41 protein-coding genes are annotated in these 41,370 nt (G+C 69.4%); 19 read left to right on the top strand and 22 right to left on the bottom strand.

Annotated features, from left to right (window positions below; genetic code table 11):
* The first annotated feature begins 124 nt into the window (after nt 1–124).
* On the top strand, nt 125–967 hold the full coding sequence (locus RUH65_RS05380; protein ID WP_313816227.1) for a metal-dependent hydrolase: 843 nt from the start codon (nt 125–127) through the stop codon (nt 965–967).
* Here RUH65_RS05380 and RUH65_RS05385 read toward each other — a convergent pair.
* From RUH65_RS05385 to RUH65_RS05400, 4 genes are all read right to left on the bottom strand, one after another.
* Complete coding sequence (locus tag RUH65_RS05385; protein WP_396179653.1) at nt 964–1,593, bottom strand: HNH endonuclease family protein; 630 nt, start codon at nt 1,591–1,593, stop codon at nt 964–966. The genes RUH65_RS05380 and RUH65_RS05385 overlap by 4 nt on opposite strands.
* Before the next feature lie 215 nt (nt 1,594–1,808).
* Nucleotides 1,809–2,729 (bottom strand): excalibur calcium-binding domain-containing protein, encoded by a 921-nt coding sequence (locus RUH65_RS05390; RefSeq protein WP_313816229.1) that lies wholly within the window; start codon nt 2,727–2,729, stop codon nt 1,809–1,811.
* Between the two features lie 281 nt (nt 2,730–3,010).
* A complete protein-coding gene (locus RUH65_RS05395; RefSeq protein ID WP_313816230.1) occupies nt 3,011–4,186 on the bottom strand; it encodes an FAD-dependent monooxygenase in 1,176 nt (391 codons plus the stop codon).
* Nucleotides 4,187–4,231: 45 nt separating this feature from the next.
* Entirely contained in the window at nt 4,232–5,266 is a 1,035-nt protein-coding gene (locus RUH65_RS05400; protein ID WP_313816232.1) for an ABC transporter substrate-binding protein, read from the bottom strand.
* A 197-nt stretch (nt 5,267–5,463) separates the two neighbouring features.
* Here RUH65_RS05400 and RUH65_RS05405 point away from each other — a divergent pair, with 197 nt between their 5' ends.
* A complete protein-coding gene (locus RUH65_RS05405) occupies nt 5,464–6,222 on the top strand; it encodes an IclR family transcriptional regulator (RefSeq protein WP_313816233.1) in 759 nt (252 codons plus the stop codon).
* A 9-nt stretch (nt 6,223–6,231) separates the two neighbouring features.
* Here the strand turns inward: RUH65_RS05405 and RUH65_RS05410 are convergent, their stop codons facing one another.
* Entirely contained in the window at nt 6,232–6,993 is a 762-nt protein-coding gene (locus RUH65_RS05410; protein ID WP_313816234.1) for an IclR family transcriptional regulator, read from the bottom strand.
* Between the two features lie 163 nt (nt 6,994–7,156).
* Here RUH65_RS05410 and RUH65_RS05415 point away from each other — a divergent pair, with 163 nt between their 5' ends.
* From RUH65_RS05415 to RUH65_RS05440, 6 genes are all read left to right on the top strand, one after another.
* On the top strand, nt 7,157–8,230 hold the full coding sequence (locus tag RUH65_RS05415; RefSeq protein ID WP_313816235.1) for a mandelate racemase/muconate lactonizing enzyme family protein: 1,074 nt from the start codon (nt 7,157–7,159) through the stop codon (nt 8,228–8,230).
* On the top strand, nt 8,227–9,156 hold the full coding sequence (locus RUH65_RS05420; protein ID WP_313816236.1) for a lactate/malate family dehydrogenase: 930 nt from the start codon (nt 8,227–8,229) through the stop codon (nt 9,154–9,156). The genes RUH65_RS05415 and RUH65_RS05420 overlap by 4 nt, the downstream gene beginning before the upstream one ends.
* Before the next feature lie 64 nt (nt 9,157–9,220).
* Nucleotides 9,221–10,180: a tripartite tricarboxylate transporter substrate-binding protein gene (locus RUH65_RS05425; RefSeq protein ID WP_313816237.1), complete on the top strand. Its 960-nt coding sequence runs from the start codon at nt 9,221–9,223 to the stop codon at nt 10,178–10,180.
* 56 nt (nt 10,181–10,236) lie between these two features.
* On the top strand, nt 10,237–10,755 hold the full coding sequence (locus RUH65_RS05430) for a tripartite tricarboxylate transporter TctB family protein (RefSeq protein WP_313816240.1): 519 nt from the start codon (nt 10,237–10,239) through the stop codon (nt 10,753–10,755).
* 1 nt (nt 10,756) lies between these two features.
* Complete coding sequence (locus RUH65_RS05435) at nt 10,757–12,289, top strand: tripartite tricarboxylate transporter permease (protein WP_313816241.1); 1,533 nt, start codon at nt 10,757–10,759, stop codon at nt 12,287–12,289.
* Between the two features lie 12 nt (nt 12,290–12,301).
* Nucleotides 12,302–13,327: an MBL fold metallo-hydrolase gene (locus RUH65_RS05440; protein ID WP_313816242.1), complete on the top strand. Its 1,026-nt coding sequence runs from the start codon at nt 12,302–12,304 to the stop codon at nt 13,325–13,327.
* 76 nt (nt 13,328–13,403) lie between these two features.
* On the opposite strand, the gene RUH65_RS05445 is transcribed toward RUH65_RS05440, so the two are convergent.
* The gene (locus tag RUH65_RS05445) at nt 13,404–16,187 is read right to left on the bottom strand and encodes a hypothetical protein (protein WP_313816243.1); all 2,784 of its coding nucleotides are present in this window, start codon (nt 16,185–16,187) and stop codon (nt 13,404–13,406) included.
* Nucleotides 16,188–16,633: 446 nt separating this feature from the next.
* On the opposite strand from RUH65_RS05445, the gene RUH65_RS05450 reads away from it, so the two are divergent.
* Genes RUH65_RS05450 through RUH65_RS05475 form a run of 6 tightly spaced genes read left to right on the top strand, consistent with a single transcriptional unit; the run spans nt 16,634 to nt 23,784 of the window.
* Entirely contained in the window at nt 16,634–17,626 is a 993-nt protein-coding gene (locus RUH65_RS05450) for a phosphate/phosphite/phosphonate ABC transporter substrate-binding protein (protein WP_313816244.1), read from the top strand.
* Nucleotides 17,616–18,404: a phosphonate ABC transporter ATP-binding protein gene (gene phnC, locus RUH65_RS05455; protein ID WP_313816245.1), complete on the top strand. Its 789-nt coding sequence runs from the start codon at nt 17,616–17,618 to the stop codon at nt 18,402–18,404. The genes RUH65_RS05450 and phnC overlap by 11 nt, the downstream gene beginning before the upstream one ends.
* Before the next feature lies 1 nt (nt 18,405).
* A complete protein-coding gene (gene phnE / locus RUH65_RS05460; protein WP_313816246.1) occupies nt 18,406–20,049 on the top strand; it encodes a phosphonate ABC transporter, permease protein PhnE in 1,644 nt (547 codons plus the stop codon).
* A 1-nt stretch (nt 20,050) separates the two neighbouring features.
* Nucleotides 20,051–21,307, top strand: coding sequence for a cytochrome P450 (locus RUH65_RS05465; RefSeq protein ID WP_313816247.1), 1,257 nt, complete (start codon nt 20,051–20,053; stop codon nt 21,305–21,307).
* Between the two features lie 47 nt (nt 21,308–21,354).
* Nucleotides 21,355–22,260, top strand: coding sequence for a PaaX family transcriptional regulator C-terminal domain-containing protein (locus tag RUH65_RS05470; protein ID WP_313816249.1), 906 nt, complete (start codon nt 21,355–21,357; stop codon nt 22,258–22,260).
* Between the two features lie 60 nt (nt 22,261–22,320).
* A complete protein-coding gene (locus RUH65_RS05475) occupies nt 22,321–23,784 on the top strand; it encodes an alanine/glycine:cation symporter family protein (protein WP_313816250.1) in 1,464 nt (487 codons plus the stop codon).
* A gap of 58 nt (nt 23,785–23,842) precedes the next feature.
* On the opposite strand, the gene RUH65_RS05480 is transcribed toward RUH65_RS05475, so the two are convergent.
* The 5 genes from RUH65_RS05480 to RUH65_RS05500 all read right to left on the bottom strand — a co-directional run bounded on the left by RUH65_RS05480 (nt 23,843) and on the right by RUH65_RS05500 (nt 28,742).
* Nucleotides 23,843–25,039 carry a glutamate--cysteine ligase gene (locus RUH65_RS05480; protein WP_313816251.1) on the bottom strand — a complete coding sequence of 399 codons (1,197 nt, stop codon included), beginning with the start codon at nt 25,037–25,039 and terminating at the stop codon, nt 23,843–23,845.
* Nucleotides 25,040–25,085: 46 nt separating this feature from the next.
* On the bottom strand, nt 25,086–25,817 hold the full coding sequence (locus tag RUH65_RS05485; RefSeq protein WP_313816252.1) for a hypothetical protein: 732 nt from the start codon (nt 25,815–25,817) through the stop codon (nt 25,086–25,088).
* A gap of 286 nt (nt 25,818–26,103) precedes the next feature.
* Nucleotides 26,104–26,478 (bottom strand): hypothetical protein, encoded by a 375-nt coding sequence (locus RUH65_RS05490; RefSeq protein WP_313816253.1) that lies wholly within the window; start codon nt 26,476–26,478, stop codon nt 26,104–26,106.
* A 5-nt stretch (nt 26,479–26,483) separates the two neighbouring features.
* Nucleotides 26,484–27,215, bottom strand: coding sequence for a GAF and ANTAR domain-containing protein (locus RUH65_RS05495; RefSeq protein WP_313816254.1), 732 nt, complete (start codon nt 27,213–27,215; stop codon nt 26,484–26,486).
* Nucleotides 27,216–27,350: 135 nt separating this feature from the next.
* Nucleotides 27,351–28,742, bottom strand: a complete 1,392-nt coding sequence (locus RUH65_RS05500; protein ID WP_313816256.1) for an MFS transporter — start codon at nt 28,740–28,742, stop codon at nt 27,351–27,353.
* 185 nt (nt 28,743–28,927) lie between these two features.
* Between RUH65_RS05500 and RUH65_RS05505 the strand changes: the two genes are divergently transcribed.
* Entirely contained in the window at nt 28,928–29,230 is a 303-nt protein-coding gene (locus tag RUH65_RS05505; RefSeq protein ID WP_313816257.1) for a biopolymer transporter Tol, read from the top strand.
* Between the two features lie 7 nt (nt 29,231–29,237).
* Here the strand turns inward: RUH65_RS05505 and RUH65_RS05510 are convergent, their stop codons facing one another.
* Nucleotides 29,238–30,050, bottom strand: a complete 813-nt coding sequence (locus RUH65_RS05510; RefSeq protein ID WP_313816258.1) for a tryptophan-rich sensory protein — start codon at nt 30,048–30,050, stop codon at nt 29,238–29,240.
* Nucleotides 30,051–30,231: 181 nt separating this feature from the next.
* Between RUH65_RS05510 and RUH65_RS05515 the strand changes: the two genes are divergently transcribed.
* A complete protein-coding gene (locus tag RUH65_RS05515; protein ID WP_313816259.1) occupies nt 30,232–30,735 on the top strand; it encodes a pyrimidine dimer DNA glycosylase/endonuclease V in 504 nt (167 codons plus the stop codon).
* On the opposite strand, the gene RUH65_RS05520 is transcribed toward RUH65_RS05515, so the two are convergent.
* The 9 genes from RUH65_RS05520 to idi are packed head-to-tail and all read right to left on the bottom strand — an operon-like array spanning nt 30,732 to nt 38,111.
* Nucleotides 30,732–31,469, bottom strand: coding sequence for a glycosyltransferase family 2 protein (locus tag RUH65_RS05520; RefSeq protein WP_313816260.1), 738 nt, complete (start codon nt 31,467–31,469; stop codon nt 30,732–30,734). The two genes, RUH65_RS05515 and RUH65_RS05520, sit on opposite strands and share 4 nt — an antisense overlap.
* A 56-nt stretch (nt 31,470–31,525) precedes the next feature.
* Nucleotides 31,526–32,143: a hypothetical protein gene (locus RUH65_RS05525; RefSeq protein WP_313816261.1), complete on the bottom strand. Its 618-nt coding sequence runs from the start codon at nt 32,141–32,143 to the stop codon at nt 31,526–31,528.
* Nucleotides 32,133–33,017 carry a prenyltransferase gene (locus tag RUH65_RS05530; RefSeq protein WP_313816262.1) on the bottom strand — a complete coding sequence of 295 codons (885 nt, stop codon included), beginning with the start codon at nt 33,015–33,017 and terminating at the stop codon, nt 32,133–32,135. Before RUH65_RS05530 ends, RUH65_RS05525 begins: the two co-directional genes overlap by 11 nt.
* The gene (locus RUH65_RS05535) at nt 33,014–33,331 is read right to left on the bottom strand and encodes a lycopene cyclase domain-containing protein (protein WP_313816263.1); all 318 of its coding nucleotides are present in this window, start codon (nt 33,329–33,331) and stop codon (nt 33,014–33,016) included. The genes RUH65_RS05530 and RUH65_RS05535 overlap by 4 nt, the downstream gene beginning before the upstream one ends.
* A complete protein-coding gene (locus RUH65_RS05540) occupies nt 33,328–33,738 on the bottom strand; it encodes a lycopene cyclase domain-containing protein (RefSeq protein WP_313816265.1) in 411 nt (136 codons plus the stop codon). The genes RUH65_RS05535 and RUH65_RS05540 overlap by 4 nt, the downstream gene beginning before the upstream one ends.
* Nucleotides 33,735–35,537, bottom strand: a complete 1,803-nt coding sequence (gene crtI, locus RUH65_RS05545) for a phytoene desaturase family protein (RefSeq protein WP_313816266.1) — start codon at nt 35,535–35,537, stop codon at nt 33,735–33,737. The genes RUH65_RS05540 and crtI overlap by 4 nt, the downstream gene beginning before the upstream one ends.
* Nucleotides 35,534–36,388, bottom strand: coding sequence for a squalene/phytoene synthase family protein (locus RUH65_RS05550; protein ID WP_313816267.1), 855 nt, complete (start codon nt 36,386–36,388; stop codon nt 35,534–35,536). Before RUH65_RS05550 ends, crtI begins: the two co-directional genes overlap by 4 nt.
* Nucleotides 36,385–37,536: a polyprenyl synthetase family protein gene (locus RUH65_RS05555; protein ID WP_313816268.1), complete on the bottom strand. Its 1,152-nt coding sequence runs from the start codon at nt 37,534–37,536 to the stop codon at nt 36,385–36,387. Before RUH65_RS05555 ends, RUH65_RS05550 begins: the two co-directional genes overlap by 4 nt.
* Nucleotides 37,533–38,111, bottom strand: coding sequence for an isopentenyl-diphosphate Delta-isomerase (idi, locus tag RUH65_RS05560; RefSeq protein ID WP_396179663.1), 579 nt, complete (start codon nt 38,109–38,111; stop codon nt 37,533–37,535). Before idi ends, RUH65_RS05555 begins: the two co-directional genes overlap by 4 nt.
* A 68-nt stretch (nt 38,112–38,179) precedes the next feature.
* Between idi and RUH65_RS05565 the strand changes: the two genes are divergently transcribed.
* Nucleotides 38,180–38,695 carry a MarR family winged helix-turn-helix transcriptional regulator gene (locus tag RUH65_RS05565; RefSeq protein WP_313816271.1) on the top strand — a complete coding sequence of 172 codons (516 nt, stop codon included), beginning with the start codon at nt 38,180–38,182 and terminating at the stop codon, nt 38,693–38,695.
* Between the two features lie 205 nt (nt 38,696–38,900).
* A complete protein-coding gene (locus RUH65_RS05570; RefSeq protein WP_188804313.1) occupies nt 38,901–39,134 on the top strand; it encodes a hypothetical protein in 234 nt (77 codons plus the stop codon).
* A gap of 4 nt (nt 39,135–39,138) precedes the next feature.
* Here the strand turns inward: RUH65_RS05570 and RUH65_RS05575 are convergent, their stop codons facing one another.
* Nucleotides 39,139–40,683 carry an SDR family oxidoreductase gene (locus tag RUH65_RS05575; RefSeq protein ID WP_313816275.1) on the bottom strand — a complete coding sequence of 515 codons (1,545 nt, stop codon included), beginning with the start codon at nt 40,681–40,683 and terminating at the stop codon, nt 39,139–39,141.
* Between the two features lie 176 nt (nt 40,684–40,859).
* Here RUH65_RS05575 and RUH65_RS05580 point away from each other — a divergent pair, with 176 nt between their 5' ends.
* Nucleotides 40,860–41,342, top strand: coding sequence for a pyridoxamine 5'-phosphate oxidase family protein (locus RUH65_RS05580; protein WP_313816276.1), 483 nt, complete (start codon nt 40,860–40,862; stop codon nt 41,340–41,342).
* The last annotated feature ends 28 nt before the right edge of the window (nt 41,343–41,370 follow it).

The raw sequence follows: 41,370 nt of genomic DNA on the forward strand, positions 1-41,370 counted from the left end.
GGGCACGTCGCCGGTCGCCGGCCGGGCAACCCGGCCGTGGCGTGGTTAACTAGATCGCTGGCGAATCGACAGCTGGCCCTCCCTCGCCCCCTTCTCGGAGGCCTGCCGGGAAGGAACACCGCCCATGATGGGACCGCACCATGCCGCCTGTGGAGCCGCAACCTGGGTGCTGATCGCCGCGGACTCTGCGGTGCCGCTGGGCCCGCTCGCCAGCGTCGGGCTCTTCGGACCGGAATCCGCGCTGGTGCTGCCCGAGACGATCCCGCTGGGCTTCGGGCTGCTCCCGGGGATCACGGACCTCGGCATCCTGACCGGAGCGATTGTGGCCGCCGGGGCCGCGCTCCTGCCGGACGCCGACCACCGCAGTGCGTCGATCGCCCATTCGCTGCCACCGGTGTCCGAGTGGATCTGTGCGGCCGTCGGCAGGATCGCCGGCGGGCACCGCAACGGCACCCATTCGCTGCTCGGTCTGGCCGTCTTCACTCTGCTGGCCTGGCTTCTCTCCACGGTGGCCCTGCCCACCGCCCTCGGCTTGCTGCCGGTGGGGGCGGGGCTGGGGACGGTGCTGCTGGCCTCGTTCGCCATCAAGGCGCTGACGTTCATGCCGGACCGGGCCCGGAAGATTCCCTGGTTGGTGGCCATCCCCCTGGGTGCCCTGGTGACGGTGGGGCTGGGGAACCAGGGTCAGCTCTTCGTGGTGGCCGTGGCCACCGGCGTGATCGTCCATATCGCCGGTGACATGCTCACGGACGGCGGGTGTAACCTGCTCTGGCCGGCCGCGCTGAAACCGCCGCGTACTGTGACGCGGACGCCTGGCCTGAAGGAGTTGTGGAGCAGCGGCGGGCGGATGAAGTTACCCCTCCTCGGGCCCACCGGATCCCGGCGCGAGTGGGCCCTGGCGGTGCCGATCTCGCTAGTCGCGATGGTTGGAATCTTCGCCGCGCTGGTCGGCGTGGTGACAGGCTAGGCAAGACACTGCGTCGTGATGATCCGGCGGATCGCGTCCCGCTCCGCGGCGGTCACCCACAACTCGTACTTCGCCTTGACCGCCGTCTGGCGGGTGACATAGTCGCACCGGAACCCTTGGTTCGGAGGCAGCCACGTGGCGGCGTCGCCGTCACCCTTGGCCGAGTTGGTCGGCCCGTCCACGGCGAGGAGGTTGAGGGGATCGTTGGCGAACTCGACCCTCTCATCCGCGTCCAAGAGCTGGGCGCCCTTCTGCCAGGCGTCGGACAGCGCGACGACGTGGTCGATCTGCACGTCGGTGCTGGTGTCCTGCCCGCGGACGAACTCGATGGTATCTCCCGTGAAAGGGTCCTGGAGGACGCCCGAGAGGATCACGCAGCCCTGAGTCCCCGGCTTGGCCACAGCATCGACGAGGTCTCTGCGCAAGACATCATTGCGGGTATCGCACCCGTTCCGGTCGGCGTCATTCCATCCCCGACCGAAGAGGTCCCGGTCGTATCCCGTCCGGGGCGCCCGACCCTTTACGGCCAGGGCATCCAACTGCGCGAGCACCGTTACTTGCCGGGCTTCCGGGCGCCATTCAGATTCAGGTCCTTGGCCGCTGGGTTCAATCTCCGGTGTCGCCATAGGTGATGTCGGCGTTGAACCGGCCGGGGGCTCGTCCTCTATCAAGGACCACACAGCTTCCGACCCGATGGTGATCGGTTCCGGCGTCGGAGCCTCGGAACCGATCACCAGGGGCTCAGCGGGTGCTGACGTCGCGGAGCCCTGGACGCCGCAACCTGCGACGGCCACTGCCAGGAGCAGGCCGAGGCCTGCGGACCATTGAGTGGTGCGAGGGTTCACTCGCAACCGATGCCGTCGCCATCGCGGTCCAGCTTCCGGCTGTAGCCGGGCTGGCCGGCGCGGATGGGGGCTGCACCTGCCGCTCGAACGGCATCACAGTTCTTGTAGAACGCGGACGTCGGAGCAGTATTCTGCGAGGGCGACTGGACTTGCCGGGGAGCCTGCTGTTCCGCCTCACGGGCAGCCTCTGCTTCAGCGGCCGCAGCGCGCTCGGCAGCAGCCTCTTCCGCCGCTTCCTGTTCCGCTGCCTCAGCTGCAGCCTTCCGCTCGGCCTCCTGGGCGGCCTCCTGCGCGGCCTTCTTCTCGGCTGCTTCCTTCTCCGCGGCCTCCTGCTCCGCCGCTTCCTTCGCAGCGGCTTCCTCTGCGGCCTTCTTGGCGGCGGCTTCCTCTTCAGCGGCGAGCTTCGCGGCCTTCTCCACGGCCACGTCATGGTCGGCGGCGGTAAACCAGACGAGACCGCCGTCTCCGTCGTCATCACAGTGCAAGTTGTCCTCGCCCTGGCTCATCACGAGATGATCGGCATCGCAGGCCTCCCCCACGAAGTCGGTAAGCGTGGGCTCTTCACTGACGGTGATGGACGGTGCAGCGGTGGGAGTCTCAGCCGATGCCACCTGTCCCGTGGTCGCCGCCGGCAGGGTGCTGCTGAATACCACGGCTGAGACGATGAACAGGACGAAGGTACCGCCGAGGAGTCCACCGGCGACGCGTCGGTTCCGGATCCGTGCCCAGCGCAGTCCACCGACGATCAGGGCGATGAGAGCGATGATGAATGCCGGGATAGACAGGACCACGATGAGGGCCGGCGCGAAGATGAGCAGCAGGATCAGGACGACAAGAGCGGCCACCCCCGTGATCAGCCAGCGCTTGCGATTGACGGAAGTCGGGAGGGCAGAGTCCACCCCAGGAAAGTTGTTCATTTATGAGTCCCCATGAGAAAAGACGAGTGATAGCGTAATCATACTGACAGTTGGCTCATAAAGTAGTCGGGAAAGTCACATTCAGTGTCATGCTCGTCACTCGACTCGGGCTCATCTCCCCCAGCGGCAATGTCCCTGACGGCACTGAGGATTGTCAGCGGATTCCTGAACCTGACGGTCCGCTGGCTCCACGAGATCAGCGAGAACACGGACTTGCGCTGCCGCTCCCTCCGCGCCATCACTCGCCGTCCGGTCCGCACCTACTGGCGGAGCCCCCTACCTCAGCGCGAGGGCGCCAGCGGCGGCGCCACGAGTGAATCGGCATCATGGTTGCTCAGCCACCCATAGAACGGCGCCATCTTCCGGATCCTCTCGTCCCGCGCGTCGTAGTCTTCCTCGACCACCGAATCGTAGAGGTGCCCTGCCTCCAGGGACGCCAACTGCACGGCATTCGCCCGCTCCAGGCGCAACGACTGGTACTGCGCCAGGGCCGCGGGGGCGTCCGCCACGGTGGAGCCTTCGAGTGCGGCGGCCAGTGCAAAGGCGTCCTCGATGGTCTGGCTGCCGCCTTGACCGAGGTGGGGCAGCATGGCGTGGGCGGCGTCGCCGAGCAGGGCGAGCCGTCCGCTGGTCCAGCTGGTCAAGGGGGGCCTGTCGAACAGTCCCCACTGGAACGTGTCCGTCACCCGTTCGATCAGGCCGGTGACCACGGGATCCCAGCCGGTGAACTCCGCCGCGAGTTGTGCCGGATCGCCGGGCGCCGTCCAGGAGTCCCGCTCACCCCCGTGGGCCGGGACCACCGCGACGATGTTGATCAGCCGGTCCGCCCGGATCGGGTACACCAGGAAGTGCTTCCCCGGACCGATCCACATCTTCGAGGTCCCCCACTCCCAGTCCTCCGCCCCCGTGACGGGCACCAGGGCCCGGTAGGCCGCGGTCCCGGAGGATCGCGGAGCGGCGACCTCCCCGATGACGTTGCGGCGCACGATGGAGTGGATGCCGTCCGCGCCGATCACGACGTCGGCGCGGACGCTCTCACCGTTCTCAAAACGCAGGCGCACCCCCGAGTCATCCTGCTCAAGATCGATCAGCCGGTGACCGGTATGGATCGCGGAGTCCGGCAGCGCGGAGGCGAGCACCTCGATCAGGTCGGCGCGGTGCACCCCGAAGACCCGGCGGTCCCATGCGGCACCGGGCTCCCGGAGCGTGGAGATGAACGAGCCGTCCGCCCGCAGCTGGAAATACCCCTGGTCCAGGTGCGAGCCGACCCGCTCGATCTGCGCCAGCAGACCGAGGCGCTCGAGCAGCCGCCAGCCGTTGGACGCGAGCGAGATGCCCGCTCCGATCTCCCCGAGTGCCCGGGCCTGTTCGAAGACCTCGGCGTCGATGCCGCGCCGCCGCAAGGCGGCCACCGCGGCCAATCCCCCGATGCCTGCTCCGATGACAGCAACTTTCATTCCTACTCCTCCAAGGTGAAGACGGCGGTCCGGACGGCCAGAGCCTTAAGGCTGGACATAGAGGGATTCGACATCCAGCGGGTTCTCGGCCATGCCGTACTTGAGCATCAAGTCGTAGATGGTCTGCATCTTCTCCATCGGCAGGTCCGTGTGCGCCGGCTCCAGACGGATCGACTGGGCGGTCTCCTCGTCCATCTTCAGGAACTCCGGCAGCATGGCCCGGACGCCCTCCTCGTCCTGGGCGGCACGCTCGGCCGATTCCGTCAGCGCCTCCCGGAAGGCGGTCACGAGTTCCGGGCTCTCCTCGGCGATCGATGCGCTGGTGAAGGGGATGGTCAAGGGCATACCGTCCATGACCTCCTGGTTCGGATACCCGACGACCACGTTCTCGGGATCGGCCATGGCCCGGCTCATGAAGGGCTCGGGCAGCCACACGGCGTCCACATTCCCCTGTTCGAGCTGGGCCAGCATGTCCGGGAACGGCATCTCGTTGAAGTTGATCTTCTCCGGATCAGCGCCGGCCATCTCCGCGGCCTCCATGATGGAAAGGTCGCCCAAGGTGTGGACGGCGTTGACGGACACGGTCTGATTCTCCAAGTCATCGAAACCGGTGATGCCGGAGTCCTTGCGGGCGATCACGGCATTGATGTCATCACCCTCGGCGGAGGACCAGGAGTACCCGGAGACCACCTTCATGGGCAGGCCCTGATCCGCCGCGGTCAGCACGGACATGGGATTGCCCACCGCGAACTGCATGGACCCGTTCTGGACCGCCGGCAACAGTGCCGCGCCGCCCTGGCCCTCGACGAGTTCGACGTCCAGTCCGTGGTCCTCGAAGATCCCTTCGGCCACGCCGTAACGGAGCTCCGTGGAGGAGGCGATGGCGATGGTGCCCACCGAGATGCTCGTCAGCTCGCCGGAACTCGCTGACGCGGGGCTCGAACCGCCCTCGGAGGCGGACTCCTCGGCGCCCGTCGGTGACCCGGAACCGCAGCCGGCCAGCACCAGGGTGCCGGCGGCAAGGGCGGCGACCAGGCCCCGGCGGAGCGTGGGGGTGATGGATGCAGCGTGGGAGGTCATGGTGCTTCCTTTGTCAGGGACGGGAGCGGGTGATTCCTGAAGTAAAGACCGGAACCGGGGAATCGACAATGGAATCCGAAGCCCTTTCCCTCTTGCGGAAAGAGTCAGAATCGCGGCCCTTGAACGGATCCGCATCACCCCTTGTATCGCGGCGCAGGCGCCTGGCACTCTTTCCCCTATGTGGAAAGGTGGCGAGGATGCTCCAGACCGTTGACCGCGCCCTCCGGCTCGTCCGGCTCGTGGCCTCCCGGGGTGAGATGACCCTCACCGAGGTGGCCGGCGCCCTCCAGATCAGCGCGTCCATGGCGCACCGGCTCTTGCGTACGTGCGCCGAGGCCGGTTACCTCGATCAAGAACTGCGCCACGGCCCGTACACGCTCGGCCCCGTCCTCCGGCAGATCACCGCCGATGTGGCCCGTGGTTCGACGTTGCCCGATCTGCTCGGAGGCGTGTTGCGGCAGGTCGCCGAGGGAATGCTCGAGACGACCAGCCTCGCCGTCCTGGAGGGCCGGAACATCCGGTTCATCCTGACGGAGGAGGGCACCCATCTGGTGCGGATTGCCCGTCCGGTGCGGACGGTGACCCCGGCTCACGCCACGGCGGCCGGGCGGGCGATGCTGGCGGGCCTGACCGACGACGACCTGGCGGCGCGGTATGAGGGCGCCGCCCTGGAGACGGTCCAGCCCGGAACCATCCAGGACTGGACCCAACTCAAGGCCGAGATCAAGAAGGTCCGTAACCGGGGATGGGCCATCCAGGTCGGCGAGGCACAACCGGGGGTGGCCGCACTGGCCATGCCACTGCGGGACGGCTTCGGCCAGACGGTGGCCGCGGTGACGGTCATGGTTCCGTACCTCCGGCTCAGCCGGTCGGACGACGCCCGCTCCCTGGCTCGCCGCCTGAGGCCGTACGCCGATCAGATGGAACGGCGGTTGGCTTCCGGTTCAGCCCGGTGACGTGCTCCGTCAGGTCATCGGACGGAGGCCGGCCGCAGCCAGGATTCGGTCCCGCGCCTCCTCCACCAGCTCGCCATAGTGGACCACGTTGTCCTCCTCGAAGCGGTGGCTGGGAACGGCGATGGCCAATCCGTACTCGGCCGGGTTCCCCGGTCCGGCCAGCGGCAGGGCGATGCCCACCCCTGAGATCTCCGAACGCCAGCTGCCACGGTTGACCGAGAAGCCTCGGGCCCGGATCTCGTCCACCTCGGCCAGAAGTTGCTCCGGCTCCGGACGTCGCTCGGAAGGCAGCGCCGCCACCTGACGGTCGATGTACGCCTGCAGATCAGATCGGTCCCAACTCGCCAGGAGGGCCCGGCCTGATCCGGAGAGGTGCATCGGCACGGTGGTCCCGATGGGATCGAACACGCGGATCGACTTCGTCGACTCCACCCTGTCGATGACCACGATGCTGTCCCCCTCCTGGTGGGTCACGTGGATGCTCTCATCGGTCTTCTCGTTCAGCCAATGCTGGACCTCCCACGTCAACTCCCGGATCTCAAGCCCCGGGCCGGCATGGGCCAGCGTCCAGATGCGCGGGGTCTGAATCCATTGCCGTGGATTGGTGCGGTCCCGTTTTAGCCAACCGTTGCGCTGGAGGACCTCGAGAGATCTCTGCACCGATGACTTCGGCAGATCCAACTGCCGAGCGATCTCCGAGACGCCCACGGGCTGCTGGGTGATGACACATTCGACCACGCGAAGCGCATTGGTGACGACCTGCATGGGCATCCCTCCTGGGGTGAGAGCACGGTCGCCCACCGGACGCTTCTCCGGAATTCAGCCGCACCTGTTGACAGTTAGTGTGACGTGCGACACGATCATCTGTGCCACCTGGAAACACATTGTTCCATCCCACGGCACAAATGACCAGCATCTTGACGAAACGAGCGGCATGAAGATTGAGAACATCGACACCTGGATCCTGCGGGTGCCCTTCCTCCGGGAGACGGCCGACTTCGACGATGCCCACCACGAGCTGATCGGCGTGACCGTCCATTCCGAGGGCCTCACCGGGATGGGGTACAGCTTCATCACCGACCATGCCGGCGGCACCTCCGTCAAGGCCCTGCTCGACGACCTGCTCGTCCCCAGCGTCCTGGGCCGAGACGCCTCACAGCCCGAGCGGATCTGGAATGCGATGGAGGAGCTCACTCACCGGATGGGCACCGGCATCAACCGGTTCGCGATGGCCAGTATCGACATCGCCTTGTGGGACCTCAAAGCCAAGTCGAACGGCCACTCGCTGGCCGCCGAGATCGGCCAGATCACCGACGATGTCCCCGTGTATGGATCCGGGAAGGCCGGCGGCCGCCTCTCCGTGGATGAACTGGTCCGGCTCTCCCAGGAGTATGTGGACTCCGGCTTCGACGCCGTCAAGATCCGCGTGGGCCGGGACCTCGGCGAGGACCCCGCCCGCATCGCCGCCGTGCGCTCGGCCCTGGGCGAGCACGTGAAGATCATGATCGATGCCAACGAACGGCTCAGCTACTCCAGCGCACTGTCGCTGGGGCGCCAGCTGGCCGAGCACGACATCTTCTGGTTCGAGGAGCCCGTCGTGTACACGGACCGTCGCTCCCACCTGGAACTGGCGCGTCACCTGCCGATGCCCATCGTCGGGGGCGAGCACCACTGCAGCTCCGCCGAGTTCCTGGACTACGTCACCGAACGGGCCTTCGCCATGGTCCAGCCCAATGTCTGCATGGTCGGCGGCGTCACCGAGATGGTGCGGATCATGCACCTGGCCGATGCCCAGGGTGTGGGGTTCGCCCCCCACCTGATGACCGACCTCAACATCCATCTGGCCGCCGCCACGAACAGCACCGTCTACGTCGAGTACTTCCCCTTCCTCGAGCCGTACACCACCAACCGGCTGGAGATCGCCGACGGGCGGGCGACGGTCCCGACCGCGGCCGGCCACGGGATCGAGTTCACCGACGAGACCTTCACGAAGTACCGGATCGCATGAGCGCCCGCACGCCCTCCTGGCCCCAGCGGATCTCCATCATCGGCGCCGCCGGCCTGGTCGGCTCCTCAGCCGCCGCCTCGCTGGCCACCCAGGGGATCGGCCAGGAGTTGTATCTCCAGGACCGCCGGGACAACCTCGTCGAGGCGCACCGGATCGATCTCTCCGATGCTCAGGCGGTGCTGGGCGTCGACCGCCCCCGCATCCTGGCCGGCTCCCCGGACCAACCCGTCGACTTCGTGGTCGTCGCCGCCTCCCTGCCGGAGACCCCGGACGGTGACCGTCGCGACTTCCTGGCGGCGAACGCCCAGCTGCTCGCCTCGTTGGCGGAGCAGATCCGCCGCGAAGCCGGCGACGAGGGCCTGGTCCTGCTGCTGACCAATCCCGTGGACATCCTGGCCGACTGGTTGCAGCGCCATCACGGCTTCGCCGCAGAACGGTTGATCGGCTACGCCTTGAACGACTCAGCTCGGTTCCGCAGCGCCATCGCCCGGGAGCTCGGCACGGAGGTCACCTCGGTGACGGCCAGCGTCCTCGGAGAGCACGGCAAGGGCCAGGTCCCGGCCTTCTCCTCAGTGCGCGTCGATGGCCAGCCCGTCGCCTGGCCGGACGGTGCCGTCGATCGGGTCCGGGCCGACGTCGACGGCTGGTTCGAGCGGTGGTCCCGGCTCAAACCGGGGCGTAGCTCCGGTTGGGCCAGTGGCGCCGGCGTCATGCACCTCATCCGCTCCCTGGCAGCCGGTGGACAGGTCATCACCACGGCCTCCACCTCCGGCATCGACGGCCTTCCCGAGACCTTCATGGCCCTGCCCACCCACTTGGTGGAAGGCCGACCCCGCGCCGTTCTCCCCGAGTTGTCGCAGCAAGAATTCTCCGCGCTCCAGGAGGCAGGCGAATCCATCCGTCACACCGCCCTCACCCTGAACTGAACCTCGATCCCCCACCACTGCACCACCTCACCACCGCACCACCGCACCACCGAAAGGACATCTCATGCATCGGAAAATCGTCGCCACCACGTCCGCACTCTCCCTCCTCCTCCTCACCGGTTGCGGCCAAGGCTCCAGCGGTGAGACCAACGACGACGGCACCTGGAGTCCCTCGGGCACCGTCGAGATCGCGGTCGGAGCCCAGCCCGGCGGAGGCAGCGACATCCTGGGCCGCGCCTTCGCCTCCGGGCTCGAGGAGCACACGGGCGACTCGGCCGTCGTCGAGAACTACGACACGGTCGAAGGCGTCCTGATCGTCAAGAACGAGCCCGGCAAGGCCGACATCGTGGGCGTCGGGAACTACTCGAACATGGTGGTGCGTCCTCACGAACAGGACGTGGGCTACACCTGGAAGGACTACACCCAGTTGGCCCTGGTCGCGGAGGATGTCTCCTACGTGGTCGCCCAGTCCGGTGCCTTCAGCTCCGCCGAGGAGATGATCGAGCGGGCCTCCGGCGAAGGCCTGACCATCGCCCAGGTCGGCTCCGGCGCCGCGGACAGCCTGCTGACCGGGCAACTGGGGGATGCCTTCGATATGAACCTCAAGCCGGTGGTCTACGAGGGTGGCGGCGACTCGATCCGCGGCGTGCTGTCCGGTGACGTGGACCTCGCGGTCCTGGAAGCCGCCGAGTTCCTGCCTCAGGTGGAGGCCGGCGAACTGGACGTCGTCCTCAGCACCGGGACCGAACCGGCGGAGCACCCAGAGCTGTCCGAGGTGCCGCTGGCCAGTGACCTCGGCACGGATCAACGTTTCTCCACGCAATGGCGTGTCATCTTCGGGGCCCCGGACCTCGACGAGGCGCAGCAGGAGTACTGGATGGACGCCATCGAGGCCTGGACCGAGAGCGATGCCTACGACGAGTACATCGAGAGCAACGCCCTGTCCCCCGCGCTCATCACCGGGGAAGAGCTGACCTCGTACATCGAGGACAGTGAGCAGGACCTGCTTGAGAACACGGAGTGATCCCGATGATGACCGATGCGGAACGGCAGCATGAGGCGTCGCCTCCAGACTCCCCCGTGCGGGAACACTCTACGGACCCCGTCCGGCCGAACTACGTGGGCATGGCCTTCCTGGTCTTCCTGGCGGTGCTGGGCATCGTCTACGTGGGCATGTCCCTGTCCTACGGGTGGTCCGCCGAGACGAATCCCCTGGGGCCAGGAGCCGCACCGGCTGCCCTGGGCATCCTGCTCATCGCGGGCTGCCTGGTCCTGTTGATGCAGGAGGTCAGAAGCCACCGCAGAGCAGTTGCCGCGGCGGCCCAGGGTATCCCGCCCGCTGAGGCCGCCGCTCCCGGCGTCCGGGACCTGGTCAAGCCCGTACTCATCCTGCTCATTGTCATCGCAGGACTCATACTGACCACCGTCATCGGCATGATGATCGCGATGCCGCTGGTGGTGTTGGCCATCGCCCTGTTCGTGGAGAAGCTGAAACCGGTGCCGGCCCTCATCATGGCCGCCGTGACCGCCCTCATGCTCTGGCTGGTCTTCCAGCAGCTCCTCTCCATCCGGTTCCCCACCAACCTGATCGGACTCTGACATGGACCTGATGCAGAACATGCTCAACGGCTTCAGCGTCGCACTCGAACCGGAGAACCTCCTGTTCTGCCTCGTCGGCGTCCTGCTGGGCACCGTCATCGGGATGCTGCCCGGCATGGGCTCCGCCTCTGGCGTGGCCGTCCTGCTGCCCCTGACCCTGACCCTGGACCCGGTCACCGCGCTGATCATGCTGGCCGGTCTGTACTACGGCACGGAGTACGGCTCCACCATCAGCGCCGTCCTCATCAGCACGCCCGGTGACGGCGCGGCCCTGGTGACCGTGATCGACGGCCACCAGATGGCACTCAAGGGCAGGGCAGGCCAGGCCTTGGCCATCGCGGCCATCGCCTCGTTCGTCGCGGGCACCATCTCCGTGGTGTTCCTCAGCGTGCTGGCCCCCTTCTTCGCGGCCATGTCTCTGAACTTCGGCCCTCCGGAGATGTTCGCCCTCATGCTGCTCGGGCTGCTGACGGTGGGCGGGATCATCGGCCGGAATCCGCTCAAGGGCATTCTCATGGCCGTGGTGGGCGCCATGATCGCGATGGTCGGCATCGACTCGCAGACCTCGACCCTGCGGTTCGCCTTCGACCGAGCGGAACTGTACTCGGGGGTCAGCCTCGTCGCCGTCGTGGTCGGCATCGTGGCCCTGGCCGAGCTGGCGACCCAGGGGGCCTCGGGCCACGTGAAGCCGATCCGCACCCGATTCCGGGACATGATCCTGTCCCGCAAAGATCTGCGCAAGGCCAGTGGCGCCATCGGCCGCGGAGGGCTGCTGGGGTTCATCATCGGCGTCCTCCCGGGCGCGGGACCCACCCTGGCCACGTTCTTCACCTACGGCGTGGAACAACGCATCGCGAAGGACAAGTCCCAGTTCGGCCATGGGGACATCCGCGGCGTGGCGGCACCCGAGGCGTCCAACAACGCCGCGGTCAACGGGGCGTTCATCCCCACCCTGACCCTCGGCATCCCGGGCTCGGCCACCACGGCCATCCTGCTCGGTGCCTTCATCCTGTTCGACATCCAGCCCGGTCCGCAGCTCTTCGAGCAGCAGGGCGACCTGGTCTGGGGCCTCATCGCCTCGTTCTACATCGGCAATATCCTGCTGCTGGCGCTCAATCTGCCGTTGGCGCCGGTGTTCGCCTCCGTGCTCCGCATCAAGTACACCTACCTGTATCCCGTCGTGTTGATCGTGGCCGTCGTGGCCGCCTATGCGGTGTCCTCCCGGCTGTTCGATGCGTTCCTGGCGGCGGGGCTGGCCGTGTTCGGCGTCCTCATGAAGCAGCACGGCTACCCCGTGGCCCCGCTGGTCCTCGGCCTCGTGCTGGGTGGCATGGTCGAGGCCGAGCTGCGGCGTTCGCTGGCCATCGGCGACGGGACGCTGGGCATATTCCTGGACCGTCCGATCGCGCTGCTGATCCTGGGGCTCGCTGTCCTGCTCATCGCCGTCCCACAGGTCGTTCGCGTGCTCCGCCGGCGCTCCTCCCACGGCCTGTCGGAACAGCCGGAGGCCACCAGGACCGGGGCGGACGCCTGAATGCCGGATTCCATGGAGGTACCACGCACACGGGTGATCACCCTGGGCACAGCCGGAGGGCCGAGGTTCTGGCGCAACACGGACCGTTCGGGCATCGCCACGGCCATCGTCGTCCCGGATGGTTTCTATCTGGTGGACTGCGGCCAGGGCGTCGGCCGTCAGCTGGTGCGGGCTGGATTGGATCCGGCCCGGCTGAAGGGCATCTTCCTGACCCACCTCCATTCGGACCACACGGTGGACCTCAACGGCGTGGCCCTCTTCTCCCTCACCGCGTTGCAGCACCGCCGTGGCAGTCCGGTACCGATCCTCGGGCCGGGCGACCGTGGTGTCCTGCCGCCGCCGTCCCCGCGGGCCAAGAAGGCCCCGGCGCCCTTCAATCCGGCTCATCCGACGCCAGGAACAGAGGTCATGTTCCGCAAGCTGATGGAGGCCCACGCCACGGACATCAACGACCGCGTCCTCGACTCACTGCGCCCGAGTCCCACGGAGATCTTTGGTGCGCAGGACATCGAGATACCGGAAGGCTCGGGATACCACCCCAATGAGAATCCGACGCCGGACATGGAGCCCTGGGTGGTCTTCCGCGACGAGGAGGTGGTCGTCAGCGCCACGCTGGTGCGTCACCCGCCGATCGCGCCCGCCTTCGCCTTCCGGTTCGATACGCGGGACGGCGCGGTCGTCATCTCCGGCGACACGGCTTTCACGGACAATCTCGTCCGACTGTCCACGGGTGCGGGACTCCTGCTGCACGAGGCCCTGGACTTCGAGTTCATGGAACGGCAGTACCAGGACCGACCCGACCCGACCTCGGTGGCCTCGCTGGAGCACCACCACAAGTCCCACAGCTCCATTGCGGATGCCATCCGCGTCGCCGAGCAGGCCCGCGTCCCGCGACTGGCCCTGCACCATCTGGTCCCCGGCACCGTGGCCCGCGAGCGCTGGCTGAATGCCGGCGCGGGCTTCTCCGGCGAGTTCATGGTGCCGGAGGATCTCGACGAGCTGGACTGCCGCACGGACCTCGGGGGGCGGGCCGGTTAGACACGGCCCGCTCCGCGGCGCTTCACCCCCCCCCCGGAACGCAGACCCCGGGTCGGCACACCTGGGCGAGACGCCCTCAGCCGCGGTAGTCACCCCAGTTCCGCACGTCCCACATCCGTGCCGGCTGGCCCGGTGCCTCGCCCGAGGTGAACCGCGCGGCACCCAACTCCAGGTCTGAACCGGCGTCCACGCGGGCGGCGAGGCGGTCGAGCTGCCGCGGTGCGGTGGACTGCCACCGGCCGGTCTCGATCCGGTCGAACAGGGCGGTCAGGGCCGCGGCCTCCTCCGCCGGGGTGAAGGTGCAGTGCCCCTCGGAGGCCACGAAGGTCTGGCGCAGCTGGCGCGCGGACCCGGCGGCGTTCACAGTGGACCGGTAGGCGGCGTCATCGGCGGTGGTCCCGGCCCCGTCCCCGGTGGTGTGGAGGGACAGTACCGGGGCCCCCAGTTCTCCGGTGAAGGTGGCGGTCTGCTCCACCAGCCGTACCGTCTCCGGATCGGCGGAGAGCCGTTCAGCACGGTCCAGGGTGCGCAGATCCTCGGTCAGGGACAGCCCGGCCTCCCGGTAGGCCTGCTGGACCTCGGCCCAGCGGCCGGAGCGCTGAAGCTCGCGCCGGTAGTCCACGCCCGTGTTCCAGGAGAAGGTGCCACCCACGGTCTGTTCATACCCGGCCCGCACGTGGCTGCCCATCGCGAACGGCAGGTGCTCGATGTACCGGTCGATCCGCGCCTCCAGTTGGCCGCGGCCGATCTCCTGGCCGGTCTCCGGGTCCACGGCGGGGATCTTGCTCAGCGCGGCGGCGAGGACGGCCCGGGCCCGGCCCTCGTCCGTGGAGTCGGCCCGTGCCACCAGCTCGTTCATGGCCTCCAGCTCGGCCGCACGGTCCTCGATGCCCTGGATCTGCATGGCCGAGTCTGGATCGACCAGCTCGCGCAGGGCGAAGGCGGTGTCCAGCTTGTAGTTCCAGGTGCTGACGGCCCCCGCGCCGCCGCCGCACATCGGCAGGGAGCCGGCCAGCCACTCCGGCGCGGCATCGGCGACGATCCTGGTCGCCAGCCCGCCCTGGGACCGCCCGGCCACCACCACGTCATCGGCGTCACCGGCCAGCCGCTCGAAGGTCTCCACGGCGGCGCCGGCGTTGGACTCGTCCAGTACGAGGTCCCAGCCGTCGCTCAGCTCGTACCCGATGGTCCCGTACCCCTGTTCGGCCAGCCACTGAGCGGTCACCCCGGTAAGATCGTCCCGCCCCGGCATCACCACGAGGTCACCGTTCCAGCCGGCGGGCTGGTGCAGTGTGTACGCCCGATCCCCGTCCAGCATCCCCTGACGGGACACCGCCTCGGGTGCCGGCCCCCGCTCCGGCCGGTTCATCGGATCGGGGCGGACGGAGGCGAACGAGCCGCCCCGGTCCAGTCCGTCCCGTCGGGCGATGCGGTCGGCGGCCCGGTTCAGGTGTGACGGCTTCGTGGTGGCACCCCAGCGCCCGGTGTCCAGCCGTTGCTGCAGCGCTTCCACGAGGGCGGCCATCTCCGCATCGGCATAGTCGCAGTGGCCGGGACGGTCCACGAACGCCTGCCGCAGTAGGGGTTCGTCCCCGTTCTCCCGCACGCGGTCCGCATAGGTGCGGGCCTGGGTGACGGTGGGCGCGGTGTCCCCGGTCTCATGCAGGGTCAGAACCGGGCCGCCGATCTCGCCGGCCGGCGTCGCGTTCCGCTGCATGTAGGCGACCGCCTCCGGGTCCGCCGAGATCCGTTCGGCGCCCGCCAGGGTCTCCAGGTCCTGGTCCAGGGAGAGCCCCGCCTGGCGGTACAGGTTCCGCACCAACTGTTGCTGGTCCGAGCCCTGCAGGGCTTTCGTGTAGTCGACTCCGGTGTTCCAGGAGAAGTTGCCGCCGGCGCGGTCCTCGAGGGGCTGCCGCGGCGAGACCACGCCGAACATGAACGCCTGGTAGAGCTGGTCCTGCTGGGCGGCCCAGTCCCGCGCTGACGGCTTCTCGTCCCCCGCCTGCGTCCACGGCGGGATCTGCGCCAGGCTCGCGGCGAGCGCGATGCGGGCACGCCCCTCCGGCGTCTCCTGCGCCGCATCGAGCACCTCACGGAAGGCGGCCTGGCGCTCGGCCTCGTCACTGACGTTGACCAGGTGGAGTCGCTCATCCCCGGGCGCCAGCAGGGTCCGCAGGGCGAAGGTGCCGTCCAGGCTGCCGTTGAGCATGGGGACGGCTCCGGCCACGGACCCGCACAGGGGCAGCGCGGCATCGATGACGTCGGCATGCTGCTCCAGGGCTGCCACCGAGGTCAGTCCGCCCATGGACGAACCCCAGGCGATGACGTCCTCCGGCTCCCCCAATTGTTCCCGGACGGCGGACATCACCAGCGGCTGGTTCTCCAGCAGCCCCTCCACCGCCCATCCGCCATCGGCCGAGGAGGTCCCCGCCAGGGCATACCCGCGTTCCACGAGCCAGTCGACGATCCCTTCGCTGGGTCCGGCCGAGGGGTCCGAGCCGCCGCCTCCGTAGCCGGGGTTCCAGATCAGCACCGTGCCGTTCCACCGCTCCGGGGTCACCAGCACGTAGTGTCCGCCGTTCGGCAGCTCTCCGCGGACGGTCCCGGAACCGCCCGTCGTCCCGCCCGTGGCCGACGTCGGCGCGGCACCGACCGCGCCCACCGGTCCGGCCAGCGCGGGCACGGGAGCCAACAGGGCGGAGGCGAGGGCGGCGGCCAGGGTGGCGCCGGCCAGGACGCGTCCGCGCCGTTTTCCGGGCGCCTGAGCCGAACGAGTCGGCAGGGAGGTGCGGGCGTGGGACCGGCGTCGGCTGTGGTCGTGATTCCAGTCGGCGGAGTTCACAGGAGGGATAGTGGACATGTTTCGGACTCGCCTTCGGTGCAGGAGATACAAGGGATGAAGACCACGAGACGCGCACGAGATGCGGGGGGCGCAGGGGTATGCCGGCCAGGGGGCACACCGCTGCCGCAATGTCAGCCCCCGGATCGACGGGAGGTACACAGGCTGCATATTTTGTGCCGCTTCAATGACTAACTGCGGCTGATCACCGCCGTCGTCTCCGAGGAACTGCGTGGGATGGCTCATACCGTGGCATGCCCCAGCACTCTTGTCAACGCTGGCCTCTCTACGATTTCCATTGACATCCACAACGGATTCTGTTGTGATATGAGACACGTTGAGGTTGCACCTCACGCCATGCACTTCAATTGGCGACACTTATCTCATCGGTCAGACACCCACCTGCCCTCTATTGATCCCCCCTGACCCCCCTCTGACCCCCATCTGGACTTTCCCGAGGAGAGACCATGCGCACCCATCTCAAGACCCTGGGCCTCCTGGCCGCAGCCGCGATCGCCCTGACGGCCTGCGGCGAGAGCCCCAACGCCCGGCCGGCGGACACCACCAGTGACGCCCCCGCCGAACTCGTCTTCGCCGTGGTCCCCACGGACAACAGCGAGGAACTGCTGGCCTCCTTCGAACCGGTGGTCGCGGCCATCGAGGAGGAGACCGGCCTGCCGGTGGAGATCCAGGCCGTCAGCAACAATGCCGGGGTGATCGAGGCCCAGGTCTCCGAGCGCGTGGACATCGCGGTCTACGGGGCGTTCTCCTACTACCTGGCCTCAGACGTGGCAGAGGTGGAGCCCGTGGCGAAGGACCAGCTCACGCCCGAGCCCGGTTCCGGCTCGGTCAGCTCGCTCGGCGTCACCGCGCCGGGCAGCGGCATCAGCTCGCTGGAGGACCTGGAGGGCAAGGACGTCTGCTTCACGGACCCGGCCTCCACCACGGGGTACCTGGCCGCGGCCGCCGCCCTGATGGAGGCGGGCCTCGACCCGGAGGAGGACCTGAACCCCGTCTTCGCCGGCTCCCATGACGTGGCGGTCACCCAGATGATCGCCGGTGACTGTGATGCCGCGTTCGTGGCCGAGACCTTCGTGACGGAGCTGCTGCCGGCCCGCGGCATCATCGAGGACGGGGACACGGAGACTTTCTTCACCTCCGACCCCATCCCGGGCACGCCCATGGTGGTGGGCTCCTGGCTCTCCCAGGACATCAAGGACGGCGTGGTCCGCGCCATGGAGAAGTACGACGCCGTCTCCGCCGTGGAGGCCGGCTTCTGCGAGGAGGACGCCCAGCGTGAGGCCCCGGCCCCCTGGGGCGAGGACGTGGCCGGCGGCCCCGCCTGCGAGTGGGGCGGCACGGGCGCCTTCGCCTTCGAGCCGGCCACGGACGCCGACTACGATCCGATCCGCGAGATCTGCGAGACCACCCAGGCGGAGGTCTGCCGTGATGACGCTTGAGAAGCCCGCGGCCGAGACCGCGCAGCACTCCCCCAGCATCACCCTCGATGGGGTCGTCAAGCGGTTCGGGGACAACACGGTGCTGCACGGGGTGGACCTGCAGATCCACCCCGGAGAGTTCATCGCCCTGGTGGGCCCCTCCGGCGCCGGCAAGTCGACCCTGCTGCGCCTGCTGAACGGCAGCCATTCCCCGACCGAGGGCCACGTGCAGGTCCTCGGCCGGGAGCCGGCCCGCTGCAGCCGGCGCGAGCTGCGGCGCCTGCGCACCGAGATCGGCTTCGTGTTCCAGCAGTTCGGTCTGGTCGGCCGGCTCACCGCCCTGGAGAACGTGCTGATGGGCGCCCTGGGCTCCCTGACCATGCCCCGCTACGGGATCATGACCTACCCGAAGCAGCTGCGCGAACGCGCCGTGGAGAACCTGGAGCGGGTCGGCCTGGTGGACCAGCGCTTCCAGCGGTGTGACACGCTCTCCGGCGGCCAGCAGCAGCGCGTGGCCATCGCCCGCATGCTGATGCAGGACGCCCGCCTGGTCCTGGCGGATGAGCCCGTGGCCTCCCTGGACCCGGCGGCCAGCATCTCCGTGCTGGAGACCCTGAAGAAGCTCAGTGCCGAGGACGGCTTCACCGTGGTGTGCTCCCTGCACCAGGTGGACCTCGCCCTGGAGGTCTCGGACCGGATCGTGGCCGTGCGGGACGGGCAGTTCATCCTGGACAAGCCCACGCACACCACGAACGAGCCGGAGATCCGCGCCATCTACCAAGCCCACCGGGGTGCCTGACATGCCCACCACGCTCACCCCGCCGGACACACGGGGCCGGACACCGGATCCCGCGCCGGCCCGGCCGCCCCGGGCCCTTGCGGCCACCTGGGTGATCCCACTGATCCTGGGGGCCATCACGGTCTTCGGCCTGTGGTGGATCGATGTCCGCCCCGCGGCCATCGCCGCCGGCTTCGAGGACATCACCCGCCTGCTGGGCCGGATGTTCCCCGCCACCAGCGGCCCCGTGCCGGAACTGGCGGCGCTCGTCCTCGAGACCCTGCAGATCGCGATCGCGGGCACCGGCATCGCCGCCCTGGTCTCCATCCCGCTGGCGGCCGGCGCGGCCAACACCTTCACCGGGCCGCGCTGGGTCCAGTGGCTCTGCCGCACGCTGATCGTGGTCAGCCGCGCCGTGCCCTCCCTCGTCTTCGCCATCATCTTCGTGCGCATCTTCGGGCTCGGCCCGGCGGCCGGCGCGCTGGCCATCGCGTTCCACTCCGTGGGCATGATCGGCAAGATGATGACGGATGTCTTCGAGGAGATCTCCGCCGCACCCCGCGAGGCCGTGAACGCCACCGGTGCGAACCGCTTCCAGGTCTTCGTCGCCACCACCTTCACCCAGGCCCTGCCGCAGATGACCTCGTTCGTCCTCTACCGCCTGGACATCAACATCCGCGCGTCCTCCGTGCTCGGCCTCGTGGGCGCCGGCGGCATCGGCGTGGCCCTGCAGCGCTCCATCGGCAGCCTGGACTACCCCCGCGCCGCCGGGATCATCGCCGTCATCATCGTGCTGCTGCTCGTCCTCGAGCTCATCTCGAACCTGGTGCAGCGCGCCGTGTCCGAGCACGCCGGGGAGACCGAGCACTCCATGGCCTTCCCCCCGGGGAAGGACCTCGCCACCCCCGGCTGGAACGCACCCCGGGTGGGCCGCGCCGCGGGGCTGCTGGCCGGCGTCGTGCTCTTCCTCCTGTCCCTGTCCGCGCTGAGCATCTCCCCGGACCGGCTGGCCCGGGGCTGGGACAACGCGGTGGCCATGCTCACCGGGTTCGTGCCGCCCGTGTTCACCGCGGAGATCGCCCTGCGCCTGTTCGAGAGCCTCGTGATGGCCTTCACCGCCACCACCTTCGGCGTGCTGATCGGCCTGGTCATCGCGGTGTTCTCCACGGACCACCTCGTCCGGGTGCCGGTGCTCGGCTGGGCACTGCGCGGTGTCATCGTGGTGGTCCGCGGCGTGCCGGACATCGTCTACGCCATCGTGTTCGTGGCCGCCCTGGGGCTGGGTCCGTTCGCCGGGTTCCTGGCGCTGGCCATCTCCTGCACGGCGCTGGCGTCCAAGTTCTTCACGGATGCGCTGCAGAACATCGATCCGAGCCCCATCCGTGCCCTCGAGGCCGTGGGCGCCGGCCGGCTCCAGGCCTTCGTGGGCGGCGCCTGGCCCCAGTTCGTCCCCTCCTTCATCGGCAACAGCCTGTTCACGGCGGACCTGGCGCTGCGCGAATCGGCGGTCCTCGGGATCGTCGGCGCCGGCGGCATCGGGTTCCTGCTGCACGAATCCGTCACCTCGATCGACTACCAGACCACCGCCGGCATCCTGATCGGCCTCATCGTCGTGGTGGTCGCGGTGGAGCAAATGGCGCGCTGGGCGCGCAGGAAGGTCATCTGAGATGACAACCCCCCACCCCCCGAGCACGACGCCGGCCGGCACCGGCCGCTGCCCCTTCACCGGTGAGACGCGCACGTCCGAGTGGTCACCGGACCGCAACGAGACGTTCGGTTCCGCCCACGCCGACTATGCGGCCCTGCGCGAGCAGAACCCGTTCCCCTGGAGCGCGGACTACGGCGGCTTCTGGGCGGCCACCACCTATGAGGACATCCTGGCCATCACCCAGGACGACGAGCTGTTCAGCACGGCCAAGCAGAACGTAGTCCCGCACGTGCCCCGGGTCTCCCGCCGGCCACCGCTGCACTTCGACCCGCCGGAGCACACCGACTACCGCACCGCCATCGATCCGGTGTTCCGCCGCTCGGTGGTCACCGAGCACGCCGGCGCCTTCCGGGACAGCGCCCGCCGCCTGGTGGACGGGATGCTGATGGAGTCCTCCCCGGACGGGGTCCGGCATCTGGCGGCGCCGTTCGCCATGGACTGCTTCGCCTCCCTGCTCGGCCTGGCCCGGGACCAGACCCGGGAGATCCGGGAGATCGGCGTGCGCTACGGCTTCGCCATCCAGGACATGGACAACCCCGTGATCGAGGAGTGCAGCAAGCGGCTGTATGAGATCGCCCGCGAGATCTACGACCGGCGGCTGGCGGAGGACCCCGACCCGTCCCGGGACCTGGTGGCCAGCCTGCACCGCGCCGCCCTGGACCCGGACACCGCCATCACGGAAACCAGTGCCGTCGCCACCATCCGGCAGCTGATCGTGGCCGGGATGGGGGCGCCCCAGGCCGTGCTGGGCAGCTGCATCGCCCACCTGGCCACGGACTCCGGCCTCCAGGCGCACCTGCGGGCCCATCCGGAGGACCTACCCTCGGCGATCGAGGAGATGCTCCGCCTGCACGCCCCCTACCGGGTGTTCGCGCGGACCGCCAAGCGGGACACCGTGATCCACGGGCGGGCGGTGGCCCAGGACGAGCCCATCGCCCTGATCTTCCCCTCCGCCAACCGGGACGTGACCCGCTTCGAGGATCCGGACACGTTCGTCCTGCGGCGCAAGCAGAACAGCCACCTGTCCTTCGGCCGCGGTTCCCACAAGTGCCCGGCCGCTACGATGGGACGACTCGAGTTGCTCATCGCCCTAGAGGAGCTGCTCGCCCGGACGGAGACCTTCTCACTGGCAGGGGACATCGTGATGATGAACTGGCTCGAATACGGCCCCCGCTCCGTCCCACTGGCCCTGCGGCCCGCTGACAGGATGCCGTGAGCCCCACGGATCCGAGCCGCGGGAGCCTCCCCCGCTACCAATCCGGAGTGGCACCACAGCGCTTGCTCACGGTGCTGCTCGGCGACTACTGGTTCGGCCGCGGCGAACCCCTGCCCTCCAGCGCCCTGGTGGAGTTGCTCGGGGCCCTCGAGATCACGCCCTCCAGCGCCCGGGCCGCCATCCAGCGGCTGGCGCAACGGGGATTCCTCGCGGCCCACAAGGACGGGCGGCGCACCTCCTACTCCGTCCACGCCGGCAGCCGGAAGACACAGGCGCAGCGCGTCGAGCGGATCTTCCAGGCCCACCACGAGCGCCCCTGGGACGGGACGTGGACGATCATCACCTACCGGGTGCCGGAGACCGCGGCCCCCCTGCGCCGGGCCGTGCGGGACACCCTGCGCCAGCTCCGGTTCGGGCACCTCAATGACGGGGTGTGGATCAAGCCCGGCAGCCACGCCGAGGAGGCGTTCGCCCACCTGAAGCAGGGCGATGAACCCGTGCTGTCCCTCGTCTCCTTCTTCGAGGGGGCCCGGCTGCCGGACTTCGTCTCCCCCCTGGAACTGCGGCGGGCCTTCGACGCGGACGCCCTGGACGAGGAGTACCTGTCCTTCGCCCTGCGGTGGGAGGGCCGGGCCCGCGACCTCGGAGACCAGTGGCCCACCGGCGTGGAGGCCCTGCGACTGCGCACGGAGGTCCTCTCCGAATGGCGGCCGCTCGTCCACCAGGACCCCCGGCTTCCCAACGCCCTGCTGCCCGAGGAACCGCCGCTGCGGCGCGCCGCCACGGCCACCGCCCTGTTCTACGACGGCCTGGGGCCCTCCGCGGAGAACGCCGTCCGAAAGATCATCGAACGGCACCAGCCCGAGCTGGCACCCCTGGTGCTCCACCACACCTTCGCGACCTCGGACCGGCTGCTCGGGCGGGAGGGCGCCGAGACCTTCATGAGCCCCTGACGACGCCGGTGGTGCCCGGTCACCTCGCTCCGGAGCACTGAGCTGTGACTACCATGACCCATGCAGAACTTCCTGGACACCCTCGCCGGCCACGTCCTCTGGTTCAATGACCGCTACTGGTATCTGGTCATCGCGCTCCTCGTCATCGCCGGCATCTACTTCTCCATCCGGACCTTCGCCGTCCAGATCCGCTTCCTGCCGGAGATGTTCCGCACGGTGGTGGAACGGCCCGGCGGAGACGACGCCGAGCAGGGCGTCTCGGCCTTCCGTGCGTTCACGGTGTCCGCGGCCTCCCGGGTCGGAACCGGCAACATCGCCGGCGTCGCGTTGGCGATCAGCGTCGGTGGCCCCGGAGCCGTGTTCTGGATGTGGATCCTGGCCCTGATGGGCGGGGCCACCGCCTTCGTGGAATCGTCCCTGGCCCAGCTCTACAAGGTGCGCGGCAAGGACGGCTTCGTGGGCGGGCCGGCGTACTACATCCGCTACGCACTGCGTCAGCCCTGGCTGGCCACGTTGTTCGCCGTCATCATCACCGTCACCTACGGTTTCGTGTTCAATGCCGTCCAGTCGAATTCCATCAGCGACTCCGTGCAGGCCAATGTGGGTGAATCCACCACGGTCGCCGTGGTGACCGGAGCCGTCGTCGCCGTCCTGACCGCCGCCGTCATCTTCGGTGGCATCCGCCGGCTCTCCTCGGTGACCAATGTGATCGTGCCCGTCATGGCGGTCAGCTACATCGTGATCGCCCTCGTCGTGGTGCTGATCAACATCACCGAGGTCCCCGCCATGATCGCCCTCATTGTCGGCCATGCCCTCGGGTTCGAACAGGTGACGGGTGCCGCCGTCGGCGCCGCCCTGATGCAGGGCATGCGCCGCGGGCTGTTCTCGAATGAGGCCGGGATGGGCTCGGTGCCCAATGCGGCCGCCACCGCAGCGGTCTCCCACCCGGTGAAGCAGGGCCTGACCCAGTCACTCGGCGTGTACTTCGACACGATCATCGTCTGCTCGGCCACAGCCTTCATCATCCTGTTGTCCAACCCGAGCTTCGGGTCGGACAACGTGGAAGGCGTCTCCTTGACGCAGTCTGCGCTGGAAGCCCAGCTGGGTGGGTGGGTCGGCCCGCTCCTGACGGTGATGATCTTCTTCCTGGCCTGGTCGTCGATCCTCGGCAACTACTTCTACGGGCAGTCCAACATCGAGTACCTGGCCGGCGAGCGCGCCCGTCCCTGGATCCTCGCCTACCGACTCCTGGTGGTGCTGTGCGTCTTCGGCGGTGCCTTGGGTTCGGTCGCCCTGATCTGGAATGTGGCGGACCTCTTCATGGGCTTCATGGCCACCATCAACCTGATCGCGATCATCCCGCTGGGCGGCTTGGCCGTGAAGATGCTCCAGGACTACCAACGGCAACGAGCCCTGGGGCTCGACCCTGTGTTCCGCTCGTCCAGCCTTCCCGAAGCCCGGGGCGTGAGTCTGTGGCGTGAAGGCGAGACCGAGGCCATGCGCTTGGTCTCCAAGAGCGACTGACCACGGCCCCGCTAGCGTTCCTGGAGTCGTGGCCATCCTCGTTGATCGCGGTGGCGGCCTAGCCGGCACCGCTGAGTGGTGACAAGCCCTCCTCGTCCGCCGCACTCTCAACGGCGCCCGTGGGGGTGCCGTCCGGCTCTACGGACCCGTCCCTCTCAGCGGTGGCGCAGCCGGCATGGGTGGCCTTGAGGGCATCGGCGACGACGTCGCGCGCCTCCTGACGAGTCTCATAAGCCTGCCGCTGGCGCTGGGCGCCGGTCCCCCGCCGGAGGATGTCCGCCATGGTGGATTCGACCGTGGCCTCGTCGCCGTACTCGGTCAGCACCGGGCGGATGTGGTCGAGCAGCTGGAAGACGACGTCCCCGGCCGGGGCGGGCGTCCCCGTAGACGGGTCGATCAGCTGGCCCTCCACGCCGGACCGGCTGGCCAACCAGGTCCAGGTCCTCAGCAGCGAGGCGGGCACCCCGGGAACCGGTTGCCGCGCGTTCCGTGACGAGGTCTCCACCAGGGCCCGGACCAGTGCCGCCAGGGCCGCGGCATCGGCGGCATCCAGGCAGACGTCCGCGATCCGCACCTCCAGCGTCGGCTGGTGCTCACAGAGCCGCGCGTCGTAGTAGAGCATGCCGCTGTCCAGGGGGACTCCGGTCTCCAGCAACCGGGTCCGGTGGCGGTCGTAGGCCGCGGTCGAGCGGAAGATCTCCGTGGGCCCGGCCGTCGGCCACCTCGACCAGGCCTGATAGCGGTAGGACGCATAGCCGGTGTCCCGGCCGGACCAGAACGGGGAGTTCGCGCTCAGGGCCAGCAGGGTCGGCAGCCAGACGCGGATGCGGTCCAGCACGCTGACCGCCTCCTGGCGGGACTCCACGCCCACATGGATGTGGAAGCCGTTCAACAGCTGCTCCGCGGCGGTGATGCCGAACCGCTCGCCGATCCTCCGGTAGCGCGCATCCGGCACCGGGTGGGGGCTGAGCCGGCCCGGTGCCGTGGGCAGCGCCGCCACCCGTCCTCCCACCCGGAGGGCGGCCTGCTCGGCCAGGGCGCGCCCGGTGCGGATGGCCTCCAGCTGGCCGGCCACGGTGGTCTGCGGTGGGCTGTTGACCTCGATCTGCTCCTGCTGCAGTTCCACGGCCACCTGATGGCCACTGACAGACGGCCCCCCGCCGTGGAGGTCCACGGCCCATTCCCCGGCCGGCAACGGCTCCAGGGTGGTGGCATCCACCAGCAACAACTCTTCTTCTACCCCAAAGGTGCGCATGCGGGGGTCCTTCCTGTGATCGTCCTCGCGGCACGGCGGTGCCGGCTCAACTCCTGCCGACGCTTCCGAGCCGCGGCACGGCCTCATCGTCGAGCAAGGCCCGGTCCCGCGCGCGGCCGCGGGCCTCAAGCACGCGGAGGGTGGCGGCCGGCAGCAACGTGGCACCGGAGAGCATCACCTGCGGGGCCGCAGCCATGCCGCGGTGGTCCAGAGCAGGTGCCGCCGTGGCCCGGTCGACCACGGTGTCCGTCCCCTCCGCCGCCAGCAGGCCAGGCAGGGTGGAGGCGAAACGCAGCCGTCCGGCTCCGGTCCACAGGTACAGCGGCCTGGCCCCCTGCCGGTCCCGGGCCAGCAGTACCTTCTCACGGGGTGCATCCACCAGGGCCAGGGCGAAGACACCCTGCAGGTGGTCCACGAAGTGCTCACCCCACCGGTGGTAGGCCGCGAGCACCACCTCGGCGTCCGAGCCCGAACGGAACGGGAAGCACTCCTCCAGGCCCTCCCGTAGGTCCGGTCCGTTTTCCAGCCGACCGTCGAACACCAGGCACCAGCCCAGCCGCTCATCGAGCATCGACTGCGCAGAGGCCCCTGACGGCTCTCCGGTCCCGGGCGGGCGGTGGCCCACCGCCACCCAGCCCCAGTCACAGATGCCGGGCTCCGCTGGCCAGCCCGCGTCCCCCTCGGCGCCCCCCGGCGCGTTCAGGGCTTGGATCATCCGGTCCACCCTGGCGGTATCGGCCCACGCTCCGCGGACGGAGACCTCTCCGGCGATGCCCATCGTCACGTCCTCCGCTGGCTGGACGCAGCCCTGAGCACCCGCAACCCGGGGGGCCGGGCGGGCGAGTCGAGTGCAGTTGTCCCCCGGCAGGGGACGCGCGGGGCGGTGGTCAGTGGAACAGGGATGGGCACGACGGCCTCCTCGAGAGTCGTTCGAAGAGTTCGCGGCCGCTGCTTGACCGTTAACACGAAGGGTGACGTTTAGTGTACCAAGTATGTGACCTGAAGCACGTCATCTGTGACACCGGACACGAAAGCCCCGCCGCCCAGGATCTGCCCGGCCATCTTCAGTCCTCCTCGTCCGGCCGTTCGGCCTCCTCGTGATCCATGACGTCCGAATCACGGATGGAGCTGCGGCCCGTGGCGTCCTCATCCTCTGCTGCGGCCGAGTCCGCGGTCTCCTGCAGGTCCGAGGCGTAGGGCGCTTCGGAGGGCTTCCGTTCGGCCAGGAGCTCGTTCGCGGCGTGGGCGAGCAGGTCCCGCTGCAATCGGGGCAACTGCATGGAGTGGTGCAGGTAGGCGTCCAGCTCGAACTCGCTCACGTCCCCGCCGATGCTGAAATAGTGCAGCCACAGCTCCCGTCGGTCGATACCCGCCGCGTTCGCCGTGTCCAGCAACCGCCGCGCCTGCTCGTAACCCACGGCCTCGTCCTCAGCGCCCATCCCCGTCACCGTGCCCGGTCTTCCCGGCGGTGGTCCTCCCCGTCCAGCACTTCGGTGGCGATCTCGAGCATCGTTCTGCTCCCGGAGCGGGCCCGTTCCAACAGCGTCAGCCGCGCGTCCGCACCACTGAGTCCGTCGCGGGACATCAGGACACCGCTGGCCAGGGCGATCGTCTCCCTCGATTGCAGGGCCGCCTTCAGTGCGGCACTCAGCCGGGTCGGCGCATCGGCCGGCTGCGCGGTACCCATGAGGACGGCGATCACGTCCGCCAGCAGCTGGAGTGATCGGGTCTCGGCGTCCCCGAACGCGCCCGGAGCGGCGGCATAGGCCTTGAGCGCGCCGAGGTTGCGGTCCCGATGGTGCAGGGGGACGCTGAGGACGGAGCGGATGCCGGCGGCCGCCGCCGCCTCCTGCCACGGCGCCCACCGCGTGTCCTGGGTGGTGTCGTCCACCCGCTGGATGTCGCCCGTCGCCCAGGCACTGATGCAGGGTCCCTGCCCCAACGAGTACTGAACCGCGTCGGCGTTCTCCACGAGGTCATCGGTGGCGGCCGCCGTGACCCGGGTGCCGTCGTCGTCCATCAGGGAGATCCCCGCGCCGGCCGCCGTCGGGACCATCTGGTGGGCCGCACGGGCCAGCTGCCGCACCGCGGCCGTGGCGTCCTGCTCCGTGAGCAGCATCCCGTGAAGTCCGGCGAAGACCGTCATCAACTCGCCGGGTGAGTGGTCCGGTGTCATCTGATCTCTCGCCGCCGTTCGGTTGGTGCCCGTCTTGCGAACGTTGCGACTCCGCAACGCCGCCTCCACTCGAGTGCGGAGGGGTCCCGGTTCGCCTCGTTTCGCGTTTGCTCTCACTGTACGCCCGAGACCGGGCTACGGGGCCGTGCGGTCCAGCCTGGCCAGCTCCGCGGCCTCCGTGCGCGTGGTGTGCAACTCGTCGATGTCCGCCAGGGTCTTGTCCTTGGTCTCCTTGGCCGTCAGCGCTGCCACCACGGAGATCAGGCAGGCCCCGCTCACCACCAGGGACACCGCGAGCCAGTTGGTGCCCTGGGCGCCGGCCACGGCCGAGGCGACGATCGGGGTGAGGCCACCGGAGACGGCGAAGCCGATCTGGGTACCCATGGCCAGACCCGTGACGCGGACCCGGGTGGGGAACATCTCGGCGTAGAACGAGGGCCAGATGCCGTTCGCGAGCGAGTACAGGCAGCCGGAGAGGATGGCGCCGTAGACGAAGATCAGGGTCCAGTCCCCCGCCGCGACGGCCCCCAGGTAGGGGTACATCATCACCGCGGGTCCCACCACACCGGCGATGAAGACCGGTTTCCGGCCGATCCTGTCTGCCAGCAGTGCCCCCAGCGGGATGGCCGCCAGGGCCACGGCATTGGCCACCACGGCCACGGTCAGCATGGTGGAGCGGTCCAGGCCCACCACCGAGGTGGCGAAGGAGAGCGACCAGACGAGGAACACCACGTTGACGGTGTTGATCATGGCCGCGCAGGCGATCCGGGCCACGGCCGCCTTGTGGAACGTGACCATCAGGCTCAGCGGGGTCGCCGGCTTCTCCTCCGGCAGGTGGGACTTGGACTCCTCGAACGCCGGTGGTTCCTCCAGCCGACGGCGGATCACCCAGGCGACGACCACCACCACGGCCGAGAGCCAGAACGGGACGCGCCACCCCCAGGAGAACAGCTGCTCCTCGGTGAGCAGGGTGGTGAAGGGGATGAAGACGGCGGTGGCGAGCAGCGTGCCGAACTGGGTGCCCTGCAGCGTCCAGCTGGTGGTGAAGGCCCGGCGGTGCTCGTCAGAGTGCTCCAGGGACACGGAGATGGCGCTGGCCTGTTCTCCGGAGGCGGAGATGCCCTGGATGACCCGGCAGAGCACCAGCAGGGCCGGGGCCCACAGCCCGGCCTGCTCATAGGTCGGCAGGCAGCCGACGAGGAAGGTGGCCCCGCCCATCATGAACAGGGTCAGCATCAGCACGAACTTCCGGCCCATCCGGTCCCCGAGCGGCCCCATGACCAGCGCGCCCAGGGGCCGCACCACGTAGGCCACCCCTACGGTGCCCATGGACAACAGAATCGCGACGCCCGGGGAAGCGTCCTCCGGGAAGAACAAGTGGTTCAGCACCAGGGCCGCGGCCGTGCCGTAGACGGCGAAGTCGTAGTACTCGAGAGCGGAGCCGATCCAGGCGGCGAGTGCCGCCTTCTTCGGGGTCTTGCCGTGGGTGGCAGCCGGCTCACCGGCCGGCGCGGATGGTTCGGTCATGTTGCTCTCCTCCGGTGGTGATGGCGCCATGGTAGACCTCTGACGAACCCGCAGACTGCCCCCGGTGCCCGGTGAATCGCGACGCGCTCTGTGTCTCCAGGGCTGAGTCGTGCGCTCGTTTCTGTGAAACATCCCCGGCCGAGCCGTGGCTGACGGGGGCCGGCTCTCGACGTAGGCTCGGGCCCATGGAGCGCACGGAGGACGGACGGTACATCGTGGTCCAGGGACGCCGATGGCGGGCCATGGATCCGGAGTTGCCGGAAAAGACGGCGGCAGCCCTGCGCTCTCATCTGGGCCAGGCCCGTGCGGCGGTACGTGCCGCATCCTCCGACGCCGGCCGGCGCGCCGCCCGCGATCGGGTCCAGTTGGCCAAGGAGGGGCTGGGGGAACGCGCCGATCCCTGGTGGGACATGGACGTCGAACAGCGATTGGAACGGGCGGCGGACCGGTTGAAGCGGTTGGACGAGTCGGCATCGCGCGAATCCTGACCGGATCTCAGCGGCCGTCCCCCGCGTTCATCCGACGAGCTGCGCGGGCTCGGACAACCACTGCCGCTACCAGCACCACGGCCGCCGCGATTCCCGCTGCGACCGCGGTGCCCGTCGATTCCAGTCCGCCGTCCAGGCGGCCCACGGTGATCCAGGCGAGCCCCCAGGCCAGCGCCAGGGCGGGGGCGATCCTCCCGCTGCGCCAGGCCGTAGCCACGCCGATGACCGCGGCGACGGCCAGCACCACCGAGGACAGCACCGTGACCGGCAGCCCGAAGCCGTCGAAGCCGCCAGCACCCAGCACGGCGGAAGTGTTGGCGACGGTGGCGATGGTGACCCAGCCGAGGTACAGACCGAACGTCCCGTCCGTGATCAGGGCATCCGCCCGGCCCTCCGGCCCGCTACGGACCAGCAGCATCAGGATGCGGCCGAGCACCGCGAGCAGGGCCACGATGACGACCAGGCTCAGGATCAGCCAGCCGAACTGCACCACCCAGATCCAGGCGGCATAGAGCAGCATCGCCGCCACGGCCCACGGGCGCAGCAGACGTTGACGGCCGGACCGGCGCTGGGCGGGCAGGAGCTGCCAGACCGAATAGGCCAGCAGCCCCAGGTAGATCACGGACCAGATGCGGAAGGCACCGGAGGCCGGCGCCAGCGGCGTGGAGTCCTCGTTCAGCCACCCACCGGCCGCTTCGGCGACGGGGGTCCCGCCGATCACCCCGCTGCCCAGGAATGCGCCGGCGGTGGCCACGATGCCGCTGATCAAAACCAGCAGGGGAACGGCGAGTCCGGAAGTACGGGGGGCGGTGGCACCCATGGGTCTCTCCTCGAGTGGGGGGGTGATCCTTGTGCACGTACGTCGAGCGTAACCATGTTGATCATCGAGGTAAAAGGCTGGGTCGGCCGGGTGACCTGGCGCGACCTCACGAATCGGTGCTCGAGCGTGTGGTCGGGTGGTGCGATCGGATGCGGACCATGGGCTGCGGGATGATGGAGGCATGCGACTGTGGAGCCTGCACCCTCAATACCTGGACCGCCAGGGCCTCACCGGCGGGTGGCGTGAGGCGCTGCTCGCGCAGGCCGTGCTGGCCGGACGCACCAAGGGCTATCGTTCACACCCGCAGCTGGTGAGGTTCCGTTCGCACCCGGACCCCGCCGCCGCGATCGGTGCCTTCCTCCTGGTGACGGCCGAGGAGGCCACCGAACGTGGCTACACCTTCGATCTGACGCGGATCGACCGACCCGGCCATCCGGCGTCGGATCATCTCGACGCCGGCCACGGCCTGGCGGCGGACGATTCCGCCGCCGCCCTCCAGCCGCCGGTCATCCGGATCCCGGTGACGGACGGCCAGCTCGCCTACGAGTGGCAGCACCTGATGGCCAAGATCGGCCAGCGCACCCCGGAGCGGTTGGCGGGGCTGGCCGGTGTCAGCGCACCGCAGGTCCATCCGTTGTTCGAGGTGGTTCCGGGTCCTCTGGAGTCCTGGGAGCGACCGGGCTAACGCGCTGACTTCGTGGAAGGGGGCCGGAGCCGGGCTGCCCACCGCTTCCACGGGGGCATCCGAGACCAATTCAGGGACAAGGTCCGCAGGGCACGCTGGAAGCGGCGGCCGAGCTGGGCTATCCCGCGCAGCGAGCGGGCCGAGACCCCCACCTCGATGCGGGGCACGGTGGCCACGATGTGGTGGGGGCCCAAGGCCAAGGCCAGATCCATGTCGTCATGCACCTCCCGCTCGGTGCGGTGCACCCGCCCCCGCACCTCCCGCCAGACGGAACGGCGGATGGCCATGTTCGAACCCCACAGCGGCGCCCGGGCGGTCGCCGCATACCCGAGGGCGTAGTAGGCGCCGAGATACACCGCCACCGCAGGGATCCCGACCAGCCGGGGCAGGTCCACGAACCGGCCCCAGCCGGTGACCGCGGCGGCCTCCGGATGTCTCGCCAGCGCACCGGTGATCTGCTCCACCCAGTCGGGGCCGGGCAGTGAGTCGGCGTCGAGGCGGGCGATGATCGGGGCGCCGGCGGCGTCGTAGCCGGTGGCGGCCGCGGCCCAGATGCCGACCGTCGGTTCCGTCAGCACGCGCGCCCCGTGGGCTGCGGCCACGGCAGCCGTGGCGTCCTGGGAGGCGTTGTCCACCACGATCACCTCGGCCGGCGCCACGGTCTGCTGGGCCAGGGCACGCAGGCACCGGTCCAGCAGGACGGCGTCGTCCCGGGCCGGGATCACCACGCTCACCGGCTCTCGCGTCGCTGCTGGTACCGGTACTGGTACTGAATCGTGCGTCTCAGGACTCAGGGCCACGGCCCGTCCTTCACGAGCCGGTCCAGCATCAGCCCCGCCAGCAACGCACCGAGCACCCCGGCGGCCAGGTCACCCACCGTGTCCCCATAGCCGACTTGGATGGCCGGATCGAGCAGAGTGTGGCCGAACCATTCCCCGATCTCCCAGAGCACGGCCAGCAGCGCGCCCAGTCCGGCGGTGAGCAGTGTCTGGCCGGCACGGGTGGCCGTCCGGCTGGTCTGCAGCCAGCCGCTGCGCAGCAGCGCGCCGGCACCGATGGCGGCCAGGAGGCCGGTGGCCACCACGTGCACCACCAGGTCGAGCCACGGGATCAGGTGGTAGGCGTCCAGCATGGCGGCCCAGGCGGCGGCCAGCAGGATGACGGCGGTTCCGGCCTGCACGGGTGTCCGCAACGGAGCCAGGCGGACCACGGTCTGGCCCAGGAGCACCAGGGAGTACAGGGCCACGGCCACCCCGCTGTCCCACAGCCCGAGGATCAGGCTGAGGAGCGTGAGCAGGGCGGCGGCGTCGGCGATCAGGCGGGCGGGCAGCGGCCCGTCCACCCGCAGCGTCCTCACGGCCTCCTGCCACAGGCGCGCCGCGCGGCTGGCGTTCGCCTCAGCCGCCACGGGCGATCCAGATCAGCAGCAGGGTCACCAGGAATCCGGTCACCATGTTGAGCCACAGGAACCGGCGCCAGCCCCGGTTCGCCTCCTCGCAGCGCTCATCCGGCAGGGACCGGAACGGCAGGATGCTGACGAGGTACGGCAGCACCAGCACCCCGGCGAGGGCACCGGGCCAGCCGGCCAGCAGCATCACGAGTCCGGCGGCGGCGTAGAGGACGATGGCCGTGCGGACGGCTCCGCGGGCTCCAAGTGCCGTGGCGATGGAGCCGATGCCGGCCTCCCGGTCCGCGGTGACATCCTGTGCCGCACCGAAGGCCTGCGAGGCCATGCCCCAGAAGAAGAACGCGACCATGGAGGCCACCACGGCCAGGGTCGGCGGGGCCTCGGCCAGAGCCAGCCCGAAGGCCGCGGGGCCCACGAAGTGCGTGGACGAGGTCATGGAGTCGAGCAGCGGCCGTTCCTTCAGCCGGATCCGTGGGGCCGAATATCCCACGACGGCGGCCAGCACCACCGCGAGCACCACGCCGGACACGAGCGTGCCGGCCAGCAGCAGGTACACCACGAAAGGCAGCGAGAGGAGCCCGGCGGACCACAGGGTCATCCGGTGCCACCGGTCGGAGAGGACGATGCCCTCCACCCCGCCCTTGCGCGGGTTGCGCAAGTCGGACTCGTAGTCGAACACGTCGTTGATCCCGTACATCAGCAGGTTGTACGGGAACAGGAAGAACAGGGTGCCGACGATCAGCTCCAGGGTGAAGCCGCCGCCGGCCATCAGGTACGCCGCGGCGAACGGATAGGCGGTGTTGACCCAGCTGATCGGGCGGGAGGACCCGAACAGCTGGCGGGCCGCCTCCGGGGCGGTGGCCGTGGCCGTCATGCCTCCACCTCCCGTCCCGAGTCGGGCAGCAGGGCGCTCACCGCGGGCAGCAACAGTCCCGCCGCCACCGGCCAGACCAGGTCCTCGACCGGGGCCAGTCCCACCCGCCAGCCGGTGAGCAGCTCCTCGTTGTACCGGAACAGGTCGGCGGCGATCATCAGGTTGTCGAACACCACCGTCAGCACCACGAGGATCGCGATGGTCAGCACGGTGGCGGCCCACCACCGCCGCCCCAGTCGACGGCGCCACGCGGCGTAGGCGGCCACGGCCACCGGGAACAGCAGGAAGAGTCCGGCGAGCGCAAGGTAACTCACTGCGCCACCTCCCGGCCGGCGGCCGGGCGCGGGGCTGGACGGCCGGCGTCGGGCAGGGCGGTTCCGGTGGAGCCTGTCAGCCCACCACGGCCGGTCCGGCGCAGCACGAGGAAGATCAACCCGCGCAGCACCAGGGTGAGGTAGGAGAGGAAGGTGATGAAGACGATCTCCTCCAGCGGCAGCTCGGGGGCGAGCATGATGCCCGTCATGCCCTCGCTCTGGCCGGCGGCATAGTGCTCGGAGGCGATCGCCGCCAGGTCCCAGGCGAGGAAGAACGCGATGCCGATGGCCACGGTGATCGTCCCGGCCCGCGGCGCGCGCCAGAGCACGAGCCGGAAGCGGCGGTCCAGCAGCGCCATGCAGCCGGTCGAGACGAGCAGGGCGGCGAGGTACAGGAACTCCGTCATGGCCGCCCCGGGGTGGTCAGCGGGGCGGCGGAGTGGTCCCCCCGCAGTCGCTTGAGCAGGATCTCGGCGCTGATCAGGCACATCGGCAGGCCGATGCCGGGGATGGTGCTGGAGCCGGCGTAGTAGAGCCCCTCCACGCGCCGGGAGACATTGCCGGCCCGGAAGAAGGCGCTCTGGGCCAGCGTGTGGGCCGGACCCAGGATGCCGCCGCGCCAGGCGCCCAGATCCTCGGCGAAGTCGGTGGGCCCCACGGTGCGGCGGACCACGATCCGTTCAGTGAGGTCCGGGACGCCGGCCCAGCGGGCCACCTGCTCGAGGGCGGCGTCCGCGATGGACTCGATCGTCGGATCACCGTTGCCGTCCAGACCGCCCCGGCCCAGGCCCGAATCGGCGGGCATCGGGATCAGCACGAAGAGGTTCTCGTGCCCGTCCGGGGCCACCCCCGGGTCCGTGGCCGAGGGCTTGCACACGTACACGGACGCCGGATCCGGCACGGTCCCGGCGGCAATCGCGGAGAAGTTGGCCTTCCAGTCCCGCGTGAAGAACAGGCTGTGATGCGGCATCTCCGGCAGCGTACCGCGCACCCCCAGCATCACCAGGACGCCGCCCGGCCCGCTGGTGCGCCGGCGCCACCATTCCTCGGGGAACGTCTGCAGCGGGCGCGGCAGCAGGGTCGTCTCGGTGTGGTGGAGGTCCGCGGCGGAGACCACGACGCCGGCCGGCAGCTCCCGCTCCTCCCCGTCCCGTCCGCGGACCCGGACGCCGGTGGCGCGGGCCGGCAGGCGGCGGCCGCGGGCGCGGCGGAAACCGCGGGAACGAGCCTGATGATGCTCGCCGCGGTCGCGGTCTTCAGACTCCGTCAGGATGGCCGTGGCGGCGGTGCCGGCATGCATTCGCACGCCGGACTCACGGGCCAGCCGGACCATGACGTCCATGAGGTGGGCGAAGCCGCCTTGCGGGTACAGCACCCCTCCGGTCAGATCCAGGGCGCTCATCAGGTGGTACATCCCGGGAGTGCGGTCCGGAGAGGACCCCAGGAAGACCGCGGGGTAGCCCAGGACCTGACGGATCCGCGGATCCGTGAAGCGGCGGGCCACGAACCTTTCCAAGGACTGCAGCAGCAGCGGGCCGAGCCGGTGGGCCTGGTACGCCACGCCCCGGGAGAGGAATGGCCGGATGGACGTGAAGGAGGTGTACAGGAAGCGCTCGATGGCCATGTCATACGTGCGCTGCGCCGAGTCGAGGTAGCGCGCCAGGGCTCGGCCGGCACCCGGTTGGACCGCCTCGAACCGGGCGATGTTGGTGTCCCGGTCCGCGGCGATGTCGAGGGGTTCGGGACGGCCACCCTCATCTCCCTCGGGTCCCCCGGGTCCTTCGAACCCCTCGAAGAAGACCCGGTAGGCGGGGTCGAGCTGGCGCAGGTCGAGTTCTGCCTCGGCGGTGGTGCCGAGGAGCCGGAAGAAGTGGTCGAAGACGTCCGGCATCAGGTACCAGGACGGCCCCGTGTCGAACCGGAAGCCCTCGTGCTCCCAGCTGCCGGCACGGCCACCGAAGGACTCCCGTGCTTCGACGAGGTCCACGGTGTACCCCTCGCGGGCCAGCAGCGCGGCGGAGGCGAGCCCGGCGATGCCGCCACCGATCACCACCACCGTCTTCCCTTCCGGGCGGGCCGCAGCCTCGCCGTCGGGGCGGGGCAGATCCTCACCGTCCGGTCGGGCCGGACTCTCGCCGTCGAGACGGGGCGCCCCGGCGCCTGCGTCGTGCGCCGCCGTCGTTCTCGAGCGGTGTCCGGCGCTCATGCGGCTCGTCCGGTCAGGGCCCGGAGCAGGATGAGGGCCTTCTCGGTGTCCGGGACGCGCACCCGCGCCTGGCGGATCTGCGCGGCCGGGGTCTGCCGCAGGCGCCGGGACAAGGCGGCGAACAGTCCGTGGGCGGCGTGGACCGCGCGCCGGCTGCTGGACGGCAAACGGTGGATCGCCGTGGCGGCCACGGCCAGGTCCGCGTCGATGTCATCCAGCAGCGCATCCCGATGGGTGTCGCTGAACGTCGCCGGGTCGAGTCCCGGGAAATAGGTGCGGCCCAACAGGTCATGATCATCAGCGAGGTCCCGGAGGAAGTTGACCTTCTGGAAGGCCGCACCGAGGCTGCGGGCGGCTGGGGCGAGGCGTTCGAAGGATCCGGGGTCCCCGGCGGTGAAGACCTTCAGGCACATCAGCCCCACCACCTCCGCCGAACCGTAGACGTATTCGGACAGGCTCTGGCTGTCATGTGAACTCTGGCTCAGGTCCGCTCGCATGGAGGCGAAGAACGGCTGCACGAGTCCGGTGCCGATGCCGCACCGCCGGGCCACACTCGCGAACGCATGGACCACCAGATTCGTGCTGCGGGCGCATTCCAGGGCCTTCATCGTCTCGGCCTCGAGTCCGTCCAATTGGGCGGCCCGCAGGGCCGGTGTGAGGACCGGATCCGGATCGTCCACGATCTCATCGGCCACCCGCACCAGGGCGTAGATGCTGCGCACATCCGAGCGCACGGGTTCGGCGAGCAGTCGCGAGGCCCAGCCGAAGGACGTCGAGTACCCGCTGATCACCTCGGCGGCACTGGCCTGGGCCACCCGGTCATAGCGGTTGGCGGCGGTCGGTGCGTTCATCGGGCCCCCGCGCGGGATGCGTCAGCGAACCGTGCCGGCTCTGTCATCGGTGCGGTCGAGGTGTCCGCATTCGTGCCGGCCTGTGGATCATCGAGGGCCAGGACAGCGGTATCCCGGATGTCGCCCACCAGATCGGTCAGGACTCGGGCCAAAGCACCCGGAATCGGCTCCCGTGCGGCGGCGGCGAGTGCCTCTTCGAGATGGCGATCGGCCAACTCCTGGACGGTGGCTCGGGCGCCGCAGCCTTCGAGCAGGGCACGCGCGCGGCCGGCGTCGTGGTGGTTCAGTCCCGGGTCTCCGACCAGGCACTGCAGGTCGGGCCAGGCGGGGGTGGTGCGGGCATGGGCCAGCAACGCGGTGTGCTTGCCCTCGCGCAGATCGGTCAGGGCGCTCTTGCCGGTGCGGGTCTCGTTGCCGAACACACCGAGCAGGTCGTCCAGCAGCTGAAAACCGATGCCCACCAGCCGGCCTAGGCGGGCCAGGGCCGCGGTCACGTCCGCGGGGGCGCCGGCGAGGATGGCCCCCGCTTGGAGCGGGAGCTGGAAGGAGTAGACGGCGGTCTTCTGTTCGGCCACTCGCAGGGCCTCGTCCAGGGTGACCGGGCGTCCGCTCAGGTGCAGGCCGAGCCGCACGTCCGCCAACTCACCGGTGGCGGTGGCATGCACCGTGTCCTCGAGCAGGTCCAGCAGCTCGTCCACGAGGGGAGCCGGCGCCTGGCACCGGGCGACCAGCCGGACTGCGGAGACCAGGGCCAGATCTCCGGCCAGGATCCCGGCGGCCTCACCGTAGTGACGGGCTGTGGATTGGTCGGCTCCCTCTGCCCGGGCAGCGGCGGCAAAGGTCCCGGAGACGTTGGGACGCCCCCGGCGCACATCGTCGCCGTCGATCACGTCGTCATGCACCACAAAGGCCGTGTGCAGCAGTTCCAGTGCGGCGCCCACGCGGGCCACAGACTCGGCCGAGGTCCCGCCGAGGGCGTCGTGCGTGGCGACCGCCAATCCCGGGCGGAACCTCTTGCCCCCGCCGGAGGCGAGGGAGAGGGCCTCCCAGAGATCGCGGTGGTCCTGCCCCAGTCGGGCGGAGCGGTCCAGTCCGGAGACCAACAGCCGGTCCAGCTCCTCTGTGACCCCGTCGGGAGTCTCCTTCATGCCTTCTCTCCCTCGGTCGCGGCCGGATGCGTCCGGTGGGCGAGCACACCGGGGAGCTGTTCGGCCATCCAGGGGCTCACGGCCCACGGGGCGGCCCGGACCAGAGCGTCGACCTCGTCGGCCGGGACCCAGCGGTAATCCATGACCTCGCCGGGATTCGGCACAGGGTCGCCGAGGGCCGTGGCCACGTAGACGGGGCAGATCTCGTTCTCGACGATCCCGGAGGCGTCCACGGCCCGGTAGCGGAAATCCGGGAGGGCGCAGTGGAGCCATTTGACCTGCAGGCCGAGCTCATGGGCGGCATACCGGTCGATGGTCTGTTCATACGACTCGTCGAGCCTCGGGTGGCCACAGAAGGAGTTGGTCCAGACCCCGGGCCAGGCGACCTTGGCCAGGGCACGGCGGGTGAGGAGCAGGTCCCCGTTCGGCCGGAAGACGTAACAGGAGAAGGCCAGATGCAGTGGGGTGTCCGTGGTGTGGACCGTGGCCCGGGGTGCCAGGCCCTGGGCGTTGCCGTGATCGTCCACGAGCACCACGTGGTCTTCCGGAACGGTGCTCACTGGCTTCTCCCTCATGCGATCACACAACTTACTCGACAATCTAGCTAGCCTGTCTAGTGACCTCGACATTAGCATTGACCACCATGGACAATCCACCGGGACGCGGCGTCTCCTCGACACCCTATTGGTACGAAGACTCCGATCCCACCATCGGCCTGCTCCACGCATTGCGCCGCTTCCGGCGAGCTGATCAGCGCATGCGGCGGCGCATGAGTGCTGACATGGACCTCAATGCCACGGACGTCGAGGCATTGAGGCACATCATCGCCCACCACGCCGCGGAGGAAGCGGTGACGGCCAGGGACCTGGCGACCCATCTGGACATCTCGTCGGCGTCCACGGCCAAGCTGCTCAACCGGCTCACCGAGTCCGGTCACGTCCAACGCCATCCGCACCCCGACGACCGGCGCTCCGTGATCGTGACGGCCACCGACCACGCCCATGCGGAGATCCGTGAGTGGCTGACGGATATGCACCAGCGAATGCTGGAGGCGGCACTCAGCGTCCCCGAAGAGTCCCGCCAGGCCGTGACGGATTTCCTTGATTCGATAGCCGCATGCCTCGACCCGGAGGCCGGAGACGACGCGTCAGACCGCTGACCGGTCCGGATGGCCGCTGCCACGATGAGCCATCGGGCCCGGTACGCCACCCGCCATCCCTGTCAACGCAACTCGCTAGCAAGGCTAGCAATTCCACTCCCGGCCATGATCGAATGTCGGCGTCCGGACCCACCATGACCTCGACCCACGCGGTTTCCACGCCGCAGCCATCCAGTTCGGACTCCGTTCCAAGGGAAGGAAAACCATGCTGAAGAAGCTGTCCGACATGGGCATCAAGTCCGATCATCTCTACACCGCCGGCTTCGCCTCCATCGGGCTGACGTTCCTGTCCTGGGCCGTCTCCCGGGGCAAGAAGGACGATTCGAAGTCGCAGTCAGACCGCTGGGGCCTGTTCGTCGGCGAATGGACACCGACGTTCTTCGCCCTCGGAGTGGCGCTGAAGCTGGAAGAGGGTGACCGCTCGCCCCTCAAGCGCTGAGCCGTCACCGATCGCCGGGCCGGGCTCGACGCGGGCCCGCGGCCATGATGTTCTTGGCCATCGTCGGGAAGACGAGGGCATGGAAGGGCTGGATGGCCCGCCAGTAGGCCCGGCCGGCCAGCCCGGAGGGGAAGAAGACCGCACGCTGACGCAGACGTGACCCGCCGCCGTCGCGCCCCTCCACGCTGAACTGCAGCCAGGCCCGGCCACCGGCCCGCATCTCGGCCCGCAGCGTGACCGAACGACCGGGCTCGACCTTCTCCACGCGCCACCAGTCGACGTAGTCGTTGACGCGCAGCCGGCGGGCGTCTCTCCGGCCCCGAGCCAACCCGTAGCCGCCCATCACCTGGTCCATCAGCCCGCGGATCCGCCACAGCGCCGGTGCGGAGTACCAGCCGTTCTGGCCACCGATGGACTCCACCACCTGCCAGACCGCCTCGGGTGGGGCGTCGCCGTCGCGTTCCCGGACATCGGTGAAGACGGTGTTGCCCGCCCAGTCCGGGTCCGAGGGCAGCGGCTCGGCCGGATCGAGCGCCATCGTGGCCAGGACGTCGTCGTCCCAGGTCTGGTCCACGGTTCCGGTGCGCTGGCGTTCGATCGCCCGCCGGCAGGCCTCACGGAAGTCCGTCAGCCCCTCGGGCGGATCGGGGATCAGTGCGGCGATGTCATGTTCCTCGCTCACGGCGTCTTCGGCCATCGAGGCGGACAACGGCATGGCGATGCCCCTGGGGATCGGTGTGACGACGCCGATCCAGAATCCGGAGAGCCGCTGAGCCGGGATCGGCAGGGCATAGACCTTGCGGGGGGAGAGCCCGGCCACGTCCGCATACTCCGTCAGCATGGTCGCGAAGGACTGCGCCCTCCCGCAACCGATGTCGAAGGTGCGGTTGACCACTTCCGGCAGCGCGCAGGCGTGGGCCAAGTAGTAGAGAACGTCCCTGATGGCGATCGGCTCGATGCTGTTGGACAGCCAGCTGGGCCCGGGCATCACCGGCAGCCGTTCAGCCAGGTGGCGGATCATCTCGAAGGACACCGAGCCCGAGCCGATGATCACCCCCGCCTCGAACACCAGCGTGGGGACCTCGCCGGCGAGCAGGATGCGGGACACCTGTTCGCGGGAACGCATGTGGTCCGAGAGTTCCTCCAGCGGCTTGTCCGGGTGCAGTCCGCCCAGGAAGACGATCTGGCGGACGCCGGCCTCGGCGGCGGCCTGCGCCACGGTGCGCGCCATCGCCGCCTCTCGTTCCATGAAGTCCGGGCCAGAACCCATGGAGTGCACCAGGTACAGCACCGTGTGCACGTCCTGCATCGCCGCCCGGACCTGCTCTCCGTCCTGCAGGTCTGCCTGGGCCGTCTCCACCGACTCGGCCCACGGCCGCTGGGACAGATTCTCCACATTCCGGGCCGTGGCCCGCACCGCGAAGCCGGAGGCCAGCAGCTCGGGGATCAGCCGGCCGCCCACGTAGCCCGTGGCGCCGGTGACCAGCACACGGCGCCCGTCTCCGGCCGGAAGGGACAGCTGCAGAGGCGACAGTGGTTCGGAAGTCATAGGCCCCACCGTACGGGTCACCCTGGGAGCTGAGAACGGTTTCCGGCTGGGAGCTTCCCGTGCATGAGGCCCGGCCAGCCCGCACCCCTGTTGCGCTCCGCGCCATCTGTGTTGGACTGGCCGAACCCACCCGATGGTCCATAGACCAGTCGGATCCCCGCAACCGAGGAGGAATCATGGCTGAGCACGATCCCGTGAAGACCCTGTTGGAGAAGACCGAGAAGGCGGGCGTGGCCATGCTGGCCACCACTGATGCCGGCGGGCACATTGTCAGCCGGCCGATGGCCATCCAGGAGATCGAAGAAGACCACACCATCTGGTTCATCACCCGCATCACCACCCCGAAGGTCGAGGAGGCGAGCGCCGATCAGCCGGTCAACGTGACCGTGGCGGAGAAGGGCTTCTGGGCCTCCATCAGCGGAACCGCGACCGTGGTCAGGGACATCGAACGCAAGAAGAAGTACTGGTCCAAGACCACGGCGGCGTTCTTCGGCGAGTCCCAGCCCGAGGACTCGGACATCGTCCTGCTCAAGGTGGATCCGGACACGGGCGAGTACTGGGATTCCCCGGGACTGCCGGCCACCGCCGTGGAGGTCATCAAGGGCATGGTGAGCAAGGAGCCCGCTCACCCCGGTGAGAACACCACCGTCAACCTCTGAGCCCGCCGCCGGGGGGGGGGGGGGGGGG

It is taken from the genome of Citricoccus sp. (assembly GCF_032154715.1).
Classification (GTDB): domain Bacteria; phylum Actinomycetota; class Actinomycetes; order Actinomycetales; family Micrococcaceae; genus Citricoccus.

Bases quoted from the DNA above. Each gene is read 5' to 3' on its own strand.
- RUH65_RS05380 (WP_313816227.1), top strand. From the start codon at position 125: ATGATGGGACCGCACCATGCCGCCTGTGGAGCCGCAACCTGGGTGCTG.
- RUH65_RS05385 (WP_396179653.1), bottom strand. From the start codon at position 1,593: ATGGCGACACCGGAGATTGAACCCAGCGGCCAAGGACCTGAATCTGAA.
- RUH65_RS05390 (WP_313816229.1), bottom strand. From the start codon at position 2,729: ATGAACAACTTTCCTGGGGTGGACTCTGCCCTCCCGACTTCCGTCAAT.
- RUH65_RS05395 (WP_313816230.1), bottom strand. From the start codon at position 4,186: ATGAAAGTTGCTGTCATCGGAGCAGGCATCGGGGGATTGGCCGCGGTG.
- RUH65_RS05400 (WP_313816232.1), bottom strand. From the start codon at position 5,266: ATGACCTCCCACGCTGCATCCATCACCCCCACGCTCCGCCGGGGCCTG.
- RUH65_RS05405 (WP_313816233.1), top strand. From the start codon at position 5,464: ATGCTCCAGACCGTTGACCGCGCCCTCCGGCTCGTCCGGCTCGTGGCC.
- RUH65_RS05410 (WP_313816234.1), bottom strand. From the start codon at position 6,993: ATGCCCATGCAGGTCGTCACCAATGCGCTTCGCGTGGTCGAATGTGTC.
- RUH65_RS05415 (WP_313816235.1), top strand. From the start codon at position 7,157: ATGAAGATTGAGAACATCGACACCTGGATCCTGCGGGTGCCCTTCCTC.
- RUH65_RS05420 (WP_313816236.1), top strand. From the start codon at position 8,227: ATGAGCGCCCGCACGCCCTCCTGGCCCCAGCGGATCTCCATCATCGGC.
- RUH65_RS05425 (WP_313816237.1), top strand. From the start codon at position 9,221: ATGCATCGGAAAATCGTCGCCACCACGTCCGCACTCTCCCTCCTCCTC.
- RUH65_RS05435 (WP_313816241.1), top strand. From the start codon at position 10,757: ATGGACCTGATGCAGAACATGCTCAACGGCTTCAGCGTCGCACTCGAA.
- RUH65_RS05440 (WP_313816242.1), top strand. From the start codon at position 12,302: ATGGAGGTACCACGCACACGGGTGATCACCCTGGGCACAGCCGGAGGG.
- RUH65_RS05445 (WP_313816243.1), bottom strand. From the start codon at position 16,187: ATGTCCACTATCCCTCCTGTGAACTCCGCCGACTGGAATCACGACCAC.
- RUH65_RS05450 (WP_313816244.1), top strand. From the start codon at position 16,634: ATGCGCACCCATCTCAAGACCCTGGGCCTCCTGGCCGCAGCCGCGATC.
- phnC (WP_313816245.1), top strand. From the start codon at position 17,616: ATGACGCTTGAGAAGCCCGCGGCCGAGACCGCGCAGCACTCCCCCAGC.
- phnE (WP_313816246.1), top strand. From the start codon at position 18,406: ATGCCCACCACGCTCACCCCGCCGGACACACGGGGCCGGACACCGGAT.
- RUH65_RS05465 (WP_313816247.1), top strand. From the start codon at position 20,051: ATGACAACCCCCCACCCCCCGAGCACGACGCCGGCCGGCACCGGCCGC.
- RUH65_RS05475 (WP_313816250.1), top strand. From the start codon at position 22,321: ATGCAGAACTTCCTGGACACCCTCGCCGGCCACGTCCTCTGGTTCAAT.
- RUH65_RS05480 (WP_313816251.1), bottom strand. From the start codon at position 25,039: ATGCGCACCTTTGGGGTAGAAGAAGAGTTGTTGCTGGTGGATGCCACC.
- RUH65_RS05485 (WP_313816252.1), bottom strand. From the start codon at position 25,817: ATGGGCATCGCCGGAGAGGTCTCCGTCCGCGGAGCGTGGGCCGATACC.
- RUH65_RS05490 (WP_313816253.1), bottom strand. From the start codon at position 26,478: ATGGGCGCTGAGGACGAGGCCGTGGGTTACGAGCAGGCGCGGCGGTTG.
- RUH65_RS05495 (WP_313816254.1), bottom strand. From the start codon at position 27,215: ATGACACCGGACCACTCACCCGGCGAGTTGATGACGGTCTTCGCCGGA.
- RUH65_RS05500 (WP_313816256.1), bottom strand. From the start codon at position 28,742: ATGACCGAACCATCCGCGCCGGCCGGTGAGCCGGCTGCCACCCACGGC.
- RUH65_RS05505 (WP_313816257.1), top strand. From the start codon at position 28,928: ATGGAGCGCACGGAGGACGGACGGTACATCGTGGTCCAGGGACGCCGA.
- RUH65_RS05510 (WP_313816258.1), bottom strand. From the start codon at position 30,050: ATGGGTGCCACCGCCCCCCGTACTTCCGGACTCGCCGTTCCCCTGCTG.
- RUH65_RS05515 (WP_313816259.1), top strand. From the start codon at position 30,232: ATGCGACTGTGGAGCCTGCACCCTCAATACCTGGACCGCCAGGGCCTC.
- RUH65_RS05530 (WP_313816262.1), bottom strand. From the start codon at position 33,017: ATGACGGCCACGGCCACCGCCCCGGAGGCGGCCCGCCAGCTGTTCGGG.
- RUH65_RS05540 (WP_313816265.1), bottom strand. From the start codon at position 33,738: ATGACGGAGTTCCTGTACCTCGCCGCCCTGCTCGTCTCGACCGGCTGC.
- crtI (WP_313816266.1), bottom strand. From the start codon at position 35,537: ATGAGCGCCGGACACCGCTCGAGAACGACGGCGGCGCACGACGCAGGC.
- RUH65_RS05550 (WP_313816267.1), bottom strand. From the start codon at position 36,388: ATGAACGCACCGACCGCCGCCAACCGCTATGACCGGGTGGCCCAGGCC.
- RUH65_RS05555 (WP_313816268.1), bottom strand. From the start codon at position 37,536: ATGAAGGAGACTCCCGACGGGGTCACAGAGGAGCTGGACCGGCTGTTG.
- idi (WP_396179663.1), bottom strand. From the start codon at position 38,111: ATGAGGGAGAAGCCAGTGAGCACCGTTCCGGAAGACCACGTGGTGCTC.
- RUH65_RS05565 (WP_313816271.1), top strand. From the start codon at position 38,180: ATGGACAATCCACCGGGACGCGGCGTCTCCTCGACACCCTATTGGTAC.
- RUH65_RS05570 (WP_188804313.1), top strand. From the start codon at position 38,901: ATGCTGAAGAAGCTGTCCGACATGGGCATCAAGTCCGATCATCTCTAC.
- RUH65_RS05575 (WP_313816275.1), bottom strand. From the start codon at position 40,683: ATGACTTCCGAACCACTGTCGCCTCTGCAGCTGTCCCTTCCGGCCGGA.
- RUH65_RS05580 (WP_313816276.1), top strand. From the start codon at position 40,860: ATGGCTGAGCACGATCCCGTGAAGACCCTGTTGGAGAAGACCGAGAAG.